The organism is Halomonas halocynthiae DSM 14573 (assembly GCF_000425725.1).
Taxonomy (GTDB): domain Bacteria; phylum Pseudomonadota; class Gammaproteobacteria; order Pseudomonadales; family Halomonadaceae; genus Halomonas; species Halomonas halocynthiae.
This window is the reverse complement of sequence record NZ_AUDZ01000013.1, coordinates 1-57,294: the sequence shown is the minus strand read 5'-3', so window position 1 is coordinate 57,294 and position 57,294 is coordinate 1. Positions and strand designations below refer to the sequence as shown.

Genomic DNA, 57,294 nt, shown 5'->3' with positions numbered 1-57,294 from the left:
TACTGCCGTAGCCGCGACCAATCAGCTTGACGCCTTTTTCTGCGTAAGCATCAGCAACCAAGTCATCAAGCCCTTGGTTTTCAAAGATATCGCGGGCTTCATCCGCGCTGATCCAGGCGCCCGGCAGACCCGCTTCGATATTGCCGATATTCACTTGGCCTGGCCAGTAGCTTCCCACACCGTAGCCGATATCGATTGTGCCGCGACTTACCGCGTCGACAAACTGGTCGCTGTCTACTAGTTCGCCGCCACGAAAGTACTGAATACGCAGGCTGCCGTCGCTGGCTTCTTTGACCGAATCGCGCAACTGTTTGCCGATATCGTCCATTTCAGTGCCGTAGAAGGTATGAAAGCGTAAACGTACGGTTTCTGCGGATACTGCTTGACTGACTATGATGGATGCCGCAATAGAGATAGCCAGGGTACTTTTCAACAATAGTGAGAACTTCATGAAATCGACTCCGGTGCAGTGGTGTTATGGTTATGGCGGCCTGTGAGTGAACGCTTGTCGTGTGGCACACCTGCAGCGTGAGTAAAACACAGGAGAGTTAAAAATTGTCTATTACTTTAGGATAATTTCGACAAATTGCCAATATATCTACTGATTTTTCGAGGTAAATTAGCCGTATTTTCAGCGTAGTACAGCCTAAAGTTATGCGTGCGTGCGATGCTTGGGTGATGCTGAGAGTGGGGCATAACGGGGCGAGCAGTCACAATGAGCAAAAAAAATATCACCCAGAGCCAGGCATTACTGCCAGTCAGTATTTGGCATGCACACTTGGGCATGCTGGGCTGGGTTCTATTGGTCGGGCTATCTTTCCCCGCGGTAGGCTTATTAAGCGAGGGATTGCCGCCGCTGTTGTTGACGGCAATGCGCTTTACTATCGCGGCACTGGCCCTGTTGCCGCTACTGCGCAGCGAGGATGAGCTATGGCCCGGCTGGGCAGGCTTGGTGATGTATGCGCTGATGGGGCTGTGTCTTGCCGGCTTCTTTGGCACCATGTTTTGGGCGGCGCATCGGGTGACAGCGCTAACCATGGCGACAATGTTTGTTAGTGTTCCGCTACTGGCCTATGGGCTAGGGCGGCTAGTTGGCGTTGAGCGGCGGGCGGGTGGCTTGCTTGCGTTACTGACGCTGGGCGCCTGTGGTGCATTGGCTTTGGCCTGGGCAGATGCTGGAGGTGATGTTTCGCGCCTCAATGCTGGGAGTGCTGAGGCCCTGTTCTTTGTCGGCTGTATTGCGACAGCGCTATATCCGGTACTCACCAAGCTGGGGCTTGCTAAGGGCGTGCTTTCGGCGCGTGCCGGCGTGCGAACATTGTGGAGTTTGGCGCTTGGTGCGGTGCTGGTTGCTGGGTTGGCACTGCTGATTGAGTCACCAGGCGAGCTAAAACGACTGACGCGTTATGATGTGTTCTTGATCATCTATTTAGGCTTATTTTCCAGTGGATTAACGTTTTGGTTGCAGCAGCGAGCCACGGCGGTGCTGTCTCCGGCTGGAGTGACCGCTTACGGCTACCTGGTGCCTTTTGTTTCGATGCTGGTTCTATTTATTAATTTTCCGCAGCGTATTTCGCTTATCTGGTTGCCCGGCAGCCTGTTGGTGGTGCTGTGTATTGTTCTGCTGTTGCGCCGAGATGTGTTGATGCGCTGACTCTTCAAGCTAGTGAGTACGACGAAACCTCTAGGGGCATGTGTAAATGTTAGCGTTGCTGTCTTAACAATTGTTGCCTTAGAAACTGTTGCCTTAGAAACTGTTGCCTTAGAAAGTGTTGGGCAGCCAGGTGGCAATTTCGGGAAAGCGAGCCAGCGCCAATAGCATGCCAATTTGTAGCAAGATAAAGGGGATGACACCGCGATAGATGGCTGATGTGGGCACGCTGTCAGGCGCCACGCCGCGCAGATAAAATAGTGCGAAACCAAATGGTGGCGTCAGGAACGAGGTTTGCAGGTTGATGGCGATCATGATGCCCAGCCAAATCGGGTCTAGGCCCATGGCAAGAAGAATGGGGCCGACGATGGGCACCACCACGAAGGTGATTTCAATAAAGTCGAGAATAAAGCCCAGCAGGAAGATCACCAGCATGACGATGATGGTTGCGCCCACCACGCCACCCGGCATGCTCTCAAACAGCCCACTAACGAGTTCTTCACCGCCAAAGGCGCGAAATACCAGTGAAAACAGTGCTGCGCCAATCAGAATCATGAATACCATGCTGGTTACGCGGGTGGTGGTGCGTAGCACATCGCGTAGGGTGTTCAGGCTCAAGCGGCGATAAACTAAAGCCAGCAGCATGGCACCAAATGCCCCTACCGCTGAGGCCTCAGTGGGCGTGGCGAAGCCGCCAAGAATTGAGCCGAGTACCGCCGTGATTAGCACAATAGGGGGTACCAGCCCCTTAAGCAGCAGCAAGCCTAGGCCTCGTTCATGTCCGAGTTCTTTCATTAGTGCCTGGCGGTTGACCGCTGGCGCAGCGTCTGGGCGTAGCCAGGCAGTGAACATGATGTACAGGATATAGAGTCCGACCAGTATTAGCCCTGGCACCAGTGCGCCCATGAACAGGTCGCCTACTGAAACGGTCTTGGGGCTGAAAATGCCCATTTCCAGTTGGGCTTGCTGGTAGGCAGTCGATAGCACATCGCCCAGCAACACTAGAGCGATGGAAGGCGGGATAATCTGCCCTAACGTACCGGTGGCACAGATGGTACCGGTGGCCAACGGGATGCTGTAGCCCCGTTTTAGCATGGTGGGTAGCGAGATTAGTCCCATCGTCACGACGGTAGCACCGACGATGCCGGTTGATGCGGCCAGCAGCATACCGACCAGTGTCACGGAGATGCCCAACCCACCGCGTAGCGAGCCAAATAGCAGGGCCATGGCATCGAGCAGTGTTTCGGCGACCTTGGACTTTTCCAGCAGCACACCCATTAACACGAACAAGGGTACCGCTAATAGTGTTTGGTTGGTCATGATGCCGTAAAGGCGGTTGGGAAAGGCTGACAGAAAGTGTGCGTCGAAATGGACGTTGGCACCTAATGCTTCCAGCCCCGCGCCAAGCCCAGCGAAGGCCAATGCCGTGCCAGCCAAGGAAAGAGCGACTGGGTAGCCAGCCATCAATACCAAGCAAATGGTCAAAAACAGCACCAGCGGCATGAACTTGAATATCAGCTCAAGAATCACAGGACGTCTCCGCGGGCATTGGTCGGTGAGTTGTGTGTTGGCGTGCTGTCTTTATGTTTACGTAGCGTTATTAGGTTTCGGGTGACTTCCACACACCCTTGCATGATCATCAGGCTCGCAAAAACCAATATCAGCGATTTGAGTAAGAAAACGCCGGGAATGCCGCCAGCATCTGAAGAGCCTTCAAGAATACGCCACGACTTGTCCACATACCCCCAGCTGAACCACAGAATGAATATCATGACCGGCAGTAACAGAAACACGCTGCCCAGTAGGTTGGTGAGTGCTTGTCCGCGAGCTGAGCGCGTGCGATAGAAAATATCGACTCGTACGTGGCCGTCTTGATGCAGCGTGTAGCCTGCGGCCAGCATGAATACCGTGGCATGCAAATACATCACGGATTCCTGCATCGGGATGCTGTTGATGCTTAGGGCGTAGCGCAGTACAACAATCACAAACTGAATCAGCATCATGACCAGCACTAACCAGGCCAGGCCACGGCCTAGCCATTCAGAGGCGGTGTCTAGCCTGGCAGCAAGAGAAGGCAGCTCACGGGAATTGGGCATGAGAGACTCGCAGGAAAGGTCTTTGTACAAGTACGTACAGGCAATAAGCCAGTGCGCAGAAAAATGCGGATTATACGGCAAAGTCGCAGGTTTAGTCAGAGGGCGTTGATGTGGCGGCGCTCAGCAGACGGAAGTGCTCTGCTAGCTGCTGTAGGCAAACATCGGGTAGCCGCACATCAATGGAGACCGGTAGGTGGTCTGAAAACAGCCGGTTGAGCACTTTAACCCGTTCCTCCTGCAATGAATCAGACAGCAAGATATGATCGAGTGCCTTGCTGGGTTGCCATGAAGGATAGCTTGGGGGAAGGCGTATCGGGCGAAGGGCCATGGCCTCACAAAAGCGCCTATTGTTCTCAATTTGCTCGAATGAGCAGTTGAGATCACCCATGACCACAATGTGGTTTAGCGGTTCGATAATTTCGCTGAGGTAGTCCAGTTGACGATCACGGCCACGCTGGCTGAGGGCTAAATGGGCAACAAAAATATGCAGAGCATCTGGTCCGCTGCCGTAGCGGGCGTGCATGGCACCGCGGCCTGGCAGGGTGCCGGGTAGACGGTGCTCCTCAACTACAGCTGGAGTCAGTCGGGATAGCAGGCCGTTACTGTGTTGTGCCAGCCGGCCTAAATTGCGATTGAGTTGCTGGTAGTGGTGTGGAAAGCCTGCCTGTTGAGCCAAATAGTCAACTTGATTAATGCTGCCTGAGCGAAAGCTGCCCCCGTCGGCCTCCTGGAGACCGACAATGTCGTAACGACGAAGGATGTTGCTGATTAGCTCAAGGCGTCGCTGACGCTTAGGGTGTGGCAGTACATGCTGCCAGCTTCGTGTCAGGTAATGGTAATAAGCCGATGTTTGAATGCCCACCTGTAAATTGAAGGTGAGCAGACGTAGACGACCATCATTAAGCAAGGTCGGCATGCTGTCAGCAGGGGGAGTCATCATTCCTGGCTGCTTTCCTCGGTAGCCTCCGCCTGCGATGCAGCGCTTGCAGAAGTGCCGCGCTCATTGCGTATTTGTTCGATCAGGCTGCCAGCAATCAGTGGCATATTGTCTAAGCTGCCAGCGCTGCTCGGAGAAATAACATAGCGGCCATCGACGACCAGTGCCGGTACACCCATTAGTTCCATGCTGCGCATGCGAGCATTGGCTTTATTGACTTGCGACTTAACGCCAAAGGAGTTCAGCGCGGCCAGCGCATCTTCTTCACTAACATCGTAGTTACTGAAAAAGTCAGCAATGTCGTTAGGGTCGGTTAAACGCTTGCCCTGCTCGTGAAGTGCATCAAAGAAATCATTATGCACTTCATCGACAATGCCTAAGTCTTCAGCTGCATAGTAAGCAAAAGCGTGTTTCACCCAAGTATCGCCCATAGTTGCTGGCAGGCGATTAAAGGTGACGTCTTCAGGGAGTTCGGCTACCCAGGGCTCAAGGGGTTTTTCTAAGTTGTAGCAGTGCGGGCAGCCGTACCAGAAAACTCCCGTGACTTCGATCTGCCCTTCTTCAACCTGCGTTTTTACCGGTGTGTCCAGCACGGTGTAGTCTTGGCCTGCAACCGGAGCAGCAACGGCGAGAGTTGATAGTCCAAAGGCGGCAAGTCCCACCAGCAAAGGCTTTAGCATGAGTATATCTCCGTGGCTGTCGAGGTATGTGTTCAGTAAAAGATGTTCAGGACTGGCAAGGTAAGCGCTAAGTTAAGCGTTAGCCAAATGACGTGCCTTCACTATGAGCCTGAGAGGTCTTGAGAGTTCCTGAATAAAGACAGATACAGCAAGGGCGGCGCGATGGCCGCCCTGCTTGCAGCGAGTGTGTCGCTGCCTCTACCTGCTTAGTGCAGGCCGAGGATGTAGTTGGCGACGGCTTGCATGTCGCTTTTGCTCATTTTGGCGGCGATGTCACGCATGATGGCATTAGGATCGTTTGAACGATCACCGTTGGCGAAGTCCTCCAACGTCGAAATGATGTACTCAGGGTGCTGGCCAGACAATGCAGGATATACGGCACTATTGATACCGACACCCGTTGGCGTATGACACGCCGCACAGGCGGGTAGGCCCGTGTTCAAACTGCCTGCACGGTAAAGTTCACGACCTTTGTTAACCAGTTCTGGCTCGGGGTCAGCCTGGCCCAGCGCAGGAGTCATGTTGGCGAAGTATTTGGCCACATTCCAAGCATCCTGGTCGGAATAATTATCGACCTGACCTGCCATTTCGGGTACGACACGCGCGCCGTCGCGGATATCGATGATCTGTTTTGCGATATAGGAAACCTGCTGTCCCGCCAGGTTGGGGAAGACACCTGTTGGGCTGATGCCTGCCTGGCCGTGACATGCAGCGCAGGCCACAGCCTTTTCCTTGCCCGCTGCAGCATTTGCTGCCGCTTGCGGATCATCTTGGGCGTGTGCGGCGCCAACAGCGCCCATGGTAATTGCCAGAGTTGCCAGTAGCTTTCTCATTGCTAGTCCACTATGCCGTTTCATTGTTTGAGCGGTACAGGTTCATGCGGCCCGATTCAGTGGCCGCATGTCTAGGTCGCTGCCAGCTGACGCTCAATGGTATACTGAGACGTTGCGGGTCGCAGATAAAATATACTGTATTATACCGGAACACCCTTGCCTCGGGAATGCAAACCTGAGGCTATTGGATCAACGTCAGGATAGTCCTAGCCATGTCGCGACTCAATTATGCATCAGCCCGCTTTCTCATCAGCTCGCCAGATTTGGCCAGGTGTCCGCTGGACCATGGCATGGAAGTTGCTTTTGCTGGGCGTTCTAATGCTGGAAAATCCAGTGCTATCAATACGCTGACGCGGCAGAAAGCCTTGGCGCGCACGTCTCGTACTCCGGGACGCACTCAGCTGATTAACTTTTTTACCTTAGGCGATGACCAAGACCGTCGGATAGTTGACCTGCCTGGTTATGGCTATGCCAAGGTGCCAGAAAAAGTCAAAGAAGAGTGGCAGCGTCATCTTTCAGACTATCTTCAACGGCGTCGCTCGTTGAAGGGTTTGGTGCTACTAATGGACGTGCGCCATCCGTTGACCGAATTTGACCAGACGTTACTCGGCTGGGCCGATGAGAAAGACATGCCGGTGCGAATTCTGCTGACTAAAGCGGATAAGCTGAAAAGCGGTGCGGCCAAGCAAGCCTTGCAGCAGGTGCGTTCGCGGCTGCTGGAGTGGGAAGACTTGGTCAGTGTTCAGTTGTTCTCGTCGCTTAAAAAGCAAGGCGTTGAAGAGGTGCATGCCTTGCTTGATGAGTGGTTAGCGGGTGATGCGCCAGTGATTGAGACAACCCAGTCGTCTTAGTGGTCCTGGTTAGTGGTTCTGGCCCGTGTTGTGGTTCTGGCCCGTGCTGCCGAACGTTTTGTTGCCAGACTCAATTGCTGTCAGCAGTTCCGGCAGCTCGGACACATGGCGAAGCCGTGTCACCCCTTGGGGTAGTTCGATGATTGGCGCGTCCTGAGGTGCGATCCATGCTGCACGCATACCCAGGCGTACGGCAGGTAAAATATCTTCTTTCCATGAATCGCCAACGTGTAATGCTCGGGAGGGTGACGTATTCAACCTCGATAGTGCTGCCAGGAAGGGACGGGCATCGGGTTTGGGCGCATGTATTTCACCAGCAGCAATCGCAACAGTGAAATAACGGCGCAGCGGCAGCCGATCGAAGGCTAAGTTGCCGTTCGTTATCGATGCTAGCCGGTAGTGATTAGCCAGTTCGGTTAGCAGCGGTTCTACTTCTGGGTAGGGGGTGACATCCAGGCGCAATGCATGAAAGCGGTCCATGGCCGCGCTGGCCCACAGCCAAGCTGATGAGGCCGGTAGTCCGATATCCACTAGTAGTGAAACCAGTGCTTGTTCACGAATCCAGGTGAAGTCGCCGCGGTGTAGCGGGTAGCGTTTAGCTATGGCTTGGCGTCGCGCTACATAGTGCTCAAGATTGATTTGTTCGGTAAAGCGAAAGGGCTTGGCGTCGCCACGCTGGGTGAGCCAGGTAGCCAGGTTTTTGCTCAGCCAGTCGAAGTGCCCTTGCTCCGTGCGCACCATGACGTCAGCGTTATCCCATAGTGTATCGTCGAGGTCGAAGGTTAGCGCCTCAAGGCGTGGTGTTGTCATCACGTTTCTCTCGCTGTTCATTCATCCTCGCGCTGTCGCTTAGCGCGAGGATGAGTGGCGTCATAGGTATCGGCTAGTTGCTGCCAGTCCAGGCGGGTGTAGATTTGGGTGGTGGCCAGGTTGGCATGACCCAGTAGCTCTTGTACGGCGCGTAGGTCTTGGCTGGACTCCAGGAGGTGGCTGGCGAATGAGTGGCGCAGGCGGTGTGGGTGCAGATGCTCACCAAGGCCACGAGACCGAGCCAGCTCAGCCATCCGCTTTTGAATGGCTCGTTGCCCTAACCGGTATCCACGCTGGCTGACGAAAAGCGCGCTTTCGTCTTCTTTTGCCAAGGTGTCGCGCAATGTCAGCCATTGTTCAAGCGCGTGGTGCGCGCGGCTGCCTAGCGGCACTTGGCGAGGCTTGTTGCCTTTACCGATGACACGTACGCGTTGGGGTTGAACGTCGCTAAGCTCCATGCTGCTTAGCTCTGCTAAGCGAAGTCCGCAGGAATAAAACAGTTCGAGGATGGCCTGATCACGGTATGCCAGTACAGAGCCATCGTGAGGACTGTCCAGAAATTGGCCCAAGGCGTCAACGTCTACGGGGCGTGGCAAGCTGTCAGGGCGTTTGGGGGTGCGCAGCAGAGCAGCGGGATTATGATCAAGCAAGCCTTGGGCTCGCAGGTGTTCAGCAAATCCTGAGATGGCGGCCCGGCGTCGGGCTAAGCTGCGTGGCGATAAGCCTCGTGCTCGCTCACCGGCAAGGAAGCGGCGCAGTAGTCGCGTATCGAGAGAGTCTTTCAGCGTTTTTTCTGTTTGCGATCCTGACGGTGTGTCAGGGGGGGCAACGTGGACGTCGATAAAATCGAGCAATGTGGCTAGGTCGCGCCGGTAAGCAGTTACAGTCGCCGGGCTGGCAGTGGCTGCAAGCTCAGCAAGATAAGCCTCGGTTAGCGTTTGAAGGCTTGCGCTGCTGGTCATGATGCAGAGTGGCGGTCTGTTGTTGAGCGCACTAACAGGCGCGATACCACGTCGCCAAGGTACTCTGTAAAGAGAGTGTCCATGCTGGCTTTGAAGTGCTCAGGGTCGGGGCTGGCCAACACCAGATAGCCTAAGGGTTCTCCTAACGTGAGCCGTGTAATGGCAGCAGAGCCAGACTTGGCTGGCCTGGGCTGATGAGGCAGCAGGCGCTGGGCGTCGTTGGGCGTTAGGCGTGTACAGCGGCTGTGACGTTCCCCCAATAGGGCGGCGAGTCGTTGGGCGGTATGTTCGTCAAGGATGTGACGGGGCGCCTGGGGTGGCTGGGGTTCTTGGTCGGTTAGGCTGGCTGGGCACCATAGCGCCACGCTGGGTGTTTGAAAGCGTTCAGACAACTCGATGGACAAGGCCTGGGCGAGGGCGTCGTTATCTTCTGCGCTGATCAGCGCCACCACCAGTTCGCGGGTACGCCGATATTGCGCCTCGTTATACCGTGCTGAGTCGAGTAGCTGTTCGAGATGTTGTTCAGCGGCTTCAGCCCGTCGGCGCAGGTCAATGACTAAGCGCTCCAGCAATGAAATCGCGCCATGAGCTTCTGGGTGAGGCACACGCAGCTGTTGCAGCAGACCTTCGCGCCCGACAAAGAAGTCGGGATGGCGGGCCAGCCACTGAGCGACCATATCAGGGTCCAGTGTCTTGCGCGGTTCTGGAATGGTTTGTGTCATAGGATTCTCTCCTTTTGCCCAGCGAGCTGGCGCTGATGAAAGCCGTTTAGCATGTTGTGACTCAGTGCGCATATAGCCGCCCGCGCTTTACTCAGTTCAGGGTGATGCGTCCACTGAAAACCCGCTCGGCGGGGCCCCTCATGCTCAGTGGCTGATCCTCTCCAGGCCAGCTTATTTCCAACGTGCCGCCGGGCAGCTCTACGCGTACAGGGCTTTTCAGTAACCCTTGACGAATACCGCAAGCTACGGCGGCGCAAGCCCCCGTGCCACAAGCTAGGGTTTCGCCACTGCCGCGCTCAAATACCCGCAGGCGGATATGCTGGGGTGAAATCACCTGCATGAAGCCGACGTTGACGCCGTTGGCGAAGCGAGGATGCTTCTCAATGGCGGGGCCTACGCTTGAAACTGGCGCGCTATCTACGTTGTCGACGCGCAGCACGGCGTGCGGATTACCCATAGACGCTATGCTGATTTGATACGTTTGGCCGTTAACCTCAAGGGCGTGTAGCAGGCGGTCCTGATCGGCATCGAAGGCGACTGCAGCGGGAGTGAACAGAGGCTGGCCCATATTAACGCGTATCTGGTCGATCTGTTCCACATGCAGTGTCAACGGCCCGCCAGCCGTCTCAACATGGATTTCTCTCTTGTGGGTCAGCCGTTGGTCTCGCACGAAACGCGCAAAGCAGCGTGCGCCGTTGCCACAGCTTTCCACTTCATTACCATCGGCATTGTAAATGCGGTAACGAAAGTCCATGTCGGGATTTAGCGGTGGTTCAACCACCAGCAACTGGTCAAAGCCAATGCCTAGGCGTCGGTGGCTTAGCGCCCTGATTTGCTCAGGGGTTAGCCGAGCACGTTGGGTAATCAGGTCTACGACCATGAAGTCATTACCCAGGCCATGCATTTTGGTGAAGTACAGCAGCATTGTTATGCCCCGTCAGGTGTCATCGTTGGGCAGCAGCGACTCGCCAGCCCACAGCTCGTCCAGCCGCTCACGGCGACGCACCAGATGAACGCTGTTACCGTCGACCATCACTTCTGGTGGACGCGGTCGGCTGTTGTAGTTTGATGCCATTACAAAGCCATAGGCCCCAGCAGAGCGCACGGCGAGTAAGTCGCCTGCGGCAATGGCTAGCTCGCGCTCTTTGCCGAGAAAGTCGCCAGTCTCGCACACGGGGCCTACGACATCATAAAGGTCGCTGTTGCGCGGTGAACGAGTATCTACCGGCACGATATTCTGCCATGCCTGATACAGTGCAGGGCGAATTAGGTCGTTCAGGCCCGCATCGATAATGGCAAAGTTCTTGGTTTCGCCGGGCTTGAGAAACTCGACTCGGGTGAGCAGCACGCCAGCATTGGCGGTAATTGAGCGCCCTGGTTCAAGTAGCAGGGTGAGCTTCTCGCTGCCAGGCCAGCGTGAAAGGCGCTCCAGCAATGCTCGGGCGTACTCGCTAGGGTGTGGTGGGGTTTCGTCGTTGTAAGTGACGCCAAGGCCGCCGCCCAAGTCTAGGTGGTCGATGTGGATGCCGTCTTCGCGCAAGGCGTCCAGCAGGACGAGTAGTCGCTCCAGTGCATCTAAGAATGGAGGCAGTTCGGTTAACTGTGAGCCGATATGACAGTCGATGCCGACGACGCGCAAGTGGTCCATTTGGTTAGCTTGGCGGTAAGCATCACGGGCCTCGCTGACGGCGATGCCGAACTTGTTGTCTTTAAGGCCAGTGGAAATATACGGGTGCGTGCCAGCGTCAACGTCTGGGTTGACGCGCAATGAAACGGGCGCGACTTTACCAAGGCTGGCTGCTACGCTGTTCAGGCGTTCAAGCTCAGCGGTTGATTCGACATTGAAGCATTTGATGCCGACGTCTAGCGCCCTAGCTAGCTCGGCCGGCTGCTTGGCCACGCCAGAGAACACCACTTTGGCAGGGTCGCCGCCTGCGGCGAGTACCCGTTCGAGCTCGCCGATTGACACGATATCGAAGCCAGCGCCCTGGCGTGACAGTACGTTGAGTACGCCGAGATTGGAGTTCGCCTTGACTGCATAGCAGATCAGGTGCGGATGACTGCTCAGGGCATCGCTATAAGCACGAAGGTGGCGGACCAGAGTGGCCCGAGAGTACACATAACAGGGGGTGCCAAATTGTTCGGCAATCTGGTCTAGCGGCAACTCTTCTGCGTACATGAGGCCGTCGCGGTACTCAAAATAGTCCATCTAGCTGTCTCGCTTGTTGTCGTTGGCCGAAGAAGGGGGCTCTTCTTCAACGTTTTGTATCGGCTCAGGCGTGCCGTAGCGCTCAGCAGCGGCCTTATCGTCAGGTAGGTATAAGGGGCCTTTCTGACCACAAGCGGCTAGAAGCAAGCTGAGCGACAGCGCACCAACTATTAGGGCGATTGTGCGAATTGTTACGCTCGGCAGCATCAGCGCGTTACTCCGTTATTTGTTGCACCTGAATTTATGGCACCCAGGGCATCCCGAGCACGCTGTGCCGCAGCGCGCACTTGATTGGGCGCGGTGCCGCCAATGTGGTTACGTGCAGCGACGGAGCCGTCGAGGGTCAATACCTCGAACACGTCGTCGCTAATGGTTTCTGAGAATTGGCGCAGCTCATCCAGGCTCATATCAGACAGGTCTTTCCCTTCGCGCAACCCATAAGCCACTGAGCGACCAACGATGTCGTGAGCGTCGCGGAAGGCTACGCCCTTACGTACTAAGTAGTCAGCCAGATCTGTGGCAGTAGAGAAGCCTTTACGTGCGGCTTCGCGCATGTTGTCAGACTTGGACTCGATAGCCGGAATCATGTCGGCGAAGGCCTTCAGGCAGTCCTGCACGGTGCTCAGAGTGTCGAACAGCGGCTCTTTGTCTTCTTGATTGTCTTTGTTATAGGCCAGGGGTTGCGACTTCATTAGCGTCAGCAGGCTCATTAAATGGCCGTAAACACGCCCAGTTTTGCCGCGTACGAGCTCTGGCACATCTGGATTTTTCTTTTGCGGCATGATCGAAGAGCCGGTGCAGAAGCGGTCAGGCAAATCGATAAAGGCAAATTGGGCGCTGGTCCATAGCACCAGTTCTTCGCTCATGCGCGATAAGTGCATCAGCAGCAGGCTGGCGAAGGCTGTGAACTCAATTGCAAAGTCACGATCGCTGACCGCGTCAAGGCTATTCTCGGCAGGGCGCTCGAAGCCCAGTAACTCAGCGGTCATGTGGCGGTCGATGGGGTAGGTCGTGCCAGCCAGTGCAGCAGCGCCTAGCGGCATTACGTTGACGCGTTTGCGGCAGTCCAGCAGGCGTTCATGATCTCGACTCAGCATTTCCTGCCAAGCCAGCAAGTGATGGCCAAATGTGACGGGCTGAGCGGTTTGCAGGTGAGTAAAGCCGGGCATGATGGTGTCGGCCTCACGCTCGGCCAGCTCGATCAAGCCATGGCGCAAGCGTGCCAGCTCAGCGGCTACCGTGTCGATTTCATCGCGCAGATACAAGCGGATATCGGTGGCTACCTGGTCGTTGCGTGAACGGCCAGTGTGTAGCTTCTTGCCGGTAATGCCGATTTTGTCGGTTAGCCGCGCTTCAATGTTCATGTGAACATCTTCAAGCTCAACCGACCACTCGAAAGTACCCGCCACAATATCGGCCTGAACCTCGTTTAGCCCTTCCAAAATGGCGTCTCGTTCGTCGTCCGTCAGTACGCCGACCTGTGCCAACATGGTGGCATGGGCGCGCGAGCCCTGGATGTCATGTAGAGCCAGCTTGCGGTCAAAATCGACCGAGGCGGTGAAGCGGGCAACAAAGGCATCTGTGGGTTCGCTGAAGCGGCCGCCCCAGGATTGATTGGTGTCGGGCTGCGTGTTGGAAGGACTCGTGCTCATCTGACGGGTATCCTGTCGAAATAGTGAAGATGGAAATATGCCAGAAGTGTATCAGAGTCAGGCAAGCGGGGAATGACTGGCGCACGGCTTTGAGCTTGTCGTTCAGCCGAGTAACGTGTCGGCTTTATCGAGCGTTCTGCGTGCACCGGTTTTTCTTGTTTCGCTCCGGTGCTTTATGATGGGGGTAATCAACACATCAACCGGACGTTGGCAATTGTGCCGATTCATGACGTACCGGCTATGGGAGAGACTTGTGCAGACCTTGCGTATTGCTACTCGAAAGAGCCAATTGGCTATGTGGCAGGCGGAATATATTCGTGACCGCCTGATAGCAGAACACCCCGACCTTCAGGTAGAGCTTGTGCCGATGGTGACGCGCGGCGATAAAATTTTGGATACGCCGCTGTCTAAAATTGGTGGTAAGGGGCTGTTTGTCAAAGAGCTGGAAGAAGCCATGCTTGATGGGCGCGCTGACCTCGCGGTTCACTCGATGAAAGATGTGCCGATGCATTTTCCTGAAAGCTTGGGGCTTTCGGTAATTCTGGCGGGTGCGGAACCAACAGATGCTTTTGTATCCAATCATTACCGCAACCTTGATGAGCTACCTGAGGGCGCGCGAATTGGTACGACAAGCCTGCGCCGTGGCTTGCAGATGCGCGAAGCGCGTCCAGATTTAGAAATACGCGATCTGCGCGGCAACGTGCAAACGCGCCTGGGCAAGCTGGATGCTGGTGAGTACGATGCGATTTTGTTGGCAACGGCGGGTCTTAAGCGCTTGGGGCTTGATGAACGCATTGCCCAAGAACTGCCACCTGACGTTTGCTTACCCGCTTGTGGCCAAGGTGCACTGGGCATTGAGTGCCGTATGCACGACGCGGAATTGATTGCGCTGCTGGCGCCGCTGGATGACCCTCATACCGCTACGCGCGTGCGTGCTGAGCGAGCTATGAATACCCGTCTAGAGGGTGGCTGCCAGGTACCCATCGCGGGCCATGCCGTGTTCGAGAATGAAGACCAAACACTGTGGCTGAGAGCGCTGGTTGGGACTCCAGACGGCAAGCAGGTGCTGCGTGCTGAGGGGCGAGGCTCTATACATGAGCCTGAGGCGTTAGGGTTGCGAGTGGCCGAAGACTTGCTGGAGCAAGGCGCGGCTGAAATTCTCGCAACGGTTTACGGCGCTGGTTGATAATGTCTCTGCCGGTATTGGTGTGTCGCCCTGGCGCTCGTGCTAAACCCTTAGTCGACGCTATTGCTGCGCTTGGCGTTAGTGTGGTGCAAGGTGACATGATGCAGCTTGAGGCGCTGGAAGAAACGCCGGTGATGCGTAGCGCCTGGCTTGATTTTGACCACTTTCGCCGAGTGATGGTGGTCAGCCCATTTGCGGCTGAGTGCCTGGCTGAGGCGCTAGATCGCTACTGGCCTCAAATGCCGATCGGTATTGACTACTATGCGGTAGGTGCCGCCACCGCGGAAGTCTTACGTCGTTTGCTAGGCGTAGAGGTGCATATTCCTCCGCCTGAGGCGGGTGAGGATACCAGTGAGGCATTGCTTACGGCAGACTCGTTGCAACGGTTGGATAATGAACGCGTCTTGCTGGTTGCTGGTGAAGGCGGTAGAACATTGTTTGCTAACACCTTGGTGGCACGCGGTGCGCAGGTAACCCGTCTGGCTGTTTACCGACGTTTGCCGATTTCACCGCCACCAAGATTGCATCAACACCTGTCCGCGGGTGACTATCAAGCTTTGGTGGTGAGTAGCGGAGAAATTCTTGAGCATCTGGCAAAATGGTGCTCAAAGGCGGCCTTGAACCAACCGCTAATCGTGTCAAGCTCTCGATTGGCTACACTGGCTGGCGAATTAGGGTTTCGTTTACCCGTTGTGGCGTCGGGCGCCACACCTGCTGCATTAGCTGCTGCGGTAGCACGCGTCAGGGATCCGGAGACGGCCGAAATTGATCATGACGATCTCGAAAAGGGCTAGTGACAGATGAATAAGCAACACAACGATCAAGACGACAAGCAGGCGCCGAGCGAAGACGTTCAGAACGGCACTCCTTCGACCTCTGACGCACAGGCGGGTAATGGGGCTAACGCTCAAAAAGATAATGCCTCAGGCCGCCGCTCGCGTCGGTACAACAAATCGGGTAACGCCCATAAGCGTGACGAGCAGAACGCTAGCAAGTCTGCTGATAGTCAGGTGGCGACACCTGCGGCATCGGCACCGGAAGCCGCTTCGTCCAGCAAGACAGCTAAGCCCGAAAGCGCTGCAGGTAAAAGTGCGTCAGGAAAAAAGACGGCCGAGAAACGTTCACCTGCGCAGAGCGATAAAAAAGCCAGCGGCAGTGCCAATAGCGGCGGAAAGGGTGGCTCGGGTAGTGGTAGCCAGCAAGCGGGCAGTCATCGTGGTGGCAGTAAAACCGGTGCTGTTGCTCTGGTGCTGACGGTTGCTCTGGGCGCTGCCGGTGGTTATTTCGGTTGGCAGCTTTGGCAGAAGCTAGACGCCCAAAGCCAAGCGGTATCAGCTTTGCCAGATGCGCCGGTTAGTCAAACCGCGTTGAACTCGCTGAAAGATGAGTTGAAAAACAGCGAGCAGCAACGTGATCAGGCAGTTCAGTCTTCTTTGGAAAAGATCAGTGCTGAGTTTGGTGATTATCGTGCCAGCGTCAATGGCACTCTGGACAAAGTGCTGACGCAGCTCTCACAAGAGCAGCAAACCGATGAGCGTGACTGGCTGCACGCCGAAGCGGCTTATCTGTTGCGCTTGGCTAATCAGCGTTTGCAATTAGAGCGTGATGTGGTCGGTGCGGTGGCGCTGCTACAGACCGCCGATGAGCGACTTGAGGAAGCAGATAATCCGGCTTTAACGCCAGTACGTCGTGCAATTGCCTCAGAACTTGCTGAGTTGAAGTCAGTGCCTCGCGTTGACAGCACTGGGATTTACCTAGAGCTAAATGCCTTGCAGGAGCGTGTCAGCTCGCTGCCGCTGAATCAAGATATCGAAGAAATTGTTGCCGATGCAACGATTGAAGAGGCACCTACTGGCGGTTGGCAGTCTCAACTTTCAACCTTTGGTAATGAGCTAAAAGGACTGGTTACTGTACGTAAACATGACCAGGCACTTGAGGCCCTGATTTCTCCGGAGCAGGAGTCGTATCTGCGGCAGAGCTTGAGGTTAGTGCTTGAGCAGTCTCAGTTGGCGCTGCTCAAACAGGAGCAAGAACTTTACGATGCCAGCCTTAACAAGGCGCTAACGCTGATTCGTGGCTATTACGATATGGACAACGCTGGGGTGAAAGCGGTGGTTGAGAACATCGAGACGCTGCGCGCAGAGCAGGTTCATCCCGAGTTGCCCGATATTAGCGGTTCTCAACAGGCGATTGGCCAATTCATTCAGCAGCGTTTCGAGGGCGGCAGCCGCCAGGGAGATAACGCATGAGAAAGCTGATACTGATCATTGTCTTTGGCCTGGTTATCGGCGCGTTATTCGGTCAGCTGATGATGTCGGTGCCAGGCTACTGGCTAGTGCGAGTCGGTGATACGTCTTACCAGACGTCTTTCTGGTTTGGCTTGGTGCTTTTGTTGGCCGTATTTGTGGCGCTGCATTTTGCTCTGCGCTTATTGTCGCGCTTTATCAATCCGGTCAGCCGATTTAGAACCTGGAATAGCCGGTCGCGTAACCGTACGGCAATGCGCCGCACTGTTCGTGGGTTGGTGGCGCTGGCAGAAGGCCGCTGGAAGCGTGCTGAAAAGTCACTGGTTAAGGCCGCAGATGATTCGAGCACACCATTGGTTAACTACCTGTCTGCTGCGCTGGCGGCCCATTATCAGGGGCGCTATGAGCAGGCTGATACCCTGCTTAAGCGCGCGCACCTCAGTACCGATGGCGCAGATACGGCGGTGGGGTTGATGCAGGCTCAGCTAATGCTTGATCGCCAGCAGTATGAGGAAGCGCTGGCAGCGTTGACTCGGCTGGACCAGCATCTGCCCAACCATCCCCAGGTACTTAAACAACTCAAGCAGGCGTATATCAGCGTGAGTGACTGGGACGGCTTGCGCCGTTTGATGCCTCGGCTTGCTGCTCAACAGTTGATCTCCCGTGAAGAGCGCGAAGTGCTTGAGTACCAGGCTTATCGGGAGCTGATTGTACAAGCGTCGCGGGTTGTCGACGAGAGTGGTATCGAGACAGTGCGCAACCTGTGGGCTGATATGCCGGACCATTTGCGTACCAATACTGACTTGATTGTGCTGTATACCGAAACGCTGGTGCAGAGTAATGAGCAGGGTATTGCTGAGCGTCTGCTGCGCCACGCGCTGAAAGAGCACTGGGACAGCCGTCTGATTCTGTGTTACGGAATGCTGGATGTTGACCCGAAGCGCCAGCTGGCGGCTAGCGAAAAGTGGCTTCAGGAGCGCCCCAATGATCCTGACCTGCTCTTAACGCTGGGCCGCCTGTCGCTGCGTAATGCGTACTGGGATAAGGCGAAAGAGTACTTTGAAGCGAGCCAACAGCAACGCTCCAGCGGCGTGGTATGTGCTGAGCTGGCACGGCTATATGCTAACCTTGGCGATCATAACAAGAGTCAACTGTTTTATCGTCAAAGTGTTGAGCTGTTGGACAGCTCACTGCCAGCATTACCGCAACCTGTTCCAGATGTGACGGCACAAGCAAAGAAAGCGTCCTGATTGAGACGGCGTGAAAGTTAAACAGGGCTGCCGATTGGCAGCCCTGTTTGTATGTAATGAGTGAGTACCATATGTCAATTAAGGATACTGTTGGCGTTGATGCTGAGCAGGTTATGTCGCTGATGCATAACTGTTGCAATAAAGGAATCCTGTTTTCCTTTTCATACGGCTGCTATCTACTACCATGGTCTAGATAATCACTTAGACTGATGTGAGAGCAATGAACTCTTTTCTTGTTGACGTATATGCCATTGGCCCTCAAGGGCAAGACCTGCATCTTGGTGGTGGTATATTTCGAGCCGGTAGTGCGTCTGAGGCAGAAGCGATGGCCGCTAGCGAGTATGGGTCCAACGAACTTTCTCTGCGTGGCTTTGATATTGCCTTCATGACCGACGTGCCAGACGTCGGCTCTAAAGGCGTGCCGCTGGCGCAGCTCGGCCTTTCCTTGCCCGGTGAATTTTACGCCTGATAAATACCCGTGGTGCATCGTCAGTTGTCGCACCTATCTTGTACGTTTTATGTTGTGATAATTGGTGAAACACATAGGCCGCCTTTGAAGAGTTCAAAGGCGGCCTATGTGTTTGCGTCTGTTATATGTTTTCAGCAGCGATGCTTAGGCCTAGCTTAATGCATAGAAGGTTGCTCTAGAAGCACAGCTAACGCCAGCACCCGCTAAGGGGTGCTAGCGGCCCAAGGGTTATTCTACATCGCCTCCCGTTGGGAGGCTGTCTTCATCCGACTCGCTATCCATGTCTTTGATGCGTCGTTTGCTTGGATCCTTGTGCGAGCGCTTCTTGCGTGGATCAAAACGGTCATCGGAGGCATTGTCGAGCGTTTTGGGCTGCCCGGCAGGACTGCCATCGATTGTGAAATCCTGCTCCATAACACGCAGGTTAGCGGGCGGCGCAGAGCCTGTTTTGTCTTGGCCGAAGTATAGGTTCATGTGCGGGAACGGAATTTCGATACCTGCCGCGTCGAAGCGCATCTTGACCAGACGGTTGTAAGCACGACCCACGGCCCACTGATCGCCAGGCGTGGTCTTGAGAACCACTCGGATATTTACCGCGCTGTCGCCAAGTGAGGTAACGCCCGGAATATCAATCGGTGCGAGCAGTTTGTGGCCGTGCGCTTCGCTGACTTTGAGGTCTTCGAAGGCCAGCTTGAGGTGCTCCACGGCATCATCGATGCTTTCGCGATACGCAATGCTGTACTCACCCACGTGGTTACCAAACTCACGCATATAGTTTGAGACGGTGTCCACGCTGGAGAAAGGAACGATGTGATAGGTGCCACTGAGGTCGCGGATGCCTACTGAACGAATGCTCAAGCGCTCGGCAGTGCCGGTGATGCCACTTACCGTAACAACATCGCCGACATTCATAGCATTTTCTATCTGAATAAAAATGCCGGTAATGATGTCTCGGACCAGACTTTGAGAGCCAACACCGATGGCTAGACCCAGCACCCCGGCACCAGCGATCAGTGGGCCGACATTGATACCTATCTCGGACAGCACGACCATGGTTGTCATGGTAAGCAGAGTGATTGCTAAGGCGTTACGAAACAATGTTAGCAACGTTTGTGCCCGAGCAGAGGGAATCTCGTGGTTGGCATTAGGGTTTAGCTTGTCCTCAATCAGGCTGGCTAAACCAATCCACACGCCAGCTGCAATAATCAAGATGGTAATCAGGCTCGTCAGTTTTCCGGTGAGTTCACCACCGGCTTCAGAGGCGTACCAGTCTGACAGGTTGAAGGGGGTCCAAGCGTCCAGCACCAACAAAAACACCACAACCAGTATCAGCGTGCGAGCTATTCGTAGGCCCGTGGGAATATAGCTGTTTAAGCGAGATTCCAGCAGCGGTAGCCGGTTACACAGCTCTTCGGACAGTTTGATTCGGCGGCCAATGATCTGAGTAAGAAACCGCGAAAGCAGCATACCTAACAGTATTGCAATCAGCGTCTGCGCGGTGGCTTTCATGACAAACAACAGAGCTTCGTCTGGGCGGGTAAGGGTTAGTACCAGCACCAGTGTAAAGTAGGCCAGCGCAAACAGATGCCAAATACGAGAAAACAGTTGAAGTGACACACGGCTTACCGTCATAGAGGTCTTTTTGGCAGAGCGGTAGATCGCGTCGCGTATTTTTTTCCGGTTGATCAGCACCACCGATACGGCATAAAAGTAGGTGAAGATCATGATCAGCGTGCCAGCATTGCTGCCTAGAGTGGGCGATAGATAGGCATTGAGCAGCGGTACTACCACCATTAGGCCGTAACCGGCTAACCCGATCAGACGAGCAATCCAGCGGTTCCAGTAAGACGCATCAGCACTGGAAATGTGCAGCAAACGTAGCCCCTCATACCGTGTGGAAAACAGCACACGCACTGCCACTTTGAGGAGTTCGATGATTAAGAATGCATTGAGAAATAGCGAGGCCTGAGTCGAGAGCTCCCCACTTTCTCCGAGTGCAAATGTCGCAAGCAAGTTGCCGCCCACGTAGGCTAGCCCAACGATAAGCGTATCAATCAGCGCTGCAACGGCAACACTGATCAGCAGCCTGACCATTGGGTAGAACCCCTGACCATGTAGTGACCACTGGCTAAGTAACATGAACAGGTGGCGAGATAGACGGCGTATGAGGAAAAATATCCCAAATGTCGCTAGTACGACTATGCCGAGGTTGATACTTGCTGTGGTCAGCGCATCGATATCGATGGTCGCTTCTTCAGTCAGTCCATTGCGAAACAGATTGCCAACAACGTTGATCGCTTGGCTACCTTGGTCGGTAAGCTCGTTCACTACTTTGCTGGTTGTTTCAGCTAACTGGCGAGGGAGCGTTGGTTCCTCGTCTTCGGGCAAAGCTGCGCCAGCTGGCGTGTTCTCGGCGGCGCCACGTAACTGGTCAATGAGTTGCTGCCGAGTGTCTGGGTTCTCAATCATCTCCGCCAGGGCGGCATTAGCTGCTGGTGGCTCGGCGTCAGCAGTAGATTGAGCCATAGCTGGCTGTACTATGCTGATGATCACCAGCATAGCCATTAGCCAGCCGAGAAAGTGAGGAAGTGGTCTTGTGGAATGCACGCAAGGGCCTCCGTGTCGGGGGTCGTCTACGGGTAAAGTGTTTTACACAATAACGCCACCAAGTGTCGGAAAGCAGCGCTCTAGTGTCCGTATTCTAGATTTAATGCATAGGATATTAAAGAATGTCTAGGGTACAGGCATTTAGACGAAATGTCGGCGTATAGACCACAGTTGTGCGCTGAAGTGTTGCTAGCTTGGGCGTGAGCCGCGAATAAAAGTGGACGTGAACATGGAGCAGGCATGGACGTGAATGCGTTGTGGTGGGTAGCAATTGCCGCGGGGGGAGGCATGGGGGGCATGGCGCGGCTGTTTGTTAGTGAGCTGTGTGCCACATTGCTTGGCAAGAATTTCCCTTGGGGGACGCTGGTTGTCAACATCTTAGGTAGCTGCGCTGTTGGTATGCTGGCCGTTAGGTTGCATTGGCCGCTTAGCAACACACCGCTTGCTGTATTACTGATAACCGGAGTGTTGGGTGGTTTTACCACCGTCTCATCATTCAGCTTACAGACGCTGGCGTTGAGAGATGAAGGGCATGCTGGTTGGGCGCTACTCAATGGGGTGCTGACATTGGTGCTGGGTGTGGCAGCCGCTGGGATTGGCTGGTTCATGGCTGGTGGCGGCCGATGATTGGTTGGCGTGGTTATCTTCAGGTCGGCGTGGGTAGTGGGCTTGGAGCGTTGTCGCGAGCTTTAGTTGGGCAAGCCGCAATTTTGGCGTTGGGCAGCGCTTTTATATGGGCGACGCTAGCTGTTAATGTGCTGGGCTCATGGCTGATCGCTGTTGTGGCCTCGCGTGCTGCCTATCGCCCTCATGGTATCAGTGCCCGCTGGTACCCCCTAGTCGCTGTTGGCTTTTGTGGCGGCTTCACTACGTTTTCAATGTTTGGGCTCGAAGTGATTTATCTACTCAGTACTGAACAAACCTTATATGCCATTGTGTATGTATTCAGCAGTGTCGTGCTGTGGTTGGCTGCAGCCTGGCTAGGGCAGCTAAGCGGCAGGCCCACTAAGCCCTGACGCCGCTTTTACTAACACTGGTATCCGCAATGGCTTGTCTAACCTGTGGATGGCGCCGTAGGTACGACTTTAAAGAGAAAGGCACCGTCGCTATTGAGTGCAGCTCAGAGTGTGAAATGGTGCCTTTATATGTTTAGTGCATGACTTAGCTCAGAGGGGGAGGCTCGCTTTGAGCCAGAGTGAGTCGCCTTGAGGACGGTTTTTGACAGCGAATTCTCGCTCGTATTTGAGTGTCACGAAGGCACCTTGCCCGTTATCCCACTTTAGTGACGGGCCGATGGAGAAGGCTTGTCCACGGTTGCCGATCTTGCCACCATTAAGTCGGTCATCGGTGACTTGGCGGTAGGCATAGCCGCCTACTCCAGCGACCCAGTTCGAGTGTAGTGCATAGCCTAAGGAATAATCGGCATGCAGCTCGTGTCCTGACTGGTAGTGGGTGTCGGGGTTCTCGAAATTGTAGTCATACATCATTTTGAGGTCCCAGTTTAACCCTTCGGGATTAACCTGAGAGAGTGCGTACACGCCTTGTACGGACCAGTAGTTGCGGCCAACATTAGCCAAGCGGTCGGCATTGAAACTACCGGTGGGCACGAATACATCGACCCCTACGGCGCTGTGGAGGTTAGGGCTATGGTGATAAGCCAATGCCATGGTCAAGTCGATATCACCCAGACCTTGATCGCTGTCCTGCTGGCCATCGACAGTGACATCGAGGTCGACCAATGGAAAGAGGCTGGCAAAAGCCAGTTGCCCGCCCCACAAGGTTTGCCCAGTAACCCAGAGTAAGCGTGGTGCCAGTACATTAGCTCTGAGTCGGAAGTCGATGGGCAACTGCTCCGCTTGGTCGTTGCGAAGCTCGTCAGCGGCATAGTGGTTGGCGTAGAGCAACGGATGGACGCCTGGCGGTGGAAGGGCTCCCATCAGAAAGTTCTCGGCGCCCATGGGGTAGGTGGATCCGCCACCCTCTGTGGCCTGAACCGAGGCTGTAGTTACTAAGGCCAGTGCGGTGATACTGCCATGCAGTATTGTGCTTTTCATTGTAAGGGCTCGTATTGCTGTTGTTATTATTGCTCGAGGCCGAAAGGCCCCGAGGTTAGTGGGTAATGGTGCGCTCAGGCGCTCAGGCGCTGAAACCCTCCTTGGTAGAAGAGTAATGGTTCTCCTGGTTGACTGGTGAAGCGTAGTACCCGCCCAACGATCAGCAGATGATCTCCTGCTAGGCGGGTGAATTCGACGCGACACTCTAGGCGCGCCAAGCTATCCGTTAAAAGCGGGACACCATCGGCACTGGTCTGCACAGTAATGTTGGCAAACTTATCCTTGGCCGGGCGGGCAAATTGCAAAGCCAGTGCCTCTTGATGGGCACCGAGAATATTTACTGCGAAGTGCCCTCCTTCAACGAAAGCGTCCAAACTGGGTGATTGCACGCCCAGGCTCCACAGGATGAGAGGTGGCTCTAACGACAGTGACGAGAAAGAGTTGGCAGTAATGCCGCTGGGCTGGCCGCTCTCCCCCACTGTAGTGATCACGGTTACCCCGGTGGCAAAGTGCCCTAAGGTTTGACGGAGGGGCCGTGAGTTAAAGGTCTCGACGTTGGTTTCGATGGCAGGCTCGGGTGCGGTCAGAGTCGTCATGTTAGGCCTCCTGCTTGAGTTGCTCGTTGATCAGGTGACGGCAGGCTTGAGCATCAATCCACCAGGGCAGATAGTCGGGCGGGTTATCAAAGCCGTTAGCCAGCATTGCAGCGAGCTCCGGTGAGCGTTGGGCGGCGTCCAGGAGCTCGAGGATATGCTCTGCAGGTGGCAGTAGCAGGCTGTTGGTCCAGCTCACCACGTCCTTGGCATAGCGCCAATAAGTCTCGAAGGTAGCTTCCATCCAGTCCTGATCGAAGGGAGCTTCACCTCTAGCCAGAATGGCATCTAGGTAAACGCGACTGCATTTGGCACCGTTGTTGGAGCCTTGGCCAGTAATTGGATCGTTGACCACCAGAGTGTCGGCGATACCCAGTACCTTACGCCCTGATGGTAGAGTGGCTACTGGCTTTCGTACCGTTGGCGGGAAGCGTCCAGCGAGGATGCCGTTGTCATCGGTTAGCTGTATATCTTGGCAACGCTTTGCTTCCCAGGGCGCATAGGTATGCAGTAGCTCTAAGCTTTTGGCCAGATGTTGCTCGGGGGTGGTGACTTCTTGCCAGCAGTCCATGGGCCCGCCGGGAACACCTTCGAAAACCATGATTTCACAGGGGCCGTTCAGAGTTAACGATGGGAAGACAAAGTATTCGCCTACGCCGGGAATTATATTGAAGGCTACTCGTGAAAAGTCTTTGTTAGGCGTCATGCCTTGCACATAGGTAAGGGCTAGAGCCCGCTGGGGTTTGTCGAAGCGTGAGCGCTCAGCATCACGCTCGAACAAGCGAACGATATCGCCCTTGCCCGCAGCTATCAGCACTAGGTCGTGACTGACAGCTAGATCTTCTAGCTCCTCGATGCCGACGTCACAGATGATTAACTCGCCCCCAAGGCGCTCGAATACCTCCATCCAAGCAGGCATTTTGAGACGTTGATCCACCGACTGGGCGTATTTCTCTAAAGGGGCGGCCCAGTCTATTTGCTTTTCACCGGCGTGTTCTGAGTGGGGAATCGTCATGCTGATACCTTCCACTGGAGGGCACTCGCTCTCCCAGAAGTTCAGCTCTAAATCTCGTTCGGTCTGCAGTGCCTGATCAAACATGCACTGACTCGACATCACCCGCCCTTGGCGGATTTGCTCGCCAGTACGGTTTGAGAATAAGGTGACTTGGTAACCGTTTGTGAGTAAACCGATACCGGTCTGTAGGCCGGATTGTCCAGCCCCTACGATAGCAATACGTCGGGTCATGGGAATCTCCCCATTGGTTGTTATTGTGATAGCTTCATGGCCAAAATTAACTCAGCTAGCAAGCCGAGGGATTGCTGGTGTTAGTTGCTCTGGCCCCAGCGCTGAGTAACCGCCATCCACGGCATAGTCGGCACCAGTAACAAAGCTAGCTAGATCGGAGCAAAGAAAGAGCACAACTTGAGCGACTTCTGCTGGGTCTCCAGCACGGCCGAGTATGTGGAAGTCTCTAGCAACTTGGTCGGTGCGAGCTCGGTCGCCGCCGCTGACCTCTTCGATCAGTCGTGACCAGGTCCAGCCTGGTGATACCGAGTTGACGCGGATCCCGTCTTCGGCCAAGTCGAGAGCCATGCTGCGGGTCAACTGGCGCATCGCTGCCTTACTGGCTGGGTAGAGCCAGCGTCCTGTTTGAGCCACCTCTGCTGAGATACTAGTAAAGTTAATAATTACGCCCCCCCCGCGGCGGCGTAGAGCGGGGTGCACGGTCTTGGTGGCCATGGCGGCGCTGACCAGATTAATGTCCAGTGCTGTTAACCAGTCGGCTCGGGATGAGGCTAGGCCATCATCTAAATAGCTGCAGGCGAGATTGACCAGGATATCTACCCCACCAATTTCAGCCTCGACTTGCCCTACCGCCGCTTGAAGCTGATCGTCGTGGGTGATGTCGGTGGCGATAAAGCGCACCGCAGGCCCTAGCTTGTCGGCCAGGGCTGTTCCTGCGGCTTCATCGATATCGAGGATGGTGACCTTGCTGTTTGCGGCTACGAAAGCCTCAGCGAGGGCCTGGCCGATCAGCGTGGCTCCACCGGTAATGATGACACTACGTTCACACAGTGATTTCATGAGGCGCTTCTCCTGTCGCTTAGTGATTGGCGCTATTTGCCCAGGTGGGCATCAAAGTGTTGGACGGTCGTGTTTCATCAAGTAGCTTAGCGGCGGTCTCATGGCCAGCAACTGGTAACCCAGCAGGGTCTAATACCCCGATTTGCACCAGCAATGAGGCTTGGTCCCAGTAGATGTGTTCGTGGTAGAGCTTGTCTCCGCGAAACTTGACGATGGCGATTAAGGGGATCTCAACGTACTTCCCCGTGGGAGCGACCCCCGGCAGCAGCCAGTCGATCTCACGGTCATGGGTAAAGCAGAACAGCAGTTCATCGACGATTTGTGTGGCACCGACGGTTCGTGACAGGGGAACCAGAGTGGTATCGTCTGGGTTGCTATCAACAAAGTGGTGCTTGTAAAAGCGATATAGCTCCCTATACCCGACCCCTCCCGTTAAGGTTGGAATGTGATTCACATAGGGCTCGGCGACCATGGTAGCCATTGTGTCGTCCACGTTGCGGGTGGAAAACTCGTACTCACAGTGCTTATCCCATAGTGCCGACAGGTCATAGTGGGGGCCCATTGCCTTGCGGAAAGCAGCTACCGAGCGCTGGTGGGCCATGAGCGCTGAGGGCTTGTGGTAGTGCTCTGAATGAGGGCGGGCAAAGGCATGATCCACACCCGAGTATAGATACAGCTCGATATTATCCTGCTCGCCCAGGGAAGCTTCTATCGCCTCGCGGGCGGCGGCGGGACAATATTCATCCTGTTCGGCGAAGTGCAGCACTAGAGTCCCACGGATGTTTTTTGCCTCGTCCAGATGGTTCTCGATTCCCATGCCGTAGTAACCCACCGCGGCATCTACATCACAACGACAAGCCGTCAAATAGGCCAGACGGGCACCGAGACAGAAGCCCAGGGCACCTACGGCACCACTGCACTCTGGACGCGACCGTAGGGTCTCGACAGCAGCGGCGATATCTTCAATACCGAGCTCCTGATCGAAGCCTTGAAATAAACCAAAGGCACGTTGCCAATCCTCCGGGGTATAGTCTAATTCAATGCTAGGCGCCTGACGCCAGAACAGATCCGGTGCCAGCACCACATAACCCTCTTCAGCGTAGTAATCGGCGATTTCACGGATGGTGGCATTAACACCGAATATTTCCTGCAGCAGCACAATCCCGGGGCCGCTGCCGGAGGCGGGAACGGCCAGATAACCAGTGAAGTTTCCGCTGCCATCCGCTGCCTTGATCTCGATAGAAGTGCCCATGTAGATACCTTTCGTTGTTGTTGGCGGGTCATTGCTAAAGTCCACGCCACCACCTTAGGCAAGGTATCGGGTCCCTCACGATCCGCTGAGCGCGCTCACTATCCGTTGAGTGCAGAAAGTGCCTTGTTACGACGCGAATCAAGAAAAGCGCCCTTTATACTGCAAAGGCATTGCGTTGCTTTTTTTTGGCGCAGGCACATAACAATAATTAGTGAGGCCCCCATGACTACGCATAAGTTATTGCCTGGCTGGCTGAAGCGAGCCCTGATAGACGATCACCAACGCCTAGTGTTTCGTTCGAGCGCTGCGGAAGAGGTGCAGCAGAGTGTCTCTGATGTTTTCAAGCCCCACTGTCTCGAGCCTCTAAGCCGCAGCGGTCACCTCGCTGCTCGCTTACACTCGGTGACGCTAGGCCAAGTTTCCTATAGCCGCTTGTCTTATGGCAGTGCAGTACGCATCGATCCAGGGCGGCTTGAGGGGTTCTACCTGGTTCAGATGCCCCTTCGAGGGTTGGCTCAGATTGAAAGTGATGGCGAGCGCGTCGCATCGGGCGAAAGACTGGCCTCGGTGCTTAATCCTACGGTTCGCCTCAGGATGCATTGGGGCGATGATTGTGACCAACTGATGTTGCGTATCGAGCGTGACGCATTGGAGCAGTCTTGCGGTCAGTTCTTAGGGAGACCTTTGCGCTGCCCCTTAGTTTTTCACCCAGCCCTTCGCTGGCGTGACACCCCGAGCTGGTTCAATCTTATCGCCTATGTCACGCGGCTTCTTGGGGAGTCACCGGAGGCTGACCGAGACCCGCTGATTGCGCCTCAGCTAGAGCAGCTAATTATCCATACCCTGTTGACCACTCAACCTCATAATTACAGCGAAGCCTTGCGTCAAGGAGACAAGCGGCTCGCCCCACGGCATGTTAAAAGAGTTGAGGAGTACATTGAGGCCCATGCGCAAGACCCGCTAACGCCGGCTCAGTTGGCGTCGGTGGCTGGTGTTAGCCTGAGAACCCTCTATGCCGGCTTCCGAGACTTTCGCCATCAGAGCCCCATGGAAACCTTACGCCAGGTGCGTTTAGAAAGAGTCCGGCAGGCGCTGCTAACCGACACTGACACGGCGACAATCACCGACATTGCCATGGGCTGGGGCTTTACTCATATGGGCCGCTTCAGCCTCAGTTATCGTCAGGTATTTGGCGAATCGCCCAGCGAGACACTACGAAGCCGGTGTCTCGTCGGCCGGTAGCGAGCAGAAAGTCTGCGGTTTTGTCTTTATTCAGGCGGCTAAAAGCAATACTTTTAGACGAATAGCCATTGCTTCACCAAAGTGGCAAAATAACAATACGAGTTCGTAATGCGCACTTAAAGACGACATGCGAACAAGCCCTCGACCGCGCTACGGCCTCAAGGCCCCAAAATAATGATTACTGCGGCGAGGCTAGGAGGAAACATGACCGTACCTGTGACCCGACAACAAATCACCGCCGAGTTTCGTCATCCCGACTCGGCCTGCCGCTGGATGAGCCAAGTCAACGGCCCTCATCGTCTGGAAGTACCCCAACCGCGTCAGCTCAGCTTCCGCCACTGGGGTACCAGCCTTGGTAATGTCGCCATCGGTACCCTCGAATACGCGACCCGGGTGACTATTGGCATCGCCGATTTGACCCACTACTACAGCATCAGCTTGCCCCTGCATGGTTCCCAGAACTTCGAACTCCAAGGAAATGCCTTCGACTCGGATAGCGCGGTAGCGGCTATCATCTCGCCCAGCCAGCCACTGCGCCTGAGCATGGATGAGCAGTGCCAGAAACGCCTGGTACGCCTCTCCCGCCAGGCCATCGAGCACAAGCTTGCCCAGTTACTGGGGCGAAACCTGCATCGCCCAGTGGTCTTCGACTCCAGAATGCCGTTGAGTGGAAGGGCGCAGGAGTGGTGGCGGATGGTCGCCAACCTGCAGGAGATGCTCGCTGCAGAAGGGTCGCTCTGTGACCTGCCCGAGGTGTGGTACAACTTCGAGAACTCGCTGCTCACCAGTCTGCTTTACACCCAGCCACACAACTACTCGAAAGAGCTTCTGGATCGCCAGCAGGGCCGTCCGGCCTACCTCACCCACCTCGAAACCCTCTTTCTGGCGTCCCTGGAATCCCCACTGAGTCTGGCCGACCTGGAGCGCGCCGCCGGGGTCTCGCGGAAACGGCTCTATCGCGACTTCCACACCCATTTCGGAGTCTCTCCCATAGCCCACTTTCGCCAGCTGCGCTTCGAGCAGGTGCGCAAGCGCCTGGGACGGGCCACCCCTCATGAGAGCGTCTCCAGCATCGCCATGGAATGCGGCTTCCAGCAGTTGGGCCGTCTCTCCCAGGAATATCGGGCACGCTTTGGCGAACTGCCATCGGAAACGCTGCAGAAGGTGGCGCAACCGGCCAGGCAGTAGTAGATAAGCGCCGGCTCGCTACCCCTGACCAGCCGGCATCAAGGCAATCAGCAGCAGAAACAGGCACCCGCAGGCCTCCTATGCGGAGTTCTTCCTGGACAAGATAAATTACCAGGATTACGGCATGGGAGGTCTGTGAGTTTTCCCTTCAGCTTTCGATGAGTGAAAAATGCTGGCGCATAGCATCAGGCCAAGGCTGCGGCCGTCCGGTCGTCAGATCAATCAGTACCAGTGTCAACTGAGCCTTCAAGCGGCGCTGGACATCGCATGTTGCAGTGATCTCAAGCGTGAGGCTGGTTCGTCCCACGGCCTGGGGTATGAGGCGAAAGGTCAGCTTCTCGCCCAGTCGACTCGGTGCGTGGAACTGAGTCTCTAGAGAGACGGTAGGCACGCCTATACCCGATGACATCTGTTCTGAAAAGCTGCTGCCCACCTCGTCATTGAACCAGTCTTCTACGACCGCATTGATCATCTCGAAGTAGCGCGGGTAGAAGACGATGCCTGCCGGGTCGCAATGCTCGAAGCGTACCTTGCGTTGTACGGTGAAGCTAAGGTTTGTGCTCATGCCCATTCCTCGCTATGCGAGGCAGGTTTGTCGAGAGCATCATCGGCAAGCACCATAATATTATTTTTAATGGGGCCGCGCTGCTTCATGCTAAGGGAAAAACAGGACTCGGTAGGGCTACCGATAGGGCAGGTGATTCTCATAATTGCTCCAGCTTGCCATATCTAAATCATTTAAACTTTAATAAAGTGGGAGTTCTTGGGGGAGCGCCCACTCTCCAGAGTCTAATATAACCACTAAATAGCTAGGGCATCGTTAACACCAAGCCCTCTTTAGAAATAAACAATAAGTTTCCTAGAGCTGCTTCACAGCGATGCGTGAGGTGTTCGTGGTAGTGCCCATTTCGGGCTTCCACTCCCCCACATGCTGCTCCAAGGCCTCGCCCTTTTCATCGGCAAGAGCCGCTTGGCGAAGTTGATGGAGGCGCGCGGCAGCATCTGGTTCTTCGCCGAAGTTTTCGAAGCCCTGCATCACGGTGGTGTAGCTGGCGAAGCCCCGGCGGTGGGTATCGCCATAGCCTTTAACTAACTCTTGTGCCTTGATGACTTCCAGGGTGACATCTGGAGAGATGCTCAGCGCACGATCGACCGCGGCTAACCAGGCCTCGATACGCTGGCGCTCATCACGATAACGGAGGGTGCGCCGGCGCCAGCGTCGCAGGCTCGCTACGCTCATTAGCAGCAGAAAACCTCTAAGTCGCTGGGGACTGATGCGTCGCCCCCGCTGAGTTACTCTGGCCAGAGGACGGCGAACCCATCCGGTACGCATCACCCATCGTCCGAGGCCAACAGGCAGGGTATCGCAGACCTCTTCGACACGCGGGTGCATAAATTCTGCGGTATAGACGATCTGCTCCGGCTCTGCTTTGACTTCGTTGCGCACACGCTCTAAGCGGGATCGCCGTATCTTAAGGTCAGCAACACGAATGGTGTCTTCATAGCTCATCCAGAGCGCCAGATGGCGAGCCAACTCTCGTACGATGGTATGATCCACTTCTTTTTGTTGGATGCGTACCAGGCGCTGCTGCAATAGCTCCAGATACTCGCTGGCATAGGCGTGATCCTGATAGTCGATCAGACGAAGTACCCCCTCGCGCACCACCTGACATGCTTGTTTGGGAAACCGACTATCGACTTCGGCCATCATGATATCGACTTCAGATACTTTGGCATTGGGCGGGACACCTTCTTCCCTTGGAGAGCTGTCGCTCAGTTCGCTATAGGACTCGGCGCCAAGTGCCTGCAAAAAGCTTTTATCGAAGGCACGAAGGCTGGCAGCGACACCAATACCGCCATCGCGTATTGCTTGCTCGAACGCTTCACGCGGGAAAGGCAACACCTGGCTGCCGGCCAGGGCACCGAATAGTACGGCGCTGATTACGCTACGCTCGTGGCGTGCCATAGCCTCCATGTCGAATTCGATGATGCGCTGGGCATTGAGTTGCAGCTGCTCGCGCACAGGTCCAGAATAAAGGATTCCATTGCCCATGGCGCTCTTCTCGGTGATGCCATAGACTCGGTGGCTCGAGGCAATAACCGTGGTTCGCTCCGGTGTCACGAGCCCCCGTTCAAGGGCACGGCCAGCCTCCATGAATTCGGCGGCCAGCACGATATCGACATCGCCCGGAGAGGGCATCAGAGCCAGCACCGGAGCCTGGCCGACGCGCTTGGCCTCGGCTTCGGGAAAGAGTTCTAGATAATAGATGGTGGCGCCTGTGCGCTGGGCGACTCCGGGTACCGAGGTCGCCTGGGCCAGATATCCATTGCTCTCGGCAAGGTGAACGATCCAGTCGGAGAGCACTCCACCTCCTTGACCGCCCATCGCCATAATAGCTAGCGTGATCGGTCGTGTAGCTATGGTCGCGTCAAACATGGGCTTCTCCGGATAAATGAGCGGATAGGGGCAGCTCAGCCAGGCGTTTCTCGCGCCATGCCTGCAGACGGCGAATGATCCTCTGATGACAGCGATTCAACAGACGATCCCAACGGTTTGGGTTACTAATGACATCGGCACGATAAAAGGACGGGCAGAGTACGGCGGCGTGAGCCGCCTCACCACACAGGCCACAACCTACACAAGTGTTATCTACCTGAGCCACGGGGTGTTCACGCAGTGGGTCGGGGTTAGGCTGAATCGAAAGGGACGGACACCCGGATATACGAATGCAGGAGTGATCCCCGGTGCAAGTATCACTGTCGACACCAAAGCGCTGACGAACAACGCGTTTCCCCTCCCTGAGCGCCTGCCGTACCTTGGGCTTCTCTCGGCGTTGCCGATTCAGCATGCACTCCGACTGGGCGATAATCACCTTGGGCCCCTTTTCCCGGGTGGTCAGAGCTTCTGTGAGCGTCTCCTTCATACGCCGGACATCATAGGTGTGATCGACGACCCGCACCCACTTCACGCCCACACCCTTTACCGCCTGTTCAATCGGAATGTTGGTCTGGCGTATAGGATTTTCAGCGCGTGAAGAGGGAAGATCTTGTCCGCCAGTGGCTGCTGCGTAGTAGTTATCCACGATCAGCAAGACGTCATCATCGCCATTGTATACAGCATTGGCGACGCCGTTGGTGAGGCCGTTATGCCAGAACCCCCCATCGCCCATCACACTAATGGCTCGACCGCCCTTGGAACCATGGAATGCTGAAGCCGCAGAGGCCCCCAGACCATAGCCCATGGTGGTATTGCCGATATTGAACGGCGGAAGGATGGAGAACAAATGGCAACCAATATCGCAGCTCACATGGCGTGGCCCCAGCTCGCGCTCGACAAGCTTCATGGCGGTAAAGATGGGCCGCTCAGGGCAACCGGTACAGAACCCAGGGGGGCGAGGTGGTAAGACAAGCCCCTCATTAATAGCGGTGGGGAGTGCTTCGGGCTGGGCCAACAGATCCGGTGCAGCAGCGGAAAGAAAGCCGCGCAACCCCTCGATCATGACTTGGCCGTTGTATTCTCCCGCCTTGGGCAACACATCCTTACCATGTAGACGCGTGCCTATGTCGGCACGGCGCAGAATGCTGGCAAGGGCCTGTTCCAGGTAATTGGGCTGCCCCTCTTCAATCATCAGCACGGCACGCTTGTCGGCGCAGAATTCTTCTAGGTCACTGTCTATCAATGGATAGGTGACGTTGAGAACATGCAGGGGAATTCGGCTATTTCCAAAGGTATCAGCCAGGCCTAGACGCTCAAGTGAACGTATGACACTGTTGTATATCCCGCCCTGAAGAATCAGACCGATCTCGGAATAATCGCCAGGATAGGTTTCGTTGAGTCCATTATTTTTTATAAACTCAACAGCAGCTGGCCAGCGTGTATTTATCTTTTCTTGCTCATGCTGAAAACTTGCCGGTGGCAGAACGATGCGGCTAGTATCGCGAACCGGATTGGCTAAGGCGTCGTCAATGGTAAACTCGGGTGAGCGATTGTCCTGGGTCTGGAAGCGTCCATGAACGTGACAGGCACGGATGCGTAGTTCCAGCATGACCGGAGTATTGCTGGCTTCCGAAAGCTCGAACCCTTTCTCTACCGCCTTGACGATGGAAGGCAGATTAGGGCGCGGATCCAGCAACCAGATCTGGCTCTTCATGGCAAAAGCATGGGTACGCTCCTGCATAATGCTCGAGCCGTCACCATAATCTTCCCCAACGATAATCAATGTACCGCCGGTAACCCCCCCCGAGGCCAAGTTAGCCAGTGCATCTGAAGCAACGTTGGTTCCCACCGTGGATTTCCATGCCACCGCACCGCGCAATGGGTAATTTACCGAGGCGGCTAACATGGCGGCAGCAGCGGCCTCACTCGCGTTATTCTCGAAGTGTACACCCAACTCTTCGAGAATAGGTTGGGCATCGTGGAGCACGTCCATAAGGTGAGAGATCGGTGCCCCCTGATACCCTCCCACATAGGAGACTCCTGACTGTAGAAGAGCCTTGGTGACGGCGAGAATACCCTCACCTTGAAAGGTTTCACCTTCTCTCAGACGAAGCTTTTTAACTTCCTCAACAAACGCTTTTTCAGCCATTCTTACTTCCTTATTGCTTGGGGCTAAGGACCCTAGGCGTGAGTAATTTTATTTGTATTTCAATCCATCAGGCCTGGCAGACCGGTGGCTATCCAAGGCATTGAAACCACCAGCGCCAGAACAATCATCTGCAAGATCAAGAAGGGAAGTGCAGCCTGATAGACCTGAGTAAGGCGAATACCTGGTGGAGCAACACCCTGCATTACGATCAATAACAGCCCGAAGGGAGGTGTCAGGAAACTGATCTCCATCGCCACCAGGAACAGGATGCCAATCCAGATAGGATCGAGTTGAAGGGAAACTACGAGTGGCATGAAGAAGGGCAGGGTAATCATGATCATGCTGATCTGATCGGCAAAACAACCCAGTACTAACAGCACCAACAACATGCCAAGCACGACTATCAGCGGACTCAGATCCCAGCCTGTCACTACCTGCAGCAGACCGTTGGTGGCACCGGAAAAAGAAAGCAACTGGGAAAATGTGGTGGAAGCCACAAGCACGAACAGGATCATGACCGATACTTTGGCCGTTTCCATCAGCGACTTGCCAAGTGCCTCCACTGTCATCCGGCGGTAGCACATGGCGGCAATGGCGGCTGCAACAGCACCGAAAGCGGCGGACTCTGTAGGTTCAGCCCACCCGGCCAAAAGGCTACCCACCACCACCACGAAGATACCACTCAAGGGAAGCACATAGATGCAGAATGGCTGCCAGCGTTGCCATGAAGTAAGGTTGTCGTTGCCGTCATCTGCCGGTGCGAGTTCGGGATTCCTTGAGCAGCGGATCATCACGTACATCAGTACGGCAATTCCCATCAGAATACCCGGAATGATTCCTCCGATCAGCAACTTGCTAATGGAGATTCCAGCTAGACTTCCCAAGGTGACTGCCAGCGCCGAAGGTGGTATCAGCATAGCAATACCGCCCACTGCCATGATGGGGCCCATGGCAATAGTGGGGTGGTAGCCCCGTTTTAGCATATCCGGAAGCAGTGAACTTCCCATCATGGCGGTGTTAGCAATGCTCGACCCCGAGAGGGTAGCGAAGGCTGTGCCACCCAGTACTGAGACGATGCTCAGGCGACCGGGTACTCGTTTAATCAACAGCTCGATAGCCGTGATCGCCTTGTAGGCAAGGCCCGTGTGAAACAGGACTTCCCCCATGAGCACAAACAAGGGAATGGGAATCAAGGAGAAGCTGGTGATGGCCTCGGCACTGTTACGTGCCATCTGCATGACCCCCATTTCGCCGCCCATAAAGAGATAGGCACCGACGATATTTACCGCAATGAAAGCAAATACCACTGGTAGGCCTAGCGCCATAAGTAGGATGAGCCCTCCTACCAGCAGCAATAGTGCTGAATACCATTCCATCATCCCAGCTCTCCTGTGGCATAAGTGAGGCGCCACAGACGGCGCAGGAACTCAATGCTCAGCAGAGCAAAACAAGTGATCGGAAGAATGAATGTCCACCACTCCGGAAAGACGAAGGACTTGTAGACCATCGTCCCCCGGCTCAGATAGTCGGTACCAGTAGATAGGAGATAGTATCCGAAGCACAGGCAGACCAGCGCACCGAGCAGGTTTATACCCATTTCCAGAAATTTCCGGTATGACTTCGGCAGCACTTGCTGAAGAAGGTCAATTCGCACGTGGGCACCGTAATAGAGTACCCAAGGAGCAGCTAGGAAAGTGGCGCCCGAGATGGCATATTCGCTGCCTTCTACCGTGCCATAGATCGAACCAAACCCCAGGTTTCGGCTCAAGACATTGAGAACGATGACAATCGATACAACACCGATGATAATACCTGCGGACAAGCCACAGGTTTGCATGACATAGTGGTACGCTTTCTGCATCGGTGAACGTGCGTCTACCTCATCGACGAGAGCCATATTATTCACTGTCCAGCACCTCTCTCAGTCGCTCGGCATTGTCGGCATGCTCCTGAGCCAGACGCTCCCACTGCACCTCGTAGGCCATCTCGAGAAAGTGCTCTCGGACCTCTCCCTCTAGTTCGATCACCTCGATACCTGCTTCACCCTGACGGCGCTTCTCCTCGGCATTGATCTCTTCATTGAGGCCATTGAGCTCTTCCAGCCAAATCGCTTTCTCGGTGAGATAGTCGCGCTGTTCATTGGTTAGGTTGTTCCATGTATTCTGGTTAACCAGTACGCCGACCTCTACATGATAGAACCCCGGTTCGACGCGATAACGGGTGTGCTCCTGCCAGCCGAGGTCGAAGATGCCCTGAATCGGCCAGCCGTAACCATCTACCGTACCTCGCTCCAAGGCGGTATAGACCTCACCCGGCGGGGTCTGGGCCGCTTCCCCGCCCATAGCTTCGACGAATGCACGGTACACCGGCGTAACACGCATGCGCAGGCCATTGAGTTCGGGCCCGCTGATGGGCTCGTTGAGATACAAGTGGAAGCTATTACCGTAATTGGTATAGGCCAGGTAGTGAACATTCAGCTGCTCACGCCATATCTCCTGCAACTGTTCGAAGCGTCCCGTTTCCCTAAGCTCCTCTGGCGAGTAGCGCGTCAGGTTGAGGGCATGGGCAGCAGGTAATGAACTGGTGTAGTACGCCGAGGTAACGAAAGCCATATCGACCACGCTGTGGCTCACCGCATTGCCCACTTGGAAGGGAGGCATGGTCTCGGGACCACCGATGAAATTTATCTCAACCGGTGCATCGGGATCATTTCGTATCTCTTCGAGAAACATCTCGAAGGTATGCGGAATGGCAGTGCCAGAACTAAAGGCGCTGACGGTTCTTAGTGTTGCCGTATCGGCTGCAGCCTGACTCACTAGCCCCAGGGTAACCAGAGCAATCCCTATGGAGCGCAAGAAGCCATCATCGGGGCGGGTGTCGATACATTTCTCTATAAACGCCTGCCACTCGGGGAGGAAACGATATGCTGTCATCGGTCGTTACCGTCTTGTTGCTATTGTGGTACGACTTATCCTAGGCACTCCTCTCAAGCCCCGCTATGCAGTTCTTGCAGGAAGACCATGCATTTTTTTCCTACCCAGTGACCCGATATATAAACTAGTAAAAATTAAATATTTAAAGAGACGAAAGACCAAAGAGAAAGGCACCGCCGCCATCGCGAACGGTGCCTTTTAGAGCCCTAGTGCACTGCTTGGATCAGAACGGCAGGCTCGCTTTGAGCCAGAGTGAGTCGCCTTGAGGACGGTTTTTGACAGCGAATTCTCGCTCGTATTTGAGTGTCACGAAGGCACCTTGCCCGTTATCCCACTTTAGTGACGGGCCGATGGAGAGTAGTTTTCAGTCAGCCGCTTATGCCAAGCTGACCACTGACAGAGCATATAGCCTTTCTGAAAGCGGCTTTTCTGCCAAACTACAACCCTTGTCGCCGTACCTCTTTGCTTAGCTATGTGCCTAGCGATTGCTTTTTGAAGAAGTTCTCGGTTGGGCAGTTGTCGCGCAGAGCTTGGCTCTTGCTTATCCTTGTTAATAACGTTCAGGAATAAAAAAAATGAAACGACTGTACGCTCCATTGTTGGCCTCAGCTATGCTGTTGATAGCTGTTAACAGCTCGGTAATGGCTGATGAGCCACTTAAATTAGCTGTTGATATTCCTTTTGAGCCTTTCGAGTATCGTTTGCCGGATGGCACGTTGACAGGGTTTGAAGTCGAGCTTGGCGAGGAGGTTTGCCGGCGCATTGACCGCGAATGTGAGTGGGTTGAGCAGGGCTGGGATGGCATCATTCCTGGTTTATTGGCACGCAAATACGATGCCATTATGTCGTCTATGGCGATCACGGAAGAACGCAGGGACAAAGTTCTTTTTTCTGAGCCTTATTACAGTAACCCCAGCGTATGGGTGACTCAGCTAGGTGAGGAAGTCGATATTGAACAGAGAGAAAACCTTGAAGGGCTGAGTGTGGGTGTGCAGCGAGGCACAATTCGTGACCGTTATATCACGGATACCTATGGCGATATTATGGAAGTGCGACGCTATGATACGGCTGAGGATTTGGCGCTGGACATCAACACAGGGCGGCTTGATACCGCATTTATGTACTATCCGCTAGCGCTAGCTAACTTGGATGTTGAGAAGCCTGATAGTGAGGTGGTGGTTAGTTCGCCGCTGATCCGTGAGCCAAAAAGTTACTTTGGGCATGGGGTTGCGGCAGCTTTTCGCAAGAGGGATGGTGACTTGGCTGAGCAGTTCAACGAGGCACTACGTGAAATCAAGCAGGACGGAACGTACGATAAGCTGATGCATAAATATGTAGATTATGATATTAAAATATAGACTTTAGCATTTTAAAAAGGCGACCTGCTCGGTCGCCTTTTTGCGTTGCTGTTTTTGTGTAGCGATTTATCGCTGCGTTAGCGAACCTTGGGGTTTAGCTCACCACGCTCATAGCGCATAAACATTTTTTCCAGATTAATCGGTTTGATTTTGCTGGCGTTGCCAGCAGTACCAAAGGCTTCGTAGCGTGCAATGCAGACATCTTTCATTGCCGTAACCGTGGCTGACAGGTACTTGCGCGGGTCAAACTCGGCAGGGTTCTGAGCCATGAAGCGACGGACGGCGCCGGTGGATGCCAGGCGCAGGTCGGTGTCAATGTTAACCTTGCGCACGCCGTGTTTGATGCCTTTAACGATCTCTTCAACAGGAACGCCGTAGGTTTCGGGAATTTTTCCGCCGTATTCGTTAATGATTTCAAGCCATTCCTGAGGTACGGAGGATGAGCCGTGCATCACCAAGTGAGTATCAGGAATACGGGCGTGAATCTCTTTGATGCGTTGGATCGATAGCGTATCGCCGGTCGGTGGCTTGGTGAACTTGTAAGCGCCGTGGCTAGTGCCGATGGCAATGGCTAAAGCGTCAACATGAGTTGCTTTGACGAATTCAGCAGCTTCTTCAGGGTCGGTGAGCAGTTGCTCCATGTCTAGCTTGCCTTCGGCACCCACGCCATCCTCTTCGCCGGCCATGCCGGTTTCGAGGCTGCCCAAGCAACCCAGCTCGCCTTCAACCGACACGCCACAAGCGTGTGCCATCGCGACAGTGCGGCGTGTAACGTCGACGTTGTAGTCATAGTCAGCAGGTGTTTTACCATCTTCCTTGAGCGAGCCGTCCATCATCACAGATGAGAAGCCGAGCTGAATGGAGCGTTGGCAGATTGCTGGGCTGGTGCCATGGTCTTGGTGCATGACGACCGGAATATGTGGAAACTCCTCAACGGCCGCCAAAATTAAATGGCGTAGAAAGGGGGCGCCGGCATATTTTCGAGCCCCGGCAGATGCTTGAACGATTACCGGTGAGTCGGTTTCGTCAGCGGCTTCCATGATGGCGCGCATCTGCTCAAGGTTGTTGACGTTAAAAGCCGGGATGCCGTACTCAAACTCGGCGGCGTGGTCCAGCATCTGGCGCAGGCTGATCAGGGCCATGAAATCACCTCTTTTGCGTGTAGGGCGGCGTAAGATACCGCTCCGTTCATCAGGTTGTGTTCGTGCGTAGGCGTGTTGCGTGACTCGTTATACCCAGTGTCTTTCTACTCATTAGCTTGCAGCAGCTTCGAGTGCCGCGACGGCGGGAAGCGTTTTGCCTTCCACATACTCTAGGAAAGCGCCGCCGCCAGTAGAGATATAAGATACTTGATTGGCGATGTTGTACTTATCGATAGCTGCCAGTGTGTCACCGCCGCCAGCAATCGAGAAGGCAGTGCTTTCGGCGATAGCGCGAGACAGCGTTTCGGTGCCGTGACCGAACTGGTCGATCTCAAACACGCCGACTGGCCCGTTCCATAGAATGGTGCCAGCGGCTTTGAGTTGGTCGCTCAAGCGCGCAGCGGTATCGGGGCCGATGTCGAGAATCATCTCGTCATCGCCGACCTGATCGACTGGGCGCACCACGGCGACAGCCGCGTCTGAGAATTCAGTGGCGACTACGACATCAGTCGGTAGCGGAATATCCACTTTGGCCATTAATGCTTTGGCTTGTTCAATCAAGTCAGTCTCGTGCAGTGACTTGCCGACGTTGTAGCCGGCCGCAGCGATGAAGGTGTTAGCGATGCCGCCGCCGACGATCAGTTGGTCACATTTTTCCGAGAGCGTGTTGAGCACATCCAGCTTGGTTGACACTTTGGAGCCGCCGACGATTGCAGTCATGGGGCGCTTGGGTGTGGCGAGTGCTTGTTCCAGAGCTGCCAGCTCAGTGGCCAGCAGTGGCCCGGCACAGGCCGTCGGCGCGAAGCGCGCTACACCATGGGTTGATGCCTGGGCACGATGAGCGGTACCGAAAGCATCCATCACATAAATATCGCATAGCGCGGCATATTGTTTCGCTAAGGCGTCATCGTCGGCTTTCTCACCTGAGTTGAAACGTACGTTTTCAAGTAGCACCAGTTCGTCGTCGCCGATTTCAACGTGTTGATCCAGGTAGTTCGTTACCAGGCGTACTCGACGATTGAGTAGGCTGCCCAAATGATCCGCCACGGGGGCCAGCGAAAATTCATCGGCGGGCTGACCCTCGGTGGGGCGACCCAAATGGCTCATCAGCAGCACCTTGCCACCGTTGTCGAGCGCTGCGTTGATCGTAGGCAGGCAAGCGCGTAGGCGCGCATCGCTGGTGACCTTGCCGTTTTTGATGGGCACATTCAGGTCTTCACGGATCAGCACGCGTTTGCCGTGAAGGTCGAGCTCGGTCATTTTGCGCACGTTCATTGAAGCGGAATCCTTGTCGATTGAAAGCTGAAAAATTGTTTAAAGCGTAGCCAAGGTAGCGCGACTCAGTCACAAGCGGGCGGTTCGTCCATGTTGGCCAACTGACCCGCTACATCGAGCATTCGGTTGGCAAACCCCCATTCGTTATCGAACCAGCACATTAGTTTGATCAGTCGTCCACCTGCGACGCGTGTTTGAGTCGCATCCACGATACCGGAGCGCGGGTCATGGTTGAAGTCGATAGAGGCCATGGGCTCCTCGGTGTAGCCGAGCAAGCCAGCGAGTCGTGTGGTACTGGCGCGGTGTAGCAGCGCGTTAACGGTTTCAGCATTGGTCTCGGTTTGCACGCACAATGACAAGTCCATGGCTGAAACATTGATGGTTGGAACGCGTACATGAAGGCATTCAAACCGACCCGCTAAGTGTGGCATCAATCGGTTAATGCCTTTTGCTAAGCTAGTGTCGACCGGCACGATGGAGTGCATGGCTGAGCGTGTCAGGCGCAGGTCGGTCTGATGGTAAGCATCAATGACTGGCTGGTCGTTCATGGCCGAGTGAATGGTGGTAGTCACGCCATGTTCGATGCTTAGCACTTCATCAAGCACGGTGAGTACAGGCACTAAGCAGTTGGTCGTGCATGACGCGGCGGATATTACGCGATGTTCTGGGCGCAGAGTGTGGCCGTTGATGCCGGTTACGATGGTGGCATCAACGTCGCTTTCGGCTGGCTGGGAGAACAGCAGCCGTTTAGCGCCTGCGTTCAGGTGCGCCTCAGCACTGGCTCGGTCTTTAAAGCTACCGGAACACTCCAGCACCAGATCGATACCCAGTGCCCGCCAAGGTAGGCGTGCGGGGTCGCGCTCTGAGGTCACAAGAATTGAATGGCCATCAATAATCAGCGCGTCCGCGTGGGTTTCTACCGTGGCAGGGAATCGCCCATGGGTCGTGTCGTAACGTGTCAGGTAGGCGATAGTATCAAGGCCGGAGAGCTCGTTAATGGCCACTATCTCAATGTTGGCCTCTGCGCGCTCAATTAAGCCACGTAACACGCACTGACCGATGCGGCCGTAACCGTTGATGGCGATGCGTAAAGCGCGTGAAGCCATGAAGCGACGTACCTTATTTTGTTGGCAATGAGAATAAATCCGGCATTCTAGCGCAATTCAGCCAAGGCGTCGCATATCTAAAAAGGGCTCGACAATAGTCGAGCCCTTTTTGTTTTGCTGCATCATTTATATTGCTGAGGTCTGCCTTAATACTAACAAAGGTGGCAGGCCGATTAACGGCGTGGGCTGTTCAACAGTGTTTCCGCTGTGTTGATTACGTTATCAACAGTAAAGCCAAAGTGGTTGAACAGGTCTCCTGCTGGGGCCGACTCGCCAAAGCTTTTCATGCCGACAATGCGGCCTTCTAAGCCAACATATTTGAACCAGAAATCGCGATGGCCAGCCTCAATAGCGATACGCTGGGTAACGTCGGCTGGTAGTACGGCGTTGCGGTAGGCTGAGTCTTGAGCGTCGAATACATCGGTTGCTGGCATCGACACTACGCGAACCGCGCGGCCTTGCTCAGAGAGTATCGCGGCAGCCTCCATGGCCAAGCCGATCTCGGAGCCGGTAGCAATCAAGATCAGCTCAGGTGTGCCATCGCAGTCTTTCAGAATGTAACCACCGCGCTGGATGTCGGCTAATTGTTGTTTGCTACGCTCCTGGTGTGGCAGGTTCTGGCGCGACAGGATGAGTGCAGTAGGGCCAGATTGACGCTTGAGAGCCGCTCCCCAGGCAGCGGCTGTTTCCACTGCGTCACAAGGGCGCCACGTGGAAAGGTTTGGGGTTGAGCGTAGGTTCGTCAGCTGCTCTATCGGCTGGTGGGTAGGGCCATCTTCGCCAAGGCCGATGGAGTCGTGAGTAAATACGTAGATAGCCCGTTTACCCATTAAGGCTGCCATGCGTACTGCGTTGCGCATGTATTCCATGAAAATCAGGAAGGTGGCGCCGTAGGGAATAAAGCCTCCGTGCAGCACGATGCCGTTCATAATGGCACCCATACCGAACTCACGTACGCCGTAGTGTAAGTAGTTGCCGTCTTGAGTGTCAGGCGTAATCGCTTTGGCACCGTTCCAGAATGTGAGGTTGGACGGCGCTAAATCAGCGCTACCACCTAACAGTTCTGGCAGTTGCGGGCCTAGCTCGTTTAGGCAGTTGAAAGACGCTTTGCGTGAAGCAATGCTTTCGCCTTTTTCTTGGGCCCGTTGAACCATGGCTTCCAGGGGAAGTTCAGTCGGTAGCTTGCACTGCATACGGCGACTAAACTCACGCGCCAGCTCTGGGTGCTCGGTTTGGTAGTGCTCTAAGCGTTCCTGCCAGCTTTGTTGGGCAGCGGCTCCAGCTTCGCGCGCGTCCCAGGCCTGATAAATGGGCTCTGGCACATGGAACGGGGCATGTGGCCAATCAAGCTGTTGGCGGGCTGCAGCAATTTCATCGTCACCCAAGGGCGCGCCGTGAGTCGCAGCGGTGCCTTGTTTATTGGGTGCGCCAAAGCCAATCACTGTTTGGCACATGATTAAGCTGGGCTTATCATCATGCTGCTTGGTCAGCTCAATGGCGGCCTTGATTTCTTCGGGCTTGTGGCCATCAACTGCAGGTACTACGTGCCAGCCGTAAGACTCAAAACGCTTAGCGGTATCGTCGGTAAACCAGCCCTTGGTTTCTCCGTCGATGGAAATACCGTTGTCGTCGAAAAATACCGTCAGCTTGCCAAGTTGTTGCGTGCCAGCCAAAGAGCACACTTCATGAGAAATGCCTTCCATCAGGCAGCCGTCGCCAACAAAGCAGTAGGTGTGGTGGTCGACGATACGGTGCCCAGGCCGGTTGAACTGTGCGGCTAGTGTTTTTTCGGCTAACGCCATGCCTACAGCATTTGCCAGCCCCTGCCCCAGCGGGCCTGTTGTGGTTTCGACGCCGGGTGCGTAGCCAAACTCTGGATGGCCGGCAGTTTTGGCGTTGAACTGGCGAAAATTCTGTAACTGTTCCAGATCCAAGTCGTAGCCGGTCAGGTGAAGCAGCGAATAAAGCAGCATAGAGCCGTGTCCGTTAGAGAGCACGAAACGGTCTCGATCGGGCCACTTGGGGTCGGCTGGGTTGTGTTTGAGAGTGTCGTTCCACAGCACTTCGGCAATGTCAGCCATGCCCATGGGAGCGCCAGGGTGACCAGAATTGGCCTTCTGAACGGCATCCATGGATAGGGCGCGAATGGCATTGGCCAGTTCGAAACGGGACGGCATGAGTCAGCTCCTCGCCTGTGGCGGATGGTAAGCAATCACGGTCTAGGTGCCTCAGACGGCGAAAAGTCGAGCGCACGGTAAGGTGTCAGCTGGTTGTCCAGCTGTGTCGTACCACATGCTTGTGATGCGGCACATTGTGAATCCGGTGCCATATTGTCGCTGAGATAGCGCTGGCCTTCAATTGGCGGTTTGGTTTGTGCCTTACAGATTTGTATGTGCTGTTATGCAGCGCATCGAAGGTGTAGACTTTATGCTATCAAATGCCCGCAGTCCGTTGCCTGCGGAGAGGTTATTAACTTATATCTGCAGGTCGCGAGCGCCATGAGCGAGTACTCCCTTTTTACTTCTGAGTCTGTTTCTGAAGGCCACCCGGACAAGATAGCGGATCAGATTTCTGATGCGGTGCTTGATGCCATAATCGCCCGCGACAAGCAGGCGCGTGTGGCCTGTGAAACCCTTGTTAAGACCGGTGTGGCTATTGTGGCCGGTGAAATTTCTACCTCTGCCTGGGTCGATCTGGAAGAGTTGGTACGCAAGGTGATTACCCAAATTGGCTACACCTCGTCTGACGTAGGCTTTGATGGTGAGACCTGCGGCGTGCTTAACCTGATTGGTAAGCAAAGTGTTGAAATTGCTCAGGGCGTTGATCGTGAAACGCCGGCAGAGCAGGGGGCGGGTGATCAAGGTCTGATGTTTGGCTATGCCACTAACGAGACCGATAGCTACATGCCTGCGCCGATTCATTTCTCTCACCGTTTGGTAGAGCGCCAGTCTGAGTTGCGTAAAAGTGGCTTATTGCCTTGGCTGCGCCCGGATGCCAAGAGTCAATTAACGTTCCGTTATGATGAGTCAGGCAAGCCCTGCGGTGTTGATGCAGTGGTGTTATCAACCCAGCACGATCCTGATATCGACCAGGACGAGCTGCGCAAAATGGTTAAGCGCGAGATTATTCAGCAAGTTATTCCCGCTGAGTGGCTGACTGAGTCAACGCAGTATCATATCAACCCCACGGGTCGCTTTGTGATTGGCGGGCCTGTTGGTGACTGTGGCCTGACTGGGCGCAAGATTATTGTTGACACTTATGGCGGTATGGCGCGTCACGGTGGGGGGGCTTTTTCTGGTAAAGATCCGTCTAAAGTGGATCGTAGCGCTGCTTATGCGGGGCGCTATGTGGCTAAGAACATCGTGGCTGCGGGCCTGGCTGAACGCTGCGAGATACAAGTGTCTTATGCTATTGGTGTGGCTGAGCCTACCTCGGTGTCAATCAACACGTTTGGCTCGGGCAAGATTGATGATGCGCGTATTGCTGAACTAGTGCGTGAGCATTTTGATCTGCGCCCAGACGGGATTACGCGCATGCTCGACCTGCTCCACCCGATGTATCAGTTGACGGCGGCTTACGGTCACTTCGGTCGCGAGCCCTTTGAGGCTAATTACGACTGGACCGACACTAACGGCAATAAGCACACCGAGACGTTTACCGCGTTCCCGTGGGAAAAAACCGATCGAGCTGACGCGTTGCGTAAAGCGGCAGGAATTTAAGGCTGCCCAGAACTAACGGTGAAAGCGACGGTTAGTTGCGTGTCAAGCGGGTAGGAAAAAGTTGAAAATATATAGGCCCCGCCGGTATCGCCGAGCGGGGCTTCTGCTATGTTCAGGAAATGCCCGAGAGGAGGGATCCTATGGGAAATTTTCTGTGTATGCCTCGTGCAGGCTTAGGCCTGATTATATATTTTGTACTCTGTGTTTGCGGTAGCGTTGCTCAAGCTCAAGCTCAAGCTCAAGCTCAAGCTCCGCTCTCGTCTCAAAGCGAGTGCCCTAGCTGGTCCGCGTCGCGTGCGGCACAAGAAGTGTCGGCGCTGCATGCACGGTTGAGTGGCTGGAATCGCGCTTATCGAGAGCAGGGTCGTTCGTCGGTTAGTGATGCCGTTTATGACCAAGCGCGTCAGCGACTGGTGCTGTGGCAGCAATGTTTTTCCACACTAACGCCTCTTGTCGATGAGATCGGCCTCGCCTCTGCTGGCGAGGTAGCTCACCCCGTCGCTCAGGGTGGGCTTATCAAGCTGGCTGATGAGGCTGCTGTACGAGCGTGGTTCACGCCGCGCCAGAATGCCCAGGTTGTCGCAGATATTTGGGTGCAGCCCAAGGTCGACGGCGTCGCTGTAAGCTTGGTGTATCGCGAGGGCGTGTTGGTGCGTGCCATCAGTCGCGGTGATGGCATGACTGGGCAAGACTGGACAGCCCGAGTGCTAGAGCTACCGGGCGTGCCTAATCGGCTGATAACAGGCCCGTGGCTGAATCAAGAGCTGGTGCTTCAAGGTGAGCTGTATCGTCGTGAGGCTAAGCATGTTCAGCAGCGCGATGGGAGCGCCGGAGGTCGAAGCCTTGTGGCAGGCTGGCTGGCTCGAGAGCAGTTATCTGCTGAGCTGGCTGCGCGTATCGGTCTTTTTGTTTGGGACTGGCCGACAGGCCCTGACGCCATGGCTGAACGAATGGCGGGGCTGACAGCGCTGGGTTTTGATACCGCAAAGTGGACGCAACGTGCGGCAACGTTCTCCGAGGTTAAAGCGCTGCGTGAGCAGTGGTATCGCAGCGCTTTGCCGTTTGCCACTGATGGCGTGGTGCTTAAGCAGGGGCAGCGTCCCAACTCTGGGCAGTGGCGTGCTACACCACCCAGTTGGGCAGCGGCTTGGAAATACCCTGCTCGCGAAGCGCTAGCTGAGGTGCGTGATGTTGAGTTCACCATCGGCCGTACCGGGCGTATCACACCGGTGCTCAAGCTGGTGCCAGTAGAAATGGATGGTCGGCGCATCACGCGGGTGTCTGTCGGTTCATTGGCACGCTGGCAAGGGCTGGATATTCGCCCTGGCGATCAAGTGCGGCTGGCGTTGGCAGGGTTAGTGATTCCGCGCCTTGAGGGTGTGGTATGGCGAGCCAGTATGCGGCCCAGCATCGAAGCGCCAGACGCGTCGCGCTATCACGCCCTGAGTTGCTGGCAGCCGCTGCCGAGTTGTGAGCAGCAATTTATGGCTCGGCTTGAATGGTTAGGTGGTGAACATGCGCTGGCGCTTGCTGGCGTCGGTCCTGGAACGTGGCAGGCGCTATATGATGCTGAGCTGCTGAGCGAACTGCTGGATGCTTTTGTGTTGAGTGAAGCCGAGTTGCGCCGCGCCTATGGTATCGGCCCGGTACGTGGAAAGGCGCTGGTGCAGCAGTTTCTTGAAGCACGTCAGCGTCCTTTTAACGACTGGCTTGAGGCGTTAGGCGTTCCGCCAGGCTGGGAGGCGGCGCTATCGGGCAGCCCTCGTGGGAATGCCTGGGTAACATTGGCTAGCCGCTCGGTTGCACAGTGGCAAGCTCTGCCTGGTATTGGCCCAGTGCGCGCCGTGGCGTTGCATGACTTTTTTAATCATCCGTAGGTGACCGAGTTAGCGCAACAGCTGGCTGAGCTAGGGGTGGCGGGGTTTAGCCAGTCACCAGCGGCAGCATTAACCCGAGATAAAAAGGAATCAGTAGCGGTGCCGCCAGCGTTGTAAGCAGTACGGCCAAAGCGCCTTTTTCGGGAGCGATACCCAGCTCCATGGCGACAACAACAACGTTAGCGGCCATGGGTACGACGCCCACCAACAGTAACGCCATTGCCAGCTCTGGTGACAAGCCGATGCTGGCTTGAATCGCCATCACCGCGGTCAACATCAGCGCTGGCCACAGCAAGTAACGTACCCCTACGCACGCTCCAATAAAGCGTAGGTCGAACTCGCGAGGCGAGACGCGGCCCAGCGTCATGCCGATAATCATCATGCCCAGCAGGGTATAGGCCGAGGGAAATACGTCGAGGCCGCGCATTACGCTGGCAGGAACCTCGGCGCCGATACCTTCGAATAGCAGGGCAGCAAGAAAGGCATAGATGAGCGGCAGGCGAGTAATTTTTAGCAGACTTTCACGCACTGAGAAGCGCCCGCGCGCACTGAGATAAAACCCCAAGGTGAACTCATATAACGTGACGCCTAGCACGGCAAACAGATACAGGGTCACGCCTTCGCTGGGTAGCAGCACGATAGCAACCGGCAGGCCGAAGTAGCCAGTGTTGCCGGTGCCCGCTGAAAACGCGAGTACGGCACTTTCGTCGGCTGGCAGCAAGCGTTGGGCTACGGCATTGACCAGTAATGCGACACAGCAAGCGGTGACGAATAGCGCAGCGGTTATCAATAAATCGGCAGGAGTCGGGCCGCCTAACACGAGACCACGGAAGAAGGTCAGTGGAGCAATCAGATAGATCAGCAGTGTGGCAATGGGGCGAGGGTCAACTGATAGCTGGCGAGCGGCGAATATGCCCAGTGCTACGTAGGCGAGTAATGTCCATAGCGGGCCAAGCAGCGTAGAGGGGTCAAGAGTCATTCAACGTTACCGTAACGAGCCAAAGAAATGTTATTGCATCATGCCCTGATGATGCCCGACTGTCGCGGCACGAAAAAAATTGTCAGTCGATCGATGGTCTTTTATAATTGTTGGGAATATGCAGGCTTGTGTTTATATGAATTTTGCTTATTCCGGGTGGCGAAAATTGCATTGTTCGCGATAAATTATTGTCGGCACACTAGGCGGACTGCATGTGGTCAACATTGATCAGTTTTTATTCATGCTGAGTGCTGTATAAAGAAACCAGTATAAAATATTACGCAACTACGCAAGAAAAGAGGAACCAGGCAATGAATGCGCAAGAGCATCCGCTGGGCATCAGTTTTGAGTTTTTCCCACCAAACACCGCCGCTGGGCGTGATAAATTAGTCACGGTCAGAGATGCTTTGGCCAACCGTCAACCGCGCTTTTTTTCTGTGACTTATGGTGCTGGCGGCTCCACTCAGCAGCGAACCCTGAGTACCGTGCGTGCAGTGCGTGAAAGCGGTATTAATACGGCGCCACATTTATCGTGCATTGGCAGCGAGAGAGGCATGCTGCGTGATGTATTAGCACAGTTTCGTGAAGATGGAATTGATAGCCTGGTTGCGCTGCGTGGTGACTTACCCTCGGGCATGGGGGGAATTGGTGAGCTGCGTTATGCCAATGAGTTGGTGGAATTTATTCGCAATGAAACGGGCGATCACTTCGAAATTGCTGTGGCGGCGTATCCCGAGTCGCACCCTCAGGCCGAAAATTTTGAGCGAGATGTGCAGCATTTTGTACGCAAGATGAATGCTGGGGCGAACTTAGCTATAACCCAATATTTTTTTAATGCCGACAGTTATTTTCATTTTGTCGAGCGTGTTAGGGCTCTGGGCGTCGAAGCGCCTATTGTGCCCGGTATCATGCCGATCACTAATTATTCCAAGCTGGCGCGTTTCTCGGATTCTTGTGGCGCTGAGATACCACGCTGGATTCGTAAGCAGCTTGAGTCTTATGGCGATGATAGTGAGTCTATCTCTGCCTTTGGTGAAGAAGTGATTAGCTCGCTTTGTCAGCGTTTGCTAGATGGTGGCGCGCCGGGGCTGCACTTCTACACGCTGAACCAAGCTGGGCCAGTGTTGAAGGTAATTGATAACATTACTGGTTGAGTCGCAAGGCGGCGTTCAGGTGAAACACAAGGATCCCGCTATCTGGCGGGATCCTTGTGTTTCGGGATGCTGAAACCTCATGGCATGCCGTTTCGATAAACGTAGTTCGAAGAGGCGGCTTCAGGTGCATCGTCAGGCTTTTTTCTGGACAGAGGGCCGCCGCGACCGCGCTGTCTAAATAGCATCATCACACCGATAACCAAGTCAGCGATATCGCTGTAGATGCCGCCATAAATCATGCACAGCGCACCAGCTAGCATGAATTAGTGGCTAGCTCGAGCGCTTTGAATATCGCCATCTCCGGTTAGCAGGAAGTGTTTGATTCAGCGTAACCTGCGTGCAGTTGATCTGCTGAATGCGACCTGCTGGAAGCAAAGAGGTGAGGTATCAAGACTTCCGTGGGTCGAGAATTTTCACTGTTTGTAGCTCATCTTTTGGTGGTTCGGGACTGGGGCGGTTGACGCGGGTTTCTAGCTCGGTGGGAGTGTCTTCTTCGATGGCCTTTTGATCAAAAAAGTCACAGCTGACGCATTGTTGGTAACGTACGCCGTTATGTTCCCAAGAGCGGATGCGGTCCATTTCGGCGCATCGGGGGCAGATGGCGCCGGCAATAAAGCGTTTGGGGGTGTTCATGATATCTCCCTGCTAAGGCCGCTGGGCGGTGCCCAGCGACTCAGCTCAGCAGTTATGTTTAAGCGGCGCGGATGCCGCTATGGCGCAACAATGGTTCAATGCTGGGTTCGCGACCACGAAAGGTATGGAACAGTTCGGCTGCATCGCGAAGGCCGCCTTGTTCGAGAATTGTCTGACGAAAGCGTTGCCCGGTGCTGTTGTCGAAGATACCGGCTTCTTCGAAGGCGCTCCAGGCGTCAGCAGAGAGCACTTCGGCCCATTTGTAGCTGTAGTAGCCCGCGGCATAGCCTCCAGCAAAAATGTGTCCGAAACCGTTCTGGAAGCGGTTGAGTTCCGTGCGGGGCACCACGGAAACTGCGCCGCGAACCTCATCGAGTAAACGTTGAACCGCTGCTGTATCAGGCGCATGTTCTGCCCAGTGCAGGCGGAAATCGAACAGTGAGAACTCTAGTTGGCGTACCATGCCCATGGCCGACTGGAAGTTTTTGGCAGCTAACAGCTTCTCGAATAGCTCAGCGGGTAGCGGGTCACCACTATCAACGTGGCCAGCAATCAGGTCTAGCCCTTCGCGTTCCCAGCAGTAGTTTTCCATGAACTGGCTGGGTAGCTCCACAGCGTCCCAAGCTACGCCGTTGATGCCGGAGATATCAGCAATAGTCTGGCGGGTCAGCATGTGGTGCAGCCCGTGGCCGAACTCGTGGAATAGTGTGGTGACTTCGTCGTGGGTCAGCAGTGCCGGTTTGTCGCCTACTGGTCGGGTGAAGTTGCAGGTCAAATACGCGACCGGCAGTTGCAGCTCGTCTCCGTTGAGTCGCCGTACGCGACACTCATCCATCCAAGCGCCACCGCGTTTGCCTTCCCGAGCGTAAAGGTCTAAGTAGAAGCCAGCAATCGGCTGCCCTTGCTCGAGCAAGCGATAGAAACGCACATCTTGGTGATAGCGAGGCGCACTTTCATCTTCTTCGACACTGAGGCCGTAGAGTCGCTCAATAACATTGAATAACCCCATAACGACTTTAGGGGCGGGAAAGTAAGGGCGCAATTGTTCCTGAGAAATGGCGTAGCGGGCTTCGCGCAATTTTTCGCTGGCGTAACCGATATCCCAAGGCTCCAGAGTTTCTAACCCCAGTTCGCGGTTGGCGAACGCGCTGAGCTCGTGGAACTCTTCATGCGCTTGGGGCACAGCTCGCGCTGCCAGGTCTTCGAGAAACCCAATCACTTGTTGAGGTGAGTCAGCCATTTTGGTTGCCAGCGAGTAGTCAGCATAGCTGGTATAGCCCAGTAATTTAGCCAGCTCGATGCGTAGCGCCAGAATCTCTTCCATGATAGGGGCGTTATCGAAGCGCCCAGCATCGGGACCCACGTCAGACGCTCGGGTAATAAAAGCGGTATAGACTTCACGGCGTAGCTCACGGTCATCAGCGTGAGTGACTACGGGGAGAAAGCTCGGGAAGTCTAGGGTGATGCGATAGCCTGACAGCCCCTTGGCTTCCGCGTTGGCGGCGAGTGTGGCTAGTGCGCTGTCGGGCAGGCCGGCGAGTCGGCTGCTGGCGGTTTGGTCATCGCCTGGGAGGTCCAGGTGCCAGTGCTGAGTGGCATCCATCAGTTGATTGGAAAACGTGTTGGACAGGCTCGACAGTTGCGCTTGGATCTCACCGTAGCGTTGCTTTTTTTCATCTGAGAGATCAACACCCGCCAAGCGGAAGTCGCGCAAGGTGTTGTTGACGGTACGTTGCTGACCTTCGCTCAGTGTCTCCCAGCCAGGCCCGTCTTTGAGCGCCTGCCAAGCACGGAATAAGCCGTCGTGTTGGCTCAGCCAGGTGCTGTAATCCGATAGCATTGGTAGGCACTGCTCATAGGCATCGCGCAGCGCGGGGGTGTTCATGGTGCTGTTGAGGTGCGAGACCGGCGACCAAGCGCGAGCTAATCGGTCATTAAGCGCTTCCAGTGGTTCGGCCAGAGTGCTCCATTCAGGCGTCTCGTTGGTGGCTTGATCAACCAACGCCTGGGTGGCGCTACGGCTTTCCGCCAGTAAAGTCTCGATGGCCGGCACCACATGCTCGGGTCGAATCTCGGCAAAAGGGGGCAGCGTGTGGGAAGTGAGCAGGGGGTTGGCAGACATGCAGGCCTCAACGGTATGAAAAGGAAAAGTAGAAAATCTATGCTGATGCCTGCAAGCACATGGCAGGCGGTTCGTTGGATACTGTAAGTGCGATGACTAAGAAGTGTGGGCGACCGCAACAGGTTTCAATGTGCTAGTCTGCTTCGCTTTGACATGAATAATGCGGAGTGCGGTAAATGAACGAGACGCTGGAGCGCTGGAGTAGTCGTCGTGCCTTTATTCTGGCAGTCACCGGTGCAGCCGTTGGGTTAGGTAATATCTGGCGTTTTCCCTACATTACCGGTGAAAACGGCGGTGCTGCCTTTTTGTTGTTGTATGTGGCTTTTGTGCTGTTGTTAGGGCTTCCGGTCATGATGGCCGAAATTCTGATCGGCCGTGCAGGGCGCCGTAGCCCAGCCGCATCGCTAGCTTACCTGGCTGGCCAGGCAGGGCGCAGTAAGCAGTGGTGGTGGTTGGGGGTGTTCGGGGCGTTCACGGTCTTTTGCATTCTGTCGTTCTATTCGGTGGTGTCCGGCTGGTCGATTGAATTTCTGGTGTCATCCATCAACGGTGAGTTTGTGGGAAAGACGGCGGCAGAAGTGGGCACGAGTTTCGATGCTTTTCTGGCTAACCCCAGATTGATGACTTTCAACCACACGTTGTTTTTGATTATGACCATGGGTGTGGTGGCTTCTGGTGTATCCAGAGGATTAGAAAGGCTCAATAACCTGCTGATGCCGTTATTATATTTATTGCTGTTGGTACTGGCAGGCTACGCTGTAACCACCAGCGGATTTGGCAGAGCATTGAGCTGGATGTTCCGGCCAGATTTTTCTGCCGTTACGCCCATGGTGCTGGTGCAGGCCATGGGGCATGCATTTTTTACTTTGGCTGTAGGGGCCTGTGCCCTGATGGCCTATGGCGCCTATATGCCAGAGAACCAGAGCCTGCCTCGGGCGGCTGTAGCGGTGGCGGTGCTCGATATTTCCGTTGCCTTGTTAGCTGGCATTGCTATTTTCTCGGTGGTGTTTGCGCAAGGGCTGGACCCCAGTGAAGGTCCAGGCCTGATGTTTGTGACCTTGCCTGTTGCGTTTTCTAACCTGCCGTTTGGCTCGCTGTGGTTATCGCTATTTTTCTTATTGCTGTTGCTGGCGACATGGACGTCATCGATCAATCTGGCCGAGCCAATGGTGGCAACCCTTCAGGGCTGGGGGCTTCGGCGCGGCTATGCGGCGACACTGATTGGCACATTGGTGTGGTTGGCAGGTTTTGCGTGTGTGTTGTCATTTTCGACAATTAGTGAAGTTGACATTCTGTTTGGTATGAACGTTTTTGCACTCTTTAGCACGATTCCGCCAGAGGTTTTCCTGCCGGTGGGTGGCCTATTGATTGCCTTTTTTGCCGCTTGGGTCATGCCTGAATCAGCAGCGCAAGATGCACTCGGGATCGGAAAGACGGGGTTTCAGCTATGGCGACAACTGTTGCGCTGGGTGTCTATCCCACTCACGCTGGTTGTTTTAGTGTCAGGGCTTTTGTGAGCATGTGGCAGCTAGGCTGTTGATTTTTCAGTGAGATAAAAAAATAAGGAGATGATCGTGAGTGCAAGCTATCACATCAGAGCCTGGCAGGGTGTGGCGCCACGCAGCGGGGCGCGTGTTTATATCGACCCACAAGCTATGGTGCTAGGAGATGTTGAGCTGGGGGATGACTGTTCGGTGTGGCCAATGGCGGTGATTCGTGGCGATATGCACCGTATTCGCCTTGGGCAGCGGGTCAGCGTGCAGGATGGCAGTGTCTTGCATATCACTCATGCCAGCGACTTTAACCCTGAAGGTTACCCGCTGACAGTGGGTGATGATGTCACCATTGGCCACAAGGCCATTTTGCATGGTTGTACGTTGGGCAGTCGTATCCTGGTGGGTATGGGGGCTATGGTGATGGATGGAGCGCGAGTAGATGATGAGGTGATTGTTGCAGCAGGTGCGGTTGTTACACCGGGTAAGCACCTAGAAAGCGGCTATGTTTACGCTGGCAATCCGGCTCGTCAATTGCGTCCGTTAAAGGAGGCAGAGCGTGCTTTTTTCACTTACACCGCTGGAAACTATGTAACGCTAAAAAATGAGTACTTGAAGGTAAGTGCTGATTGAGTATGAAATAATTAATGCAACTGATTGATATTACTGGCCACTCCGGTTCATAATCTGGTTTTATATACAGTTTTGAGGTTGAGGTGGCTGGTTTTCGTACTCACATGACCGTTGCTGCGGGTGCTGGAGCGGTGTTCTCGCTTGGGGGTTGGTATTCTGGTAGTTGGAGCCTTTCTCAAGCTGCGCCTATTGCTGTACTGGTCGCGTTTGGAGGCATCCTGCCAGATATCGACTCTGATCACTCCCGCGCAGTGCGGCTGGTATTTAATGCGATTGCTGTGTTGGCGATTATTACTGGGGCGTTTATTTTACGTTCCAAGCTCGATGCTGGTGCTTTACTGGTGGTGTGCTGTGGGCTCTACCTAGGGGTGCGCTACTTGCTGAGTGCGGTGTTCAAGCAGTTTTCAGTGCACCGAGGCATTTGGCACTCATGGCTGGCTGCGGGGCTGTGCGGGTTGGCAGTCACCGCCGCGAGCTATCGTTTGCTGGAGCAGCCGGCTGAGTTGGCGTGGGCACAAGGAGCTGCGCTGATCATTGGTTGCCTAGTTCATCTACTGTTGGATGAGCTATATAGCGTTGATTTAGGAGGAGCGCGAATCAAGCGCTCTTTTGGTACGGCCTTTAAGCCTTTTGATTATGCTCGGCCTGTTAATTCGTTGTTGATGTTGCTGGTGGTGGCTGGTTTGTTGCCTTGGTTACCACCTTGGCATGTGCTTGCCGAATTGTGGCGCCATGGTTCGGTGCTCTGGCGCTAAACGCTAGGCGCCGATGTGCTTTACTGGCCCGCCCTTTGTTGATGCCAAACCCTAAGGAGAGTGAGTGTGAAGGATAAGATAGCGAAAAGTGAATGGCTGGGGCCGCTGCGCCAGTCGCGAGGGCGTGCTGTTGTTGTTGTGGCCGGGTTGGTCTTGCTGGCAGGGTGCAATGAGCAGCAGAGTAGTAGTGCGCGCTTTGTGTCTGCTCCCGAAGTGTCGGTGGGCGATGCGTTAAGTGGCGAGTTGACGACGGCGAGTTCGGTGAATCTCAATAATGGTTCTCGCTATTCTTCACATTGGTTATGCCCCGCTGAAGGTGCTGGCGGCGTGAAATCATATGTGCTCAATGCACCTTTTGCTGGTGTGCTGACGGCCTTTGATTCTGATGGCACACTTCTTGGGGCTGTCGAGGCACAGGCTGGCAAACCGTTGTCACTGCTTGCCGGCACGAGTCAAAAAGAGTGCACGCTGGTTGTGGTCAGTGGTGACAACGCGAAGGCATTTGGCCCATATCAGCTGCAACCTCATTCTCAGAAGTCGGCCGAGCAGCTGGTTATCGATACGCCGTTCGTTGGTCATCTTGAAGAAGGTGGCGCAAGCCACACGCTGAATCTTAAACAGGCCAGTCGGGTTGATTTGTCATTATCCAGTGGTGGCGGGTTAGCGCTCTCTCTCAATGGTGAGGGTGTCCAGGAGCATGCGCCGGACTGTATTGATGGTGAACAACGTATTCAAGCGTACTTGGCGCCAGGTGACTATCAGGTTGATATAACTCCGTCTTCCTCTACTGCAGCTAGCACTAGTTGCAGTAGTGATGCTCTGGTTTTAGGTGATGCCTATCAGTTGTTGGTCAGTTCTGATGATCTGTCGACCGGCATGCGCAATGAAGGTCCATTGAGAGATGGCGATAGTATTACTGGTGAGCTTGAAAGTGGAGCACGTAATCGTTATAGCCTGAACATCGATGAGGTCTCCGAGATCTCTATTGCGCTGGGCTCAGACCAGTTCGATACAATCTTGAGAGTTAGTGGTGAGGGACAGGACCTTAGTAACGATGATAGCCCTGGTGGAATGAGAGGAACGGATTCTTTACTGGAAACGGTTCTCATGCCGGGTAGCTACCAGGTGGTTGTAGAAGGCTATGGAAGTGGCGGTAGTTATAACCTGGAAGTGCGCCAAGCCAGTTTTGATGGTGAGTTTGTCAATGAAGGAGAGCTGGCATTAGGCGATAGCCTACAAGGCTTGCTAGGCAGCACTGGGCCCAATAGCTATAGTTTGACGCTGGAGGAAACGACGGACCTTCGGTTGGCGCTGGACTCCTCAAGCTTCGATGCACTGATCCGTTTACACGGCAATGGCGTTGATATCAGCGATGATGACAGTGGCGGAGAGCTCAATGCGCTGCTTTCGGCGGTGCTTCAGCCGGGCCGCTACACCATCGACGCTCAAAGCCACTCGGGTAATGGCGTTTACCGCTTGGAGGCGATGGGCGAGGTATTTGAAGGCACCTTGCGTAATAGTGGCGATATTGGCCCCAGCGAGATTGTTATTGGCAACATGCAGTCTGGTGGCGCGCTGAGTTATGAGTTAGTGCTGGATGAGGCCGCAGCCGTCACACTTGAGGCGACATCTCCCACGATTGATACGGTGTTGCGTTTGAGTGGTAACGGTGTGGAAGTGGAAAATGATGATGCCCCAGGTCTTGGTCTTGGCTCACGTATTACTCAGCAGCTTGAAGCTGGGCGCTATGAAGTAAATGTGACCTCTTGGAGCTCTGGAAGTGGCACGGTCCGGCTTGAAACGCGGCACTGACACGGCATTCTTGGTTTTTTCTTTGCCTGAAAATAAGCTGGCTCCCTTGGGAGTCAGCTTATTTTTTACAAAGTGCTTGCACTGTGCCAAGCAAGGTCGTAAAGTACGCATCCGCTGCAGGCAACGAGCCGAAAGTTAGGC

The 57,294-nt window shown here is 54.9% G+C and carries 51 protein-coding genes and 1 pseudogene (1 of these 52 only partly in view); 19 read left to right on the top strand and 33 right to left on the bottom strand.

All coding sequences use genetic code 11. The features are described from left to right. Positions 1-451: the start of a TRAP transporter substrate-binding protein gene (locus tag H616_RS0100280; RefSeq protein WP_027965558.1), read on the bottom strand. It extends 569 nt beyond the left edge of the window; the window shows 451 of its 1,020 coding nt (coding positions 1-451); its start codon is at positions 449-451; its stop codon lies off the left edge, out of view. Between the two features lie 264 nt (positions 452-715). Here H616_RS0100280 and H616_RS0100275 point away from each other — a divergent pair, with 264 nt between their 5' ends. Continuing rightward, positions 716-1,654: a DMT family transporter gene (locus tag H616_RS0100275; protein WP_240470504.1), complete on the top strand. Its 939-nt coding sequence runs from the start codon at positions 716-718 to the stop codon at positions 1,652-1,654. Positions 1,655-1,762: 108 nt separating this feature from the next. Here the strand turns inward: H616_RS0100275 and H616_RS0100270 are convergent, their stop codons facing one another. The 5 genes from H616_RS0100270 to H616_RS0100250 all read right to left on the bottom strand — a co-directional run bounded on the left by H616_RS0100270 (position 1,763) and on the right by H616_RS0100250 (position 6,197). After that, positions 1,763-3,166: a TRAP transporter large permease gene (locus tag H616_RS0100270; protein WP_027965556.1), complete on the bottom strand. Its 1,404-nt coding sequence runs from the start codon at positions 3,164-3,166 to the stop codon at positions 1,763-1,765. A gap of 11 nt (positions 3,167-3,177) precedes the next feature. Continuing rightward, positions 3,178-3,747 carry a TRAP transporter small permease subunit gene (locus tag H616_RS13870; protein WP_035572213.1) on the bottom strand — a complete coding sequence of 190 codons (570 nt, stop codon included), beginning with the start codon at positions 3,745-3,747 and terminating at the stop codon, positions 3,178-3,180. Between the two features lie 91 nt (positions 3,748-3,838). Beyond that, entirely contained in the window at positions 3,839-4,687 is an 849-nt protein-coding gene (locus tag H616_RS13865) for an endonuclease/exonuclease/phosphatase family protein (RefSeq protein ID WP_051233844.1), read from the bottom strand. Beyond that, on the bottom strand, positions 4,684-5,364 hold the full coding sequence (locus tag H616_RS13860) for a thiol:disulfide interchange protein DsbA/DsbL (protein ID WP_051233841.1): 681 nt from the start codon (positions 5,362-5,364) through the stop codon (positions 4,684-4,686). The genes H616_RS13865 and H616_RS13860 overlap by 4 nt, the downstream gene beginning before the upstream one ends. Before the next feature lie 206 nt (positions 5,365-5,570). After that, complete coding sequence (locus H616_RS0100250; protein ID WP_027965555.1) at positions 5,571-6,197, bottom strand: c-type cytochrome; 627 nt, start codon at positions 6,195-6,197, stop codon at positions 5,571-5,573. Positions 6,198-6,409: 212 nt separating this feature from the next. Here H616_RS0100250 and yihA point away from each other — a divergent pair, with 212 nt between their 5' ends. Further along, positions 6,410-7,048: a ribosome biogenesis GTP-binding protein YihA/YsxC gene (yihA, locus tag H616_RS0100245; RefSeq protein ID WP_027965554.1), complete on the top strand. Its 639-nt coding sequence runs from the start codon at positions 6,410-6,412 to the stop codon at positions 7,046-7,048. Between the two features lie 9 nt (positions 7,049-7,057). On the opposite strand, the gene H616_RS13855 is transcribed toward yihA, so the two are convergent. From H616_RS13855 to argH, 7 genes and pseudogenes are all read right to left on the bottom strand, one after another. Next, complete coding sequence (locus H616_RS13855; RefSeq protein WP_035572210.1) at positions 7,058-7,858, bottom strand: HAD family hydrolase; 801 nt, start codon at positions 7,856-7,858, stop codon at positions 7,058-7,060. 17 nt (positions 7,859-7,875) lie between these two features. Further along, positions 7,876-8,820: a tyrosine recombinase XerC gene (locus H616_RS0100235; RefSeq protein ID WP_027965553.1), complete on the bottom strand. Its 945-nt coding sequence runs from the start codon at positions 8,818-8,820 to the stop codon at positions 7,876-7,878. Further along, on the bottom strand, positions 8,817-9,542 hold the full coding sequence (locus tag H616_RS0100230) for a DUF484 family protein (RefSeq protein WP_027965552.1): 726 nt from the start codon (positions 9,540-9,542) through the stop codon (positions 8,817-8,819). The genes H616_RS0100235 and H616_RS0100230 overlap by 4 nt, the downstream gene beginning before the upstream one ends. A 91-nt stretch (positions 9,543-9,633) precedes the next feature. Continuing rightward, positions 9,634-10,467 (bottom strand): diaminopimelate epimerase, encoded by an 834-nt coding sequence (gene dapF / locus H616_RS0100225; protein ID WP_027965551.1) that lies wholly within the window; start codon positions 10,465-10,467, stop codon positions 9,634-9,636. 12 nt (positions 10,468-10,479) lie between these two features. Then, positions 10,480-11,751, bottom strand: a complete 1,272-nt coding sequence (gene lysA, locus H616_RS0100220) for a diaminopimelate decarboxylase (RefSeq protein WP_027965550.1) — start codon at positions 11,749-11,751, stop codon at positions 10,480-10,482. Positions 11,752-11,823: 72 nt separating this feature from the next. After that, positions 11,824-11,958, bottom strand: a pseudogene (lptM, locus tag H616_RS15780) (LPS translocon maturation chaperone LptM); the annotation flags it as partial. Beyond that, a complete protein-coding gene (gene argH, locus H616_RS0100210; protein ID WP_027965549.1) occupies positions 11,958-13,403 on the bottom strand; it encodes an argininosuccinate lyase in 1,446 nt (481 codons plus the stop codon). The pseudogene lptM and the gene argH, both read right to left, overlap by 1 nt. Before the next feature lie 226 nt (positions 13,404-13,629). Here argH and hemC point away from each other — a divergent pair, with 226 nt between their 5' ends. The 5 genes from hemC to H616_RS0100185 all read left to right on the top strand — a co-directional run bounded on the left by hemC (position 13,630) and on the right by H616_RS0100185 (position 18,554). Then, entirely contained in the window at positions 13,630-14,589 is a 960-nt protein-coding gene (gene hemC / locus H616_RS0100205; RefSeq protein ID WP_051233838.1) for a hydroxymethylbilane synthase, read from the top strand. 2 nt (positions 14,590-14,591) lie between these two features. Next, on the top strand, positions 14,592-15,383 hold the full coding sequence (locus H616_RS0100200; RefSeq protein WP_027965547.1) for a uroporphyrinogen-III synthase: 792 nt from the start codon (positions 14,592-14,594) through the stop codon (positions 15,381-15,383). Positions 15,384-15,389: 6 nt separating this feature from the next. Beyond that, entirely contained in the window at positions 15,390-16,838 is a 1,449-nt protein-coding gene (locus H616_RS0100195) for a uroporphyrinogen-III C-methyltransferase (protein WP_027965546.1), read from the top strand. Next, positions 16,835-18,085: a heme biosynthesis HemY N-terminal domain-containing protein gene (locus H616_RS0100190; protein ID WP_027965545.1), complete on the top strand. Its 1,251-nt coding sequence runs from the start codon at positions 16,835-16,837 to the stop codon at positions 18,083-18,085. Before H616_RS0100195 ends, H616_RS0100190 begins: the two co-directional genes overlap by 4 nt. 220 nt (positions 18,086-18,305) lie before the next feature. After that, positions 18,306-18,554 carry a hypothetical protein gene (locus tag H616_RS0100185; protein WP_027965544.1) on the top strand — a complete coding sequence of 83 codons (249 nt, stop codon included), beginning with the start codon at positions 18,306-18,308 and terminating at the stop codon, positions 18,552-18,554. Between the two features lie 228 nt (positions 18,555-18,782). Here the strand turns inward: H616_RS0100185 and H616_RS13845 are convergent, their stop codons facing one another. Then, entirely contained in the window at positions 18,783-21,113 is a 2,331-nt protein-coding gene (locus tag H616_RS13845) for a mechanosensitive ion channel domain-containing protein (protein ID WP_051233837.1), read from the bottom strand. A gap of 288 nt (positions 21,114-21,401) precedes the next feature. Here H616_RS13845 and crcB point away from each other — a divergent pair, with 288 nt between their 5' ends. Beyond that, entirely contained in the window at positions 21,402-21,788 is a 387-nt protein-coding gene (gene crcB, locus H616_RS0100175; RefSeq protein WP_027965543.1) for a fluoride efflux transporter CrcB, read from the top strand. Beyond that, complete coding sequence (locus H616_RS0100170; protein ID WP_027965542.1) at positions 21,785-22,177, top strand: fluoride efflux transporter FluC; 393 nt, start codon at positions 21,785-21,787, stop codon at positions 22,175-22,177. The genes crcB and H616_RS0100170 overlap by 4 nt, the downstream gene beginning before the upstream one ends. A gap of 150 nt (positions 22,178-22,327) precedes the next feature. On the opposite strand, the gene H616_RS0100165 is transcribed toward H616_RS0100170, so the two are convergent. The 5 genes from H616_RS0100165 to H616_RS0100145 all read right to left on the bottom strand — a co-directional run bounded on the left by H616_RS0100165 (position 22,328) and on the right by H616_RS0100145 (position 27,146). Continuing rightward, positions 22,328-23,215, bottom strand: coding sequence for a SphA family protein (locus tag H616_RS0100165; protein WP_027965541.1), 888 nt, complete (start codon positions 23,213-23,215; stop codon positions 22,328-22,330). Positions 23,216-23,289: 74 nt separating this feature from the next. Beyond that, a complete protein-coding gene (locus tag H616_RS0100160) occupies positions 23,290-23,811 on the bottom strand; it encodes a flavin reductase family protein (RefSeq protein WP_051233835.1) in 522 nt (173 codons plus the stop codon). A gap of 1 nt (position 23,812) precedes the next feature. Then, on the bottom strand, positions 23,813-25,054 hold the full coding sequence (locus H616_RS0100155) for a styrene monooxygenase/indole monooxygenase family protein (protein ID WP_027965539.1): 1,242 nt from the start codon (positions 25,052-25,054) through the stop codon (positions 23,813-23,815). A 51-nt stretch (positions 25,055-25,105) separates the two neighbouring features. Continuing rightward, on the bottom strand, positions 25,106-25,894 hold the full coding sequence (locus H616_RS0100150) for an SDR family oxidoreductase (RefSeq protein WP_027965538.1): 789 nt from the start codon (positions 25,892-25,894) through the stop codon (positions 25,106-25,108). A gap of 19 nt (positions 25,895-25,913) precedes the next feature. Further along, positions 25,914-27,146, bottom strand: coding sequence for a dienelactone hydrolase family protein (locus H616_RS0100145; RefSeq protein WP_027965537.1), 1,233 nt, complete (start codon positions 27,144-27,146; stop codon positions 25,914-25,916). Positions 27,147-27,368: 222 nt separating this feature from the next. On the opposite strand from H616_RS0100145, the gene H616_RS0100140 reads away from it, so the two are divergent. Next, positions 27,369-28,388: an AraC family transcriptional regulator gene (locus tag H616_RS0100140; RefSeq protein ID WP_156906398.1), complete on the top strand. Its 1,020-nt coding sequence runs from the start codon at positions 27,369-27,371 to the stop codon at positions 28,386-28,388. A gap of 204 nt (positions 28,389-28,592) precedes the next feature. Further along, positions 28,593-29,576: an AraC family transcriptional regulator gene (locus H616_RS0100135; protein WP_027965535.1), complete on the top strand. Its 984-nt coding sequence runs from the start codon at positions 28,593-28,595 to the stop codon at positions 29,574-29,576. A gap of 148 nt (positions 29,577-29,724) precedes the next feature. Here H616_RS0100135 and H616_RS0100130 read toward each other — a convergent pair whose 3' ends face one another. The 7 genes from H616_RS0100130 to H616_RS15785 all read right to left on the bottom strand — a co-directional run bounded on the left by H616_RS0100130 (position 29,725) and on the right by H616_RS15785 (position 37,447). Beyond that, entirely contained in the window at positions 29,725-30,141 is a 417-nt protein-coding gene (locus tag H616_RS0100130; RefSeq protein WP_035572201.1) for an acyl-CoA thioesterase, read from the bottom strand. Between the two features lie 294 nt (positions 30,142-30,435). Further along, on the bottom strand, positions 30,436-32,013 hold the full coding sequence (locus H616_RS13840) for an indolepyruvate oxidoreductase subunit beta family protein (RefSeq protein ID WP_084155615.1): 1,578 nt from the start codon (positions 32,011-32,013) through the stop codon (positions 30,436-30,438). Further along, entirely contained in the window at positions 32,006-34,162 is a 2,157-nt protein-coding gene (locus H616_RS13835) for a thiamine pyrophosphate-dependent enzyme (protein ID WP_051233833.1), read from the bottom strand. The genes H616_RS13840 and H616_RS13835 overlap by 8 nt, the downstream gene beginning before the upstream one ends. A 59-nt stretch (positions 34,163-34,221) precedes the next feature. Continuing rightward, positions 34,222-35,541, bottom strand: coding sequence for a TRAP transporter large permease (locus tag H616_RS0100110; protein ID WP_240470503.1), 1,320 nt, complete (start codon positions 35,539-35,541; stop codon positions 34,222-34,224). After that, positions 35,538-36,059 carry a TRAP transporter small permease gene (locus tag H616_RS0100105; protein ID WP_035572197.1) on the bottom strand — a complete coding sequence of 174 codons (522 nt, stop codon included), beginning with the start codon at positions 36,057-36,059 and terminating at the stop codon, positions 35,538-35,540. The genes H616_RS0100110 and H616_RS0100105 overlap by 4 nt, the downstream gene beginning before the upstream one ends. A 1-nt stretch (position 36,060) precedes the next feature. Next, positions 36,061-37,095: a TRAP transporter substrate-binding protein DctP gene (dctP, locus tag H616_RS0100100; protein ID WP_051233831.1), complete on the bottom strand. Its 1,035-nt coding sequence runs from the start codon at positions 37,093-37,095 to the stop codon at positions 36,061-36,063. A 223-nt stretch (positions 37,096-37,318) separates the two neighbouring features. Further along, on the bottom strand, positions 37,319-37,447 hold the full coding sequence (locus tag H616_RS15785; protein ID WP_156906403.1) for a transporter: 129 nt from the start codon (positions 37,445-37,447) through the stop codon (positions 37,319-37,321). A 223-nt stretch (positions 37,448-37,670) separates the two neighbouring features. Here H616_RS15785 and H616_RS0100095 point away from each other — a divergent pair, with 223 nt between their 5' ends. Next, on the top strand, positions 37,671-38,453 hold the full coding sequence (locus tag H616_RS0100095) for a transporter substrate-binding domain-containing protein (RefSeq protein ID WP_027965530.1): 783 nt from the start codon (positions 37,671-37,673) through the stop codon (positions 38,451-38,453). 77 nt (positions 38,454-38,530) lie between these two features. Here H616_RS0100095 and fba read toward each other — a convergent pair whose 3' ends face one another. The 4 genes from fba to tkt all read right to left on the bottom strand — a co-directional run bounded on the left by fba (position 38,531) and on the right by tkt (position 44,153). Next, positions 38,531-39,595 carry a class II fructose-bisphosphate aldolase gene (fba, locus tag H616_RS0100090; RefSeq protein WP_027965529.1) on the bottom strand — a complete coding sequence of 355 codons (1,065 nt, stop codon included), beginning with the start codon at positions 39,593-39,595 and terminating at the stop codon, positions 38,531-38,533. A 111-nt stretch (positions 39,596-39,706) separates the two neighbouring features. Then, a complete protein-coding gene (locus H616_RS0100085) occupies positions 39,707-40,870 on the bottom strand; it encodes a phosphoglycerate kinase (RefSeq protein ID WP_027965528.1) in 1,164 nt (387 codons plus the stop codon). Positions 40,871-40,935: 65 nt separating this feature from the next. Next, positions 40,936-41,976 carry a type I glyceraldehyde-3-phosphate dehydrogenase gene (locus tag H616_RS13830; RefSeq protein WP_035572196.1) on the bottom strand — a complete coding sequence of 347 codons (1,041 nt, stop codon included), beginning with the start codon at positions 41,974-41,976 and terminating at the stop codon, positions 40,936-40,938. Between the two features lie 173 nt (positions 41,977-42,149). Next, positions 42,150-44,153: a transketolase gene (gene tkt, locus H616_RS0100075; protein ID WP_027965527.1), complete on the bottom strand. Its 2,004-nt coding sequence runs from the start codon at positions 44,151-44,153 to the stop codon at positions 42,150-42,152. Between the two features lie 321 nt (positions 44,154-44,474). Here tkt and metK point away from each other — a divergent pair, with 321 nt between their 5' ends. Beyond that, a complete protein-coding gene (metK, locus tag H616_RS0100070; protein WP_027965526.1) occupies positions 44,475-45,695 on the top strand; it encodes a methionine adenosyltransferase in 1,221 nt (406 codons plus the stop codon). A 140-nt stretch (positions 45,696-45,835) separates the two neighbouring features. Continuing rightward, positions 45,836-47,572 carry an NAD-dependent DNA ligase LigB gene (gene ligB, locus H616_RS13825; protein WP_240470502.1) on the top strand — a complete coding sequence of 579 codons (1,737 nt, stop codon included), beginning with the start codon at positions 45,836-45,838 and terminating at the stop codon, positions 47,570-47,572. A 46-nt stretch (positions 47,573-47,618) separates the two neighbouring features. On the opposite strand, the gene H616_RS0100060 is transcribed toward ligB, so the two are convergent. Then, the gene (locus tag H616_RS0100060) at positions 47,619-48,551 is read right to left on the bottom strand and encodes an AEC family transporter (RefSeq protein ID WP_027965525.1); all 933 of its coding nucleotides are present in this window, start codon (positions 48,549-48,551) and stop codon (positions 47,619-47,621) included. A 311-nt stretch (positions 48,552-48,862) separates the two neighbouring features. Between H616_RS0100060 and metF the strand changes: the two genes are divergently transcribed. Further along, complete coding sequence (metF, locus tag H616_RS0100055; RefSeq protein ID WP_027965524.1) at positions 48,863-49,705, top strand: methylenetetrahydrofolate reductase [NAD(P)H]; 843 nt, start codon at positions 48,863-48,865, stop codon at positions 49,703-49,705. Positions 49,706-50,092: 387 nt separating this feature from the next. On the opposite strand, the gene H616_RS0100045 is transcribed toward metF, so the two are convergent. After that, the gene (locus H616_RS0100045; RefSeq protein WP_027965522.1) at positions 50,093-50,338 is read right to left on the bottom strand and encodes a YheV family putative zinc ribbon protein; all 246 of its coding nucleotides are present in this window, start codon (positions 50,336-50,338) and stop codon (positions 50,093-50,095) included. Positions 50,339-50,396: 58 nt separating this feature from the next. Continuing rightward, positions 50,397-52,460 (bottom strand): oligopeptidase A, encoded by a 2,064-nt coding sequence (gene prlC / locus H616_RS0100040; protein ID WP_027965521.1) that lies wholly within the window; start codon positions 52,458-52,460, stop codon positions 50,397-50,399. A 176-nt stretch (positions 52,461-52,636) separates the two neighbouring features. Here prlC and H616_RS0100035 point away from each other — a divergent pair, with 176 nt between their 5' ends. The 4 genes from H616_RS0100035 (at position 52,637) to H616_RS0100020 (ending at position 57,153) form a co-directional block, all read left to right on the top strand. Continuing rightward, entirely contained in the window at positions 52,637-53,977 is a 1,341-nt protein-coding gene (locus H616_RS0100035; protein WP_027965520.1) for a sodium-dependent transporter, read from the top strand. Positions 53,978-54,034: 57 nt separating this feature from the next. Continuing rightward, positions 54,035-54,586: a gamma carbonic anhydrase family protein gene (locus H616_RS0100030; RefSeq protein WP_027965519.1), complete on the top strand. Its 552-nt coding sequence runs from the start codon at positions 54,035-54,037 to the stop codon at positions 54,584-54,586. 83 nt (positions 54,587-54,669) lie between these two features. Continuing rightward, positions 54,670-55,341, top strand: coding sequence for a metal-dependent hydrolase (locus H616_RS0100025; RefSeq protein WP_027965518.1), 672 nt, complete (start codon positions 54,670-54,672; stop codon positions 55,339-55,341). Between the two features lie 66 nt (positions 55,342-55,407). Continuing rightward, positions 55,408-57,153 carry a hypothetical protein gene (locus H616_RS0100020; RefSeq protein WP_027965517.1) on the top strand — a complete coding sequence of 582 codons (1,746 nt, stop codon included), beginning with the start codon at positions 55,408-55,410 and terminating at the stop codon, positions 57,151-57,153. The last annotated feature ends 141 nt before the right edge of the window (positions 57,154-57,294 follow it).

Excerpts from the sequence above, each read along its gene's own strand:
- metK (WP_027965526.1), top strand. The coding sequence starts at position 44,475 with ATGAGCGAGTACTCCCTTTTTACTTCTGAGTCTGTTTCTGAAGGCCAC.
- dapF (WP_027965551.1), bottom strand. The coding sequence starts at position 10,467 with ATGCTGCTGTACTTCACCAAAATGCATGGCCTGGGTAATGACTTCATG.
- H616_RS13870 (WP_035572213.1), bottom strand. The coding sequence starts at position 3,747 with ATGCCCAATTCCCGTGAGCTGCCTTCTCTTGCTGCCAGGCTAGACACC.
- H616_RS0100150 (WP_027965538.1), bottom strand. The coding sequence starts at position 25,894 with ATGAAATCACTGTGTGAACGTAGTGTCATCATTACCGGTGGAGCCACG.
- H616_RS0100105 (WP_035572197.1), bottom strand. The coding sequence starts at position 36,059 with ATGGCTCTCGTCGATGAGGTAGACGCACGTTCACCGATGCAGAAAGCG.
- H616_RS0100160 (WP_051233835.1), bottom strand. The coding sequence starts at position 23,811 with ATGACGACTCTGACCGCACCCGAGCCTGCCATCGAAACCAACGTCGAG.
- argH (WP_027965549.1), bottom strand. The coding sequence starts at position 13,403 with ATGAGCACGAGTCCTTCCAACACGCAGCCCGACACCAATCAATCCTGG.
- H616_RS0100045 (WP_027965522.1), bottom strand. The coding sequence starts at position 50,338 with ATGAACACCCCCAAACGCTTTATTGCCGGCGCCATCTGCCCCCGATGC.
- H616_RS13830 (WP_035572196.1), bottom strand. The coding sequence starts at position 41,976 with ATGGCTTCACGCGCTTTACGCATCGCCATCAACGGTTACGGCCGCATC.
- fba (WP_027965529.1), bottom strand. The coding sequence starts at position 39,595 with ATGGCCCTGATCAGCCTGCGCCAGATGCTGGACCACGCCGCCGAGTTT.
- yihA (WP_027965554.1), top strand. The coding sequence starts at position 6,410 with ATGTCGCGACTCAATTATGCATCAGCCCGCTTTCTCATCAGCTCGCCA.
- H616_RS0100250 (WP_027965555.1), bottom strand. The coding sequence starts at position 6,197 with ATGAGAAAGCTACTGGCAACTCTGGCAATTACCATGGGCGCTGTTGGC.
- dctP (WP_051233831.1), bottom strand. The coding sequence starts at position 37,095 with ATGACAGCATATCGTTTCCTCCCCGAGTGGCAGGCGTTTATAGAGAAA.
- H616_RS0100035 (WP_027965520.1), top strand. The coding sequence starts at position 52,637 with ATGAACGAGACGCTGGAGCGCTGGAGTAGTCGTCGTGCCTTTATTCTG.
- H616_RS0100170 (WP_027965542.1), top strand. The coding sequence starts at position 21,785 with ATGATTGGTTGGCGTGGTTATCTTCAGGTCGGCGTGGGTAGTGGGCTT.
- H616_RS0100165 (WP_027965541.1), bottom strand. The coding sequence starts at position 23,215 with ATGAAAAGCACAATACTGCATGGCAGTATCACCGCACTGGCCTTAGTA.
- H616_RS13835 (WP_051233833.1), bottom strand. The coding sequence starts at position 34,162 with ATGGCTGAAAAAGCGTTTGTTGAGGAAGTTAAAAAGCTTCGTCTGAGA.
- H616_RS0100235 (WP_027965553.1), bottom strand. The coding sequence starts at position 8,820 with ATGACCAGCAGCGCAAGCCTTCAAACGCTAACCGAGGCTTATCTTGCT.
- tkt (WP_027965527.1), bottom strand. The coding sequence starts at position 44,153 with ATGCCGTCCCGTTTCGAACTGGCCAATGCCATTCGCGCCCTATCCATG.
- H616_RS0100185 (WP_027965544.1), top strand. The coding sequence starts at position 18,306 with ATGAACTCTTTTCTTGTTGACGTATATGCCATTGGCCCTCAAGGGCAA.
- H616_RS0100135 (WP_027965535.1), top strand. The coding sequence starts at position 28,593 with ATGACCGTACCTGTGACCCGACAACAAATCACCGCCGAGTTTCGTCAT.
- H616_RS0100200 (WP_027965547.1), top strand. The coding sequence starts at position 14,592 with ATGTCTCTGCCGGTATTGGTGTGTCGCCCTGGCGCTCGTGCTAAACCC.
- H616_RS13855 (WP_035572210.1), bottom strand. The coding sequence starts at position 7,858 with ATGACAACACCACGCCTTGAGGCGCTAACCTTCGACCTCGACGATACA.
- H616_RS0100060 (WP_027965525.1), bottom strand. The coding sequence starts at position 48,551 with ATGACTCTTGACCCCTCTACGCTGCTTGGCCCGCTATGGACATTACTC.
- H616_RS0100275 (WP_240470504.1), top strand. The coding sequence starts at position 716 with ATGAGCAAAAAAAATATCACCCAGAGCCAGGCATTACTGCCAGTCAGT.
- ligB (WP_240470502.1), top strand. The coding sequence starts at position 45,836 with ATGGGAAATTTTCTGTGTATGCCTCGTGCAGGCTTAGGCCTGATTATA.
- H616_RS0100230 (WP_027965552.1), bottom strand. The coding sequence starts at position 9,542 with ATGACACAAACCATTCCAGAACCGCGCAAGACACTGGACCCTGATATG.
- hemC (WP_051233838.1), top strand. The coding sequence starts at position 13,630 with ATGACGTACCGGCTATGGGAGAGACTTGTGCAGACCTTGCGTATTGCT.
- H616_RS13860 (WP_051233841.1), bottom strand. The coding sequence starts at position 5,364 with ATGCTAAAGCCTTTGCTGGTGGGACTTGCCGCCTTTGGACTATCAACT.
- H616_RS0100195 (WP_027965546.1), top strand. The coding sequence starts at position 15,390 with ATGAATAAGCAACACAACGATCAAGACGACAAGCAGGCGCCGAGCGAA.
- H616_RS13840 (WP_084155615.1), bottom strand. The coding sequence starts at position 32,013 with ATGTTTGACGCGACCATAGCTACACGACCGATCACGCTAGCTATTATG.
- H616_RS0100155 (WP_027965539.1), bottom strand. The coding sequence starts at position 25,054 with ATGACCCGACGTATTGCTATCGTAGGGGCTGGACAATCCGGCCTACAG.
- H616_RS0100130 (WP_035572201.1), bottom strand. The coding sequence starts at position 30,141 with ATGAGCACAAACCTTAGCTTCACCGTACAACGCAAGGTACGCTTCGAG.
- metF (WP_027965524.1), top strand. The coding sequence starts at position 48,863 with ATGAATGCGCAAGAGCATCCGCTGGGCATCAGTTTTGAGTTTTTCCCA.
- H616_RS0100145 (WP_027965537.1), bottom strand. The coding sequence starts at position 27,146 with ATGGGCACTTCTATCGAGATCAAGGCAGCGGATGGCAGCGGAAACTTC.
- lysA (WP_027965550.1), bottom strand. The coding sequence starts at position 11,751 with ATGGACTATTTTGAGTACCGCGACGGCCTCATGTACGCAGAAGAGTTG.
- crcB (WP_027965543.1), top strand. The coding sequence starts at position 21,402 with ATGGACGTGAATGCGTTGTGGTGGGTAGCAATTGCCGCGGGGGGAGGC.
- H616_RS0100095 (WP_027965530.1), top strand. The coding sequence starts at position 37,671 with ATGAAACGACTGTACGCTCCATTGTTGGCCTCAGCTATGCTGTTGATA.
- H616_RS0100140 (WP_156906398.1), top strand. The coding sequence starts at position 27,369 with ATGACTACGCATAAGTTATTGCCTGGCTGGCTGAAGCGAGCCCTGATA.
- H616_RS13845 (WP_051233837.1), bottom strand. The coding sequence starts at position 21,113 with ATGCTGGTGATCATCAGCATAGTACAGCCAGCTATGGCTCAATCTACT.
- H616_RS0100085 (WP_027965528.1), bottom strand. The coding sequence starts at position 40,870 with ATGAACGTGCGCAAAATGACCGAGCTCGACCTTCACGGCAAACGCGTG.
- H616_RS0100110 (WP_240470503.1), bottom strand. The coding sequence starts at position 35,541 with ATGATGGAATGGTATTCAGCACTATTGCTGCTGGTAGGAGGGCTCATC.
- prlC (WP_027965521.1), bottom strand. The coding sequence starts at position 52,460 with ATGTCTGCCAACCCCCTGCTCACTTCCCACACGCTGCCCCCTTTTGCC.
- H616_RS0100190 (WP_027965545.1), top strand. The coding sequence starts at position 16,835 with ATGAGAAAGCTGATACTGATCATTGTCTTTGGCCTGGTTATCGGCGCG.
- H616_RS13865 (WP_051233844.1), bottom strand. The coding sequence starts at position 4,687 with ATGATGACTCCCCCTGCTGACAGCATGCCGACCTTGCTTAATGATGGT.